At 44.6% G+C, this 57,671-nt stretch carries 50 protein-coding genes (2 of these 50 only partly in view); 28 read left to right on the top strand and 22 right to left on the bottom strand.

Features of this window, described 5'->3' with window-relative positions:
* Together mfd and ELS82_RS00980 are read right to left on the bottom strand one after the other, a co-directional pair.
* A protein-coding gene (gene mfd, locus ELS82_RS00985) for a transcription-repair coupling factor (protein ID WP_134833807.1) crosses the window boundary here: on the bottom strand, positions 1-928 show its 5' end (the start). The gene continues 2,534 nt to the left of window position 1, outside the view; 928 of the gene's 3,462 nt are visible here — the first part of the coding sequence; it begins with the start codon at positions 926-928; its stop codon lies beyond the left edge, outside the window.
* Positions 929-937: 9 nt separating this feature from the next.
* A complete protein-coding gene (locus ELS82_RS00980; protein ID WP_134833806.1) occupies positions 938-1,504 on the bottom strand; it encodes a PilZ domain-containing protein in 567 nt (188 codons plus the stop codon).
* 179 nt (positions 1,505-1,683) lie between these two features.
* Here ELS82_RS00980 and lolC point away from each other — a divergent pair, with 179 nt between their 5' ends.
* The 3 genes from lolC to lolE are packed head-to-tail and all read left to right on the top strand — an operon-like array spanning position 1,684 to position 4,816.
* Complete coding sequence (gene lolC, locus ELS82_RS00975; protein WP_167489174.1) at positions 1,684-2,892, top strand: lipoprotein-releasing ABC transporter permease subunit LolC; 1,209 nt, start codon at positions 1,684-1,686, stop codon at positions 2,890-2,892.
* Positions 2,885-3,571 carry a lipoprotein-releasing ABC transporter ATP-binding protein LolD gene (gene lolD / locus ELS82_RS00970; protein ID WP_134833804.1) on the top strand — a complete coding sequence of 229 codons (687 nt, stop codon included), beginning with the start codon at positions 2,885-2,887 and terminating at the stop codon, positions 3,569-3,571. The genes lolC and lolD overlap by 8 nt, the downstream gene beginning before the upstream one ends.
* Complete coding sequence (lolE, locus tag ELS82_RS00965; RefSeq protein ID WP_134833803.1) at positions 3,572-4,816, top strand: lipoprotein-releasing ABC transporter permease subunit LolE; 1,245 nt, start codon at positions 3,572-3,574, stop codon at positions 4,814-4,816.
* A 109-nt stretch (positions 4,817-4,925) separates the two neighbouring features.
* On the opposite strand, the gene ELS82_RS00960 is transcribed toward lolE, so the two are convergent.
* Complete coding sequence (locus ELS82_RS00960; protein WP_134833802.1) at positions 4,926-5,456, bottom strand: DUF2062 domain-containing protein; 531 nt, start codon at positions 5,454-5,456, stop codon at positions 4,926-4,928.
* Positions 5,457-5,464: 8 nt separating this feature from the next.
* Here ELS82_RS00960 and ELS82_RS00955 point away from each other — a divergent pair, with 8 nt between their 5' ends.
* Genes ELS82_RS00955 through kdsB form a run of 5 tightly spaced genes read left to right on the top strand, consistent with a single transcriptional unit; the run spans position 5,465 to position 11,412 of the window.
* The gene (locus tag ELS82_RS00955) at positions 5,465-7,705 is read left to right on the top strand and encodes a DNA internalization-related competence protein ComEC/Rec2 (RefSeq protein ID WP_134833801.1); all 2,241 of its coding nucleotides are present in this window, start codon (positions 5,465-5,467) and stop codon (positions 7,703-7,705) included.
* A gap of 33 nt (positions 7,706-7,738) precedes the next feature.
* Positions 7,739-9,487: a lipid A ABC transporter ATP-binding protein/permease MsbA gene (gene msbA / locus ELS82_RS00950; RefSeq protein ID WP_134833800.1), complete on the top strand. Its 1,749-nt coding sequence runs from the start codon at positions 7,739-7,741 to the stop codon at positions 9,485-9,487.
* Positions 9,488-9,489: 2 nt separating this feature from the next.
* Positions 9,490-10,500, top strand: a complete 1,011-nt coding sequence (lpxK, locus tag ELS82_RS00945; RefSeq protein WP_134833799.1) for a tetraacyldisaccharide 4'-kinase — start codon at positions 9,490-9,492, stop codon at positions 10,498-10,500.
* A complete protein-coding gene (locus tag ELS82_RS00940; RefSeq protein WP_053438189.1) occupies positions 10,481-10,660 on the top strand; it encodes a Trm112 family protein in 180 nt (59 codons plus the stop codon). Before lpxK ends, ELS82_RS00940 begins: the two co-directional genes overlap by 20 nt.
* On the top strand, positions 10,660-11,412 hold the full coding sequence (gene kdsB / locus ELS82_RS00935; protein ID WP_134833798.1) for a 3-deoxy-manno-octulosonate cytidylyltransferase: 753 nt from the start codon (positions 10,660-10,662) through the stop codon (positions 11,410-11,412). Before ELS82_RS00940 ends, kdsB begins: the two co-directional genes overlap by 1 nt.
* Positions 11,413-11,458: 46 nt before the next feature.
* On the opposite strand, the gene ELS82_RS00930 is transcribed toward kdsB, so the two are convergent.
* The 3 genes from ELS82_RS00930 to ELS82_RS00920 form a co-directional block, all read right to left on the bottom strand.
* A complete protein-coding gene (locus ELS82_RS00930) occupies positions 11,459-12,997 on the bottom strand; it encodes a SpoVR family protein (protein WP_134833797.1) in 1,539 nt (512 codons plus the stop codon).
* A gap of 9 nt (positions 12,998-13,006) precedes the next feature.
* Positions 13,007-14,275 (bottom strand): YeaH/YhbH family protein, encoded by a 1,269-nt coding sequence (locus ELS82_RS00925; RefSeq protein WP_134833796.1) that lies wholly within the window; start codon positions 14,273-14,275, stop codon positions 13,007-13,009.
* 114 nt (positions 14,276-14,389) lie between these two features.
* On the bottom strand, positions 14,390-16,324 hold the full coding sequence (locus ELS82_RS00920) for a PrkA family serine protein kinase (protein ID WP_053438185.1): 1,935 nt from the start codon (positions 16,322-16,324) through the stop codon (positions 14,390-14,392).
* Positions 16,325-16,739: 415 nt separating this feature from the next.
* Between ELS82_RS00920 and ELS82_RS00915 the strand changes: the two genes are divergently transcribed.
* On the top strand, positions 16,740-17,468 hold the full coding sequence (locus tag ELS82_RS00915) for a MipA/OmpV family protein (RefSeq protein WP_370447425.1): 729 nt from the start codon (positions 16,740-16,742) through the stop codon (positions 17,466-17,468).
* A 75-nt stretch (positions 17,469-17,543) separates the two neighbouring features.
* Here ELS82_RS00915 and ELS82_RS00910 read toward each other — a convergent pair whose 3' ends face one another.
* From ELS82_RS00910 to pflA, 3 genes are all read right to left on the bottom strand, one after another.
* Complete coding sequence (locus tag ELS82_RS00910; protein WP_053438184.1) at positions 17,544-18,044, bottom strand: YfbU family protein; 501 nt, start codon at positions 18,042-18,044, stop codon at positions 17,544-17,546.
* Positions 18,045-18,171: 127 nt separating this feature from the next.
* On the bottom strand, positions 18,172-18,834 hold the full coding sequence (locus ELS82_RS00905) for an energy-coupling factor ABC transporter permease (protein ID WP_134833794.1): 663 nt from the start codon (positions 18,832-18,834) through the stop codon (positions 18,172-18,174).
* A gap of 66 nt (positions 18,835-18,900) precedes the next feature.
* Positions 18,901-19,641 carry a pyruvate formate lyase 1-activating protein gene (gene pflA / locus ELS82_RS00900; RefSeq protein ID WP_134833793.1) on the bottom strand — a complete coding sequence of 247 codons (741 nt, stop codon included), beginning with the start codon at positions 19,639-19,641 and terminating at the stop codon, positions 18,901-18,903.
* A 224-nt stretch (positions 19,642-19,865) separates the two neighbouring features.
* On the opposite strand from pflA, the gene ELS82_RS00895 reads away from it, so the two are divergent.
* Positions 19,866-21,746, top strand: a complete 1,881-nt coding sequence (locus ELS82_RS00895; protein ID WP_134833792.1) for a methyl-accepting chemotaxis protein — start codon at positions 19,866-19,868, stop codon at positions 21,744-21,746.
* Here the strand turns inward: ELS82_RS00895 and ELS82_RS00890 are convergent.
* From ELS82_RS00890 to ELS82_RS00880, 3 genes are all read right to left on the bottom strand, one after another.
* Positions 21,743-22,750, bottom strand: coding sequence for a lipid A deacylase LpxR family protein (locus tag ELS82_RS00890; RefSeq protein WP_134833791.1), 1,008 nt, complete (start codon positions 22,748-22,750; stop codon positions 21,743-21,745). The two genes, ELS82_RS00895 and ELS82_RS00890, sit on opposite strands and share 4 nt — an antisense overlap.
* Positions 22,751-22,928: 178 nt before the next feature.
* Positions 22,929-25,205 (bottom strand): formate C-acetyltransferase, encoded by a 2,277-nt coding sequence (gene pflB, locus ELS82_RS00885; RefSeq protein WP_134833790.1) that lies wholly within the window; start codon positions 25,203-25,205, stop codon positions 22,929-22,931.
* A 325-nt stretch (positions 25,206-25,530) separates the two neighbouring features.
* Positions 25,531-27,078 (bottom strand): DUF3360 family protein, encoded by a 1,548-nt coding sequence (locus ELS82_RS00880; RefSeq protein ID WP_134833789.1) that lies wholly within the window; start codon positions 27,076-27,078, stop codon positions 25,531-25,533.
* Between the two features lie 678 nt (positions 27,079-27,756).
* Between ELS82_RS00880 and ELS82_RS00875 the strand changes: the two genes are divergently transcribed.
* From ELS82_RS00875 to ELS82_RS00855, 5 genes are all read left to right on the top strand, one after another.
* Positions 27,757-28,527, top strand: coding sequence for an ABC transporter ATP-binding protein (locus ELS82_RS00875; RefSeq protein WP_053438177.1), 771 nt, complete (start codon positions 27,757-27,759; stop codon positions 28,525-28,527).
* A gap of 66 nt (positions 28,528-28,593) precedes the next feature.
* Positions 28,594-29,364, top strand: coding sequence for an ABC transporter substrate-binding protein (locus ELS82_RS00870; protein ID WP_167489172.1), 771 nt, complete (start codon positions 28,594-28,596; stop codon positions 29,362-29,364).
* A gap of 85 nt (positions 29,365-29,449) precedes the next feature.
* A complete protein-coding gene (locus ELS82_RS00865) occupies positions 29,450-30,190 on the top strand; it encodes an ABC transporter permease (protein WP_004414430.1) in 741 nt (246 codons plus the stop codon).
* Positions 30,191-30,193: 3 nt separating this feature from the next.
* Positions 30,194-30,871, top strand: coding sequence for an ABC transporter permease (locus tag ELS82_RS00860; protein WP_134833787.1), 678 nt, complete (start codon positions 30,194-30,196; stop codon positions 30,869-30,871).
* A gap of 141 nt (positions 30,872-31,012) precedes the next feature.
* Positions 31,013-33,814: an ImpA family metalloprotease gene (locus tag ELS82_RS00855; protein WP_134833786.1), complete on the top strand. Its 2,802-nt coding sequence runs from the start codon at positions 31,013-31,015 to the stop codon at positions 33,812-33,814.
* 52 nt (positions 33,815-33,866) lie between these two features.
* On the opposite strand, the gene ELS82_RS00850 is transcribed toward ELS82_RS00855, so the two are convergent.
* Positions 33,867-35,549: an aspartate:alanine antiporter gene (locus ELS82_RS00850; RefSeq protein ID WP_053438175.1), complete on the bottom strand. Its 1,683-nt coding sequence runs from the start codon at positions 35,547-35,549 to the stop codon at positions 33,867-33,869.
* A gap of 193 nt (positions 35,550-35,742) precedes the next feature.
* The gene (locus ELS82_RS00845) at positions 35,743-36,009 is read right to left on the bottom strand and encodes a GrxA family glutaredoxin (protein ID WP_004414426.1); all 267 of its coding nucleotides are present in this window, start codon (positions 36,007-36,009) and stop codon (positions 35,743-35,745) included.
* 263 nt (positions 36,010-36,272) lie between these two features.
* On the opposite strand from ELS82_RS00845, the gene ELS82_RS00840 reads away from it, so the two are divergent.
* Positions 36,273-37,523 (top strand): iron-containing alcohol dehydrogenase, encoded by a 1,251-nt coding sequence (locus ELS82_RS00840; RefSeq protein WP_134833785.1) that lies wholly within the window; start codon positions 36,273-36,275, stop codon positions 37,521-37,523.
* 50 nt (positions 37,524-37,573) lie between these two features.
* Here the strand turns inward: ELS82_RS00840 and ELS82_RS00835 are convergent, their stop codons facing one another.
* The 5 genes from ELS82_RS00835 to ELS82_RS00815 all read right to left on the bottom strand — a co-directional run bounded on the left by ELS82_RS00835 (position 37,574) and on the right by ELS82_RS00815 (position 42,984).
* Positions 37,574-38,428, bottom strand: coding sequence for a MurR/RpiR family transcriptional regulator (locus ELS82_RS00835; protein WP_004414424.1), 855 nt, complete (start codon positions 38,426-38,428; stop codon positions 37,574-37,576).
* A 287-nt stretch (positions 38,429-38,715) separates the two neighbouring features.
* Positions 38,716-40,368 carry a pyridoxal-dependent aspartate 1-decarboxylase PanP gene (gene panP, locus ELS82_RS00830; protein ID WP_134833784.1) on the bottom strand — a complete coding sequence of 551 codons (1,653 nt, stop codon included), beginning with the start codon at positions 40,366-40,368 and terminating at the stop codon, positions 38,716-38,718.
* 144 nt (positions 40,369-40,512) lie between these two features.
* Entirely contained in the window at positions 40,513-41,025 is a 513-nt protein-coding gene (locus tag ELS82_RS00825) for a hypothetical protein (protein ID WP_134833783.1), read from the bottom strand.
* Between the two features lie 113 nt (positions 41,026-41,138).
* Positions 41,139-42,044, bottom strand: a complete 906-nt coding sequence (locus ELS82_RS00820; protein WP_134833782.1) for a LysO family transporter — start codon at positions 42,042-42,044, stop codon at positions 41,139-41,141.
* 19 nt (positions 42,045-42,063) lie between these two features.
* Complete coding sequence (locus tag ELS82_RS00815) at positions 42,064-42,984, bottom strand: HDOD domain-containing protein (protein WP_134833781.1); 921 nt, start codon at positions 42,982-42,984, stop codon at positions 42,064-42,066.
* A gap of 356 nt (positions 42,985-43,340) precedes the next feature.
* Here ELS82_RS00815 and ELS82_RS00810 point away from each other — a divergent pair, with 356 nt between their 5' ends.
* A complete protein-coding gene (locus tag ELS82_RS00810) occupies positions 43,341-43,928 on the top strand; it encodes a TfoX/Sxy family DNA transformation protein (protein ID WP_134833780.1) in 588 nt (195 codons plus the stop codon).
* 86 nt (positions 43,929-44,014) lie between these two features.
* Here ELS82_RS00810 and ELS82_RS00805 read toward each other — a convergent pair whose 3' ends face one another.
* From ELS82_RS00805 to ELS82_RS00795, 3 genes are all read right to left on the bottom strand, one after another.
* Positions 44,015-44,563, bottom strand: coding sequence for a hypothetical protein (locus tag ELS82_RS00805; RefSeq protein WP_134833779.1), 549 nt, complete (start codon positions 44,561-44,563; stop codon positions 44,015-44,017).
* Between the two features lie 165 nt (positions 44,564-44,728).
* Positions 44,729-45,226 (bottom strand): response regulator, encoded by a 498-nt coding sequence (locus ELS82_RS00800; RefSeq protein WP_134833778.1) that lies wholly within the window; start codon positions 45,224-45,226, stop codon positions 44,729-44,731.
* The gene (locus tag ELS82_RS00795) at positions 45,223-47,175 is read right to left on the bottom strand and encodes an ATP-binding protein (protein WP_134833777.1); all 1,953 of its coding nucleotides are present in this window, start codon (positions 47,173-47,175) and stop codon (positions 45,223-45,225) included. The genes ELS82_RS00800 and ELS82_RS00795 overlap by 4 nt, the downstream gene beginning before the upstream one ends.
* A 173-nt stretch (positions 47,176-47,348) precedes the next feature.
* Here ELS82_RS00795 and ELS82_RS00790 point away from each other — a divergent pair, with 173 nt between their 5' ends.
* The 11 genes from ELS82_RS00790 to ELS82_RS00740 form a co-directional block, all read left to right on the top strand.
* The gene (locus ELS82_RS00790; RefSeq protein ID WP_134833776.1) at positions 47,349-48,614 is read left to right on the top strand and encodes a DUF945 family protein; all 1,266 of its coding nucleotides are present in this window, start codon (positions 47,349-47,351) and stop codon (positions 48,612-48,614) included.
* A 123-nt stretch (positions 48,615-48,737) separates the two neighbouring features.
* A complete protein-coding gene (gene serC / locus ELS82_RS00785; RefSeq protein WP_134833775.1) occupies positions 48,738-49,820 on the top strand; it encodes a 3-phosphoserine/phosphohydroxythreonine transaminase in 1,083 nt (360 codons plus the stop codon).
* A gap of 192 nt (positions 49,821-50,012) precedes the next feature.
* A complete protein-coding gene (locus tag ELS82_RS00780; protein ID WP_134833774.1) occupies positions 50,013-50,537 on the top strand; it encodes a hypothetical protein in 525 nt (174 codons plus the stop codon).
* A 9-nt stretch (positions 50,538-50,546) separates the two neighbouring features.
* Positions 50,547-50,912, top strand: coding sequence for a response regulator (locus tag ELS82_RS00775; protein WP_134833918.1), 366 nt, complete (start codon positions 50,547-50,549; stop codon positions 50,910-50,912).
* Between the two features lie 10 nt (positions 50,913-50,922).
* Positions 50,923-51,192 (top strand): STAS domain-containing protein, encoded by a 270-nt coding sequence (locus ELS82_RS00770; RefSeq protein WP_134833773.1) that lies wholly within the window; start codon positions 50,923-50,925, stop codon positions 51,190-51,192.
* A gap of 8 nt (positions 51,193-51,200) precedes the next feature.
* Positions 51,201-53,306 (top strand): chemotaxis protein CheA, encoded by a 2,106-nt coding sequence (locus ELS82_RS00765; RefSeq protein ID WP_134833772.1) that lies wholly within the window; start codon positions 51,201-51,203, stop codon positions 53,304-53,306.
* 70 nt (positions 53,307-53,376) lie between these two features.
* Positions 53,377-55,362, top strand: a complete 1,986-nt coding sequence (locus ELS82_RS00760; protein WP_244230735.1) for a methyl-accepting chemotaxis protein — start codon at positions 53,377-53,379, stop codon at positions 55,360-55,362.
* A 13-nt stretch (positions 55,363-55,375) separates the two neighbouring features.
* Complete coding sequence (locus ELS82_RS00755) at positions 55,376-55,864, top strand: chemotaxis protein CheW (protein ID WP_244230734.1); 489 nt, start codon at positions 55,376-55,378, stop codon at positions 55,862-55,864.
* The gene (locus ELS82_RS00750; protein WP_134833771.1) at positions 55,857-56,387 is read left to right on the top strand and encodes a chemotaxis protein CheW; all 531 of its coding nucleotides are present in this window, start codon (positions 55,857-55,859) and stop codon (positions 56,385-56,387) included. Before ELS82_RS00755 ends, ELS82_RS00750 begins: the two co-directional genes overlap by 8 nt.
* Position 56,388: 1 nt before the next feature.
* Positions 56,389-57,192 carry a CheR family methyltransferase gene (locus ELS82_RS00745; protein ID WP_134833770.1) on the top strand — a complete coding sequence of 268 codons (804 nt, stop codon included), beginning with the start codon at positions 56,389-56,391 and terminating at the stop codon, positions 57,190-57,192.
* Positions 57,189-57,671: the 5' portion of a protein-glutamate methylesterase/protein-glutamine glutaminase gene (locus tag ELS82_RS00740; RefSeq protein ID WP_134833769.1), read on the top strand. 591 nt of this gene lie beyond the right edge of the window; 483 of the gene's 1,074 nt are visible here — the first part of the coding sequence; its start codon is at positions 57,189-57,191; its stop codon lies off the right edge, out of view. Before ELS82_RS00745 ends, ELS82_RS00740 begins: the two co-directional genes overlap by 4 nt.

Below are 57,671 nucleotides of genomic sequence, written 5' to 3'. Positions count from 1 at the left end.
CGACCTTACGTTGGTCGTAGCGGTAATCGACATCCGTTAAGAAGGTATCGGTCGACTCTTCGATATTGCCAACCGTCAGCAACTGGCTGTCTTCAGGAATGTAATCAAATAAGGTTTCTGTTTGTTCAAAAAACAGCGGCTGCCAGTATTCAATACCCGCTGGCCATGTGCCCTTTGAAACTTGCATGTAAACTGATTCTGGCTCTCTGCGAGCTTCAAAGCGTTGACGCCAGCGGATACGGAAGTCTTCAATTGCACTTTCGGAGGTAGGGAATTCGTGTGCAGGAAGCAGTCGTATTTCTTTCGTATCCTCGATTGAACGTTGGTTCTCAGGGTCAAACGTGCGGATGGTATCAATCTCGTCATCGAAGAAATCAATACGGAACGGGTCTTTCGAGCCCATTGGGAACAAATCAAGAATGGAGCCGCGACTTGCATACTCACCGGGGCCAAATACTTGGTCAACATGGCGATAGCCCGACTTTTCGAGTTGAATGCGCAGTTTCTCCAGCGAGAAAAGATCGCCGACTTTGACCATCAGCGTATGCTGCATTAAGTAGTCACGCGGGGATTGACGCTGAAGTAGCGTGCCCACTGGAACGATAGTAATGCCACTGGTTTGAGTCGGCAGTTGATACAGACGTGAAATACGGTCTGAGATAATCTCTTGGTGTGGAGAGAAACTGTCGTAAGGCAGCGTTTCCCAATCAGGAAACAGTGATACTTCTTGAGTGGTGAACTGTTCGATTTCCTGTAATAGCTTTAAGGCTGTTTGAGGGTCGGGAACTGCGAGTAGAGTGTGTGCACCATGGTTTGCAGCAAGCTCTGAAATAGCGATAGCTAAGCTTGACCCATGCAGGTTTCCGATCTGTTTCTTGTCTCCAGCACCTTGGGCACCGGCGAGATTAAATAAAGATGTGTTAGGCATAGTATTTGATTATTTCTCGCGGTTAAGCGAACGCTGACGTAATAACTTTTGTTGCTGGAAAAGAGCGGCTTTGATAAGTAGGTCTTGGTCGAGATCTCTGAGCAAATCGTATTTAACCGTAATTAGCTTTTTATCGCTTTGGTCTTCGATGTGGGCAATGTGTCCATAGCAATAAATGGCTGCCGCAGGGTGCTCTAAAAACAGTTTAACTCGAACTTTTGTCTCAATATCGATAGCGTGCTGGCTGTAGTAACTGAATTGGCTTGCACCAAACGAATGAGTTTGGTGGCGCAGTGATGGGTCATCTTGCTGCGAAAGCATAAATGTTAGCAGTAGGTTGAGCTTAGAGTTTTGCGTATCAAGCAGTTGGATTACGTGTTTGAAATCGTTGTTTTTCAGCTCGGCGCGCGCACTATCATTAAGCATGTCTAAGTGGCTAAATTCACTTGCGACGATGAACGGCGCAGGGATTTCACCTTCAAAATTGTCGTAGCTTGGAAAGTGTTCACCTTCCGCTAATGGCTCAACATTCACCGTCATCGTGTGGTTCACGGTGAAAAATTCTTGGTCTGACATGCTCGATTCCTTCTTTATATAGTTTTGATTATCGTTATACCTGACAAGGAATCAAGGTATCCCTTTGTTTATTACATAATTTAACGACTAATTGGCAATTAAACACTACACCCAAGGCAATTTAATCGGTAGAGTAACCTCATTAATTAGGTCTTAAGACTCTAACTTTGGTTTCTACTATGTTTCATCCAGTCTCTACCTTTATCGGGTTGCGCTACTTAAGAGGGCGATCCGGTGATAGGTTTAGTCGCTTTGTCTCTTATATGTCGACAGCGGGTATCACGATCGGTGTGATGTCTTTAGTTACGGTTTTGTCCGTCATGAATGGCTTTGAAGCTCAGCTTAAAGGCCGAATCTTAGGCGTTCTGCCACAGGCGATTGTGTCTCAAACCGATGGTAAGACGGAGCGCTTAGAACAAGCCCCTGAGTTTATTCGCCAACTGTCTGATGCCGCGCATCCTGAACCGATTGTTCAAAGCGAAGCGGTATTGCAAAGCGCAAGTCAATTAAGCGCAGGTCTACTGATTGGCATTAAGCCGTCTGAACATGACCCTATTGAACAGCATCTCATTGCGGGTAGGTTAGAGAATCTACAAGCGGGCAAATACCAGATTTTTATTGGTCACACCTTGGCGCGTTCTTTAGATGTCTCTATTGGTGATAAAGTCCGATTGATGGTGACCAGTGCGAGTCAGTTTACTCCTCTTGGCCGTATACCAAGTCAGCGATTATTTACTGTTGCGGGCATCTACAATACGGGCTCGGATGTTGATGGACAGTTAATGCTGACGCACATTCAAGACGCTGGAAAACTGATGCGATTGAAGCCGGATACCATGACAGGTTGGCGTCTGTTCTTTAATGATCCATTTGTAGTGGCTGATTTAAGTGAGCAACCTTTACCTCAGGGTTGGCAATGGCAAGATTGGCGTGACCAACGTGGTGAACTGTTTCAAGCGGTGCGAATGGAAAAGAACATGATGGGTCTTATGTTGGGTCTGATCATTGGCGTTGCAGCTTTCAATATTATCTCAGCCCTGATAATGGTGGTGATGGAAAAACAGTCGGAAGTCGCTATCTTGAAAACCCAAGGTATGAGTGACAGACAAGTGTTGGCTATTTTCATGGTGCAAGGTGCTAGCAGCGGGGTTATAGGCGCTGTTATTGGTGGAGCTCTTGGTGTAGCACTAGCAAGTAATCTAAATGCGATTTTAGAAGCAGCTGGTGTGGCGCTGTTTTCTGTTGGCGGAGAACTGCCCGTGTTGATTAACCCAATCCAAATTACGATTGTTGTGGTTATGGCGATTGCGCTGAGCCTGATTGCAACGCTATTCCCGTCTTACCGCGCATCTTCTGTAAAACCAGCCGAGGCTTTGAGATATGAGTAACCTTCTACAGTGTCATAACGTTTGTAAAACGTATCGAGAGGGTGCATTTGATACTCAAGTATTAAAGGGTGTGAGTTTTGGACTTCAGCGTGCTGAGCTGGCCTCAATTATTGGTAGCTCTGGCTCAGGTAAGAGTACGTTACTGCATATTTTGGGCGCACTTGATGAAGCAACAGAAGGGCATGTGACGTTTCTCGATCAAGACTTATCTAAATTGAGTTCAAACAAGCAGGCAAAATTACGCAATCAGCATTTAGGCTTCGTTTATCAGTTTCACCATTTGTTATCTGACTTTAGTGCAGTCGAAAACGTGGCGATGCCGCTTCTGATTGGTGGTACCAAAGTCGCGGCAGCGAAACAGGCTGCAAAGGCACTGCTTGATAAAGTAGGCCTGACTCATCGTTTGGACCATCGCCCATCTGAACTGTCTGGTGGTGAACGTCAGCGTGTCGCTATCGCGCGTGCGTTGGTGAATAACCCGGCACTGGTACTGGCCGATGAGCCGACAGGTAATTTAGACCATAAGACAGCACTGGCGATTTATGATCTGATGCGTGAACTAAACCAAGAATCGCAAACGGCTTTTCTTGTCGTTACGCACGATGGTGAGTTGGCGTCGAAAATGGACCGTCAACTGCACATGCAAGATGGTTTACTGCTGAATATTGAGGAGGCATAAGTGTTCTCTTCACTATCTCACTTTATTGCTCGCCGTTTTAGCCGCGGTAAGCAACGTAACAAGATGGTGTCGTTTATCTCGATGTCGTCAACGATTGGGATTGCCGTGGGTGTCGCGGTGATCATCATTGGTTTATCTGCGATGAATGGCTTTGAGCGCGAATTGAATAATCGAGTGCTGTCAGTCATATCACACGGCGAGTTCGAAGGCGTAAGAGGGCCGCTTGTTGAGTGGCAACAGGTTGTTACTCAAGCGGAAAAACACCCTAAAATCGAAGCGGCTGCCCCATACGTTAAGCTCACGGCATTGGCTGAAAAAGGCGCGCAACTTAAAGCGATTGAAGTTAGAGGCATAGACCCTGAGCAAGAAGGGCGCGTATCGAGTTTAAGTGACTTTATTGACCCAAGTGTATGGGCATCCTTTAAGCCAGGTGAGCAGCAAGCCATTTTAGGTAAGGGTGTTGCTGACTTGCTTGGCGTAAAAAAAGGTGATTACCTGACGCTGATGATTCCCACTGGTGGTGCGACAACAAAAGTTCAAGCGCCTAAGCGTGTACGAGTCAAAGTTGAGGGCCTATTAACATTGAATGGGCAGATTGATCATAACTTAGCCTTGATTCCTCTGGCTGATGCGCAGAGCTATGCCAAGTTAGGGCAAGGGGTAAGTGGTGTAGCAGTTAAAGTCACGGACGTATTAGAAGCAACACAGATTGTAAGGGAAGCAGGCAATACCCTAAGTGTGTATGTCTACTTGCGCAGTTGGCAGCAGAAGTATGGCTTCCTTTATCGTGATATTCAGCTAGTGCGAACCATTATGTATTTGGTGATGGTACTGGTGATTGGTGTTGCGAGCTTTAATATCGTTTCTACGCTGATGATGGCGGTAAAAGATCGCGCAGCTGAGATCGCCATTCTGCGTACGATGGGGGCAAGTGATGGTCTTGTTAAGCGTATCTTTGTTTGGCAAGGCGTTTTCTCTGGTGCTTTCGGTAGTATTGTCGGCAGTGTCATCGGCGTGCTTGTTGCGCTTAATTTGACCCCAATGATTTCTGCTCTAGAAAACCTGATAGGTCATAAGTTTTTATCCGGTGATATCTACTTTGTCGATTTTTTACCGTCGCAAATTGAGCCATTAGATGTCGCGGTGGTTTCAATCACAGCCATCGTGCTTAGCTTGTTGGCAACCTGGTATCCAGCTTCTCGCGCGAGTAAGCTCAACCCAGCAGCGGTGTTAAGTTCTAAATAACACTGGCTTATAAATACAAAAAAAGGACCGTCAGGTCCTTTTTTCATTTCTGTCTTACAGTGTTGTTTCATCAATGCGTTATTTTCGCTGTGACAACACCATCGCCATTTTACTTCTTCAGTAGGCCTCTTATTCTGATCTGACGTTTTTGCCAGCTACGCACAACGGAATAACGCCACAGAGCTTTTATTCCAAAGTAACCAAGCATTGCCGATACTACGCCGCAGATTAAGCATCCCAATAGGAATGGAGGCCCAATAGCACTCATCTGATGCAGGATAAATTCCCAAGATAGCTCAAAGTGGAAATGCTGCGGCGGGACATTCATTGCCCAAGCTCCCACTTTGTAGGCGAAATAGAACAGGACAGGCATGGTCACAGGGTTACTCACCCACACTAGGGCAACAGATAGCGGCAAGTTAACCCCACAGGCAATTGCAAGCCCTGCGGACATGATCATCTGGCTAGGCAGTGGAACAAAAGCCATGAATAGGCCTACGGCGAAAGCACCCGCTGCTGAGCGTCGGTTAAGGCACCACAAGTTTGGGTTATAAAGCACGTTGCCAAAAATCTTTAGTGCCTTTTGACGCTTAATCACTTCGTGGTCAGGCATAAAGCGTTGGATGAATTTTCTTGGCATAAGGAAATATGACTCTCTACTTAAATTATTGGTCGCTGATTTCGTTTTCGTTGTTGATCGTCACTAGCCCATATTGGCCAATCATGCCCGATTGGAAATATCTAATCATTCCTTGCATCTTGATAGCCGTATCCATCAAGTATAGGCAAGTGAGATATTGTGTTGGAGCAGCATTCGCGTGCATTGTCATATTTATGCATGGCAACTTGCTGCAACAGCAAACAGAAAAACTTTTTAAAGCAGGTCAGGATATTACCATAATCGCTGACGTTGACAGCCTTTTTAAACCAATAAACCGAGGCTTTCAAGGCAGAGTTATAGTTAGATCAATCAATGGCCAATCCTTGAGCACTTTTCTACAACCTAAGATCACGCTTAAAGCCCCGCTATTATTTCAACTAGGTGATACCGTAGCGGCTAAAGTATCACTCAAACCAATCACAGGTTTACTTAATGAAGTCGGTTTTGACGCTGAAACCTACGCTTTATCACGTTCTGTAGTAGGTCATGGCACCATCAAAAATCGTGAGAGTTTTTATCTAGTCAGTACAGGTTCGATAAGAGGATCGGCACTAGAAAAATTTAATCGCCATACGGAACAGTTAGAAAATCGGGACCTATTACTCGCTTTGATGTTCGGTGTACGAGATGAACTGAGTGTGGAGCGATGGAGAAAGTTACAACAGAGCGGATTAAGTCATCTGATTGCTATTTCTGGTTTGCATATTGGCATTGCGTTTGGAATTGGGTGGTTCTTGGGAAGAGGTTTTCTAAGAGCTCACTGGACGATGACTTACGCCCCGATGTTATGTGGGTTGGCATTTTCGATAGGTTACGCGTGGCTGGCAGGTTTTTCGATTCCTACGCAGCGCGCGATGTTAATGTGCATTGTCTTGTGCCTAGTACAACAGTTTTCCGGTCACCTTTCTTATCGTTATAAGTGGCTATTGGTTCTTTCCATACTGCTTGCCATTGAGCCTTTTTGGGTTGTCAGTAGCAGCTTATGGTTATCAATGTCCGCCGTTGGGTTTGTTTTCTTATTTCTCTCAGTCACTAAAAGGTTACAGTCGACATGGCTGAAGGCTATTAAGCTTCAGGCCTTGATTGTATTGCTTATGCTTCCAGTAACGGCGCTTCTTTTTCATGGCGTGAGTGTCAGTGCCTTTGTTTATAACCTGATATTTGTGCCTTGGTTTACCCTGATTGTAGTCCCGTTACTCTTTTGTGCTTTCAGTGTTAGCTATCTCAATATCAATACAGAGGCGCTATGGTCAATAGCGGACTTTAGTTTAACTCCCGTCACATGGGCAATAGATTATGCGCGGTGGGGCTGGCTCGACCTGTCATATTTTGAAGTTAAATGGTTAGGTGTATTGGTTGTCGTGCTGCTGGTTTACCAAGTTTTCAACCGTTATGGGAGCGCGGCGCTGTTAGTTGTATTTGTTGTTTGTGATACTCGATGGCAGAAGCTACCACTATGGGAGATGAGCGTATTTGATGTTGGCCATGGATTAGCCGTTGCGATAAGACAAAACAAGCGCGTTATGCTCTATGACACTGGGGCTGCGTGGGGAACGTCGAGTATTGCTGAGCAAATCATTTCTCCCTACCTAATTAAATCGGGAGCAAACAAAGTCGACTATTTGTTACTCAGTCATATGGACAACGATCATGCTGGTGGCTGGCAGTGGTTGGTCGATAGGTGGCAGCCTGAATCTATCATCACCAGCCAAGTCGATGTAGGCGGAGTAGGGTGTGTCAAAGGGCAACGCTTTACTTGGTATGATTTTACGCTAGAAGTGCTATGGCCGATGAAACAGGTAACTAGGGCTTATAACCCGCACTCTTGTGTCGTGAGCGTCACCCATCAGTTCGCCCCACATAAAGTGTTACTCACTGGAGATATAGAAAATATTGCTGAATGGATGTTAATTCGCGATGAAGACAAGCTTGATTCTGACGTTGTTATTGTTCCTCATCATGGTAGTAGAACCTCTTCTATCGCGAAGTTTGTTGAACAGGTGAGCCCGTCACTGGCGATCGCCTCTACAGCGAAAGGTGGTCGATGGGATTTACCTAATCCAGAGGTGGTCGAGCGATACCGAAATCAAGGTGCGGAGTGGGCCGACACGGGCAGCTCAGGGCAAATAACGGTGAAGTTTTATTCAGATAGTTTCAAAGTGGTGCGACTACGAGATATCAAAGGCGGGAGTTGGTATAGGCATATGCTGCGTAAGGGAGTAGAATAGCCGCAATATTGTAAAAGAAAAATAAGCACTTCTATGTCATTGAATCAAGACGAAACGACTTGGCAAACGTTCAAGCGCCTGTGGACTTATATCCGTTTATACAAAGCAGGTCTGGCGGTTGCAGTTGTTGCACTGATTGTTAACGCGATTGCTGACACTTACATGGTTTCACTACTAAAGCCGCTTTTAGATGAAGGTTTTGGTAATGCTGAATCCAACTTTCTTCGAGTTCTTCCTATCATCATTTTCGGTATGATGATTGTCCGCGGACTGAGCGGATTTGTCTCAACCTACTGCTTAAGCTGGGTATCTGGCAACGTTGTTATGCAGATGAGACGAGCTATCTTTAACCAGTTTATGCATATGCCGGTCTCTTATTTTGATAAAGAGTCTGCTGGTGGCCTTCTTTCTCGAATTACTTACGATTCTGAACAAGTGGCTGGCGCGACAAGTCGCGCGTTAGTGAGTATTGTACGTGAAGGTGCAAGTATTATCGGCCTGTTGGTGTTGATGTTCTGGAACAGCTGGCAGTTGTCTATTGTGCTATTCGTTATTGCACCGCTAGTAGCTTGGGGTATCAGTGTTGTTTCTAAGCGATTCCGTAAGATCTCTAAGAATATGCAAGAAGCGATGGGTCATGTGACGTCATCAGCGGAGCAAATGCTGAAAGGGCATAAAGTCGTCTTGAGCTACGGCGGTCAGAATGTGGAACGTGAACGTTTTGATAGCGTGAGCAATCAAATGCGTCAGCAATCAATGAAGTTAGTCGCGGCTCAAGCTATCGCTAACCCAGTGATTCAGGTGATTGCTTCGATTGCACTAGTGGCAGTGCTATTTTTAGCCAGCGTTGACTCTATCCGCGCTGAGCTAACTCCAGGTACTTTCACGGTTGTATTCTCAGCAATGTTTGGTTTGATGCGCCCGCTTAAAGCCCTAACCAATGTTACTTCTGACTTCCAACGTGGTATGGCGGCGAGCCAAACGCTGTTTGCACTGATGGATCTGGAAACAGAGCAAGACAACGGCAAGCTAGAATCTGACAAAGTTCGTGGTGAGATCGCGGTTAAGAACGTGACGTTCACTTACGAAGGCAAAGAAAAACCTGCATTAAGTGATATCAGCTTTAATATTCCGCAAGGTAAAACCGTCGCCCTTGTTGGCCGTTCAGGCTCAGGTAAGAGTACCATTGCAAACCTGTTTACCCGTTTCTACGATGTCGATTCCGGCTCAATTTGTTTAGATGATGCTGACGTAAGAGATTACACACTAGGTAACTTGCGTACGCATTTCGCACTTGTTTCGCAAAACGTCCACTTATTTAACGATACCATTGCCAACAACATCGCTTATGCTGCGACAGAGCAGTTTAGTCGTGAACAGATTGAACATGCAGCGCGCTTAGCTCATGCAATGGACTTTGTTGATAATATGGATGATGGGTTAGATACCGTGATTGGCGAAAACGGCGCCAGCCTATCTGGTGGTCAACGTCAACGTATCGCCATTGCGCGTGCACTATTGCGTGATGCGCCTGTGCTGATTCTAGATGAAGCGACGTCGGCTCTTGATACTGAATCAGAGAAAGCGATTCAAGCTGCATTGGATGAGTTGCAGAAAGACAAGACGGTACTGGTTATCGCACACCGATTATCGACGATTGAAAATGCCGATGAAATTTTGGTTGTGGATGACGGTGAAATCGTTGAGCGCGGCAATCATGCGGAGCTAATCAAGCAAGATGGCGCCTATGCTCAGCTGCATCGAATTCAATTTGGTGCTTAGTCTTGATTGAGAAAATTTGGTTTGAAAACCACCCAATCAAATATTTACTGTGGCCATTCTTATGGCCACTTAGTGTTTTGTTTGGATGGGTGAGCAGAAACCGTCGCCGCCAATATCAAACAGGCAAGAAAACGTCATATCGCCCGCCAGTACCAGTCATCGTAGTCGGTAATATTACCGCGGGTGGCAATGGTAAAACGCCTGTGGTGATTTGGTTGGTCGAGAAACTGCAACAGCTCGGCTATAAACCAGGTGTCGTATCACGTGGCTACGGTGCCAAAGCGCCTTGTTACCCATTAATAGTTGAAGCCGAGACTTCGCCAAAGCATTGCGGCGATGAGCCTAAACTGATTTATAAGCGCACTGGCGCTCCAGTATCAGTCTCACCTGTTCGCAGTGATGCCGTTAAGGCGCTGCTGAAGCAGGATGTGGATATTATTATCACCGATGACGGCCTTCAGCATTACGCGCTGGAGCGAGATATTGAGATTGTGGTGATTGATGGCAAACGTCGATTTGGTAATGAGTGCTTAATTCCGCTTGGGCCATTGAGAGAGCAGGTTGACCGCTTATCTGAAGTGGACTTGCTGATTACCAATGGCGGACAAGCGCTGGGTAATGAAGCCAGTATGTCATTAGTCCCGACACATGCAGTGAACTTATTGACTGGTGAACGACAAGCAGTGACAGAACTAAAAGAGGGATTGGTTGCGATGGCTGGTATTGGTCACCCACCTAGATTCTTCAATACTCTGACTCAGCTTGGTGCGACGCCCGTGGTTGCACAAGGTTTCGCTGACCATAAAGATTTTGAACCGTCACAGTTAGATGCGTTAGCCGCACAAGGTAAGCACCTAATTATGACTGAAAAAGACGCAGTAAAATGCGCACATTACGCCAAAGAGAATTGGTGGTATCTACCGGTGAATGCCGAGTTTAGTGCTACTGATGAAGTGCGTATTTTAGATAAGATTAAAGAGGTTAAGGAAAAGTATGGATCACCGTCTACTTGAGATTGTTGCCTGTCCGGTATGTAAAGGAAAGCTAACCTTTGATAAGGACAAGCAGGAGCTAGTTTGTAAGTTAGATCGTTTAGCTTATCCGATTAAAGAAGGTATCCCTGTATTGTTAGAGCCAGAAGCTCGCAAGATCAGCATGGACGAGGGTAGATAATGTCATTCACTGTTGTTATTCCTGCGCGTTACCAGTCGACTCGACTGCCGGGTAAACCTCTTGCGGATATTGGTGGTAAACCAATGATTCAATGGGTTTACGAGCAAGCCATTCAAGCAGGAGCTGACCAAGTAATCATCGCGACGGATGACAATCGTGTAGAACAAGCCGTTAAAGCGTTTGGCGGTCAAGTTTGTATGACTTCACCTGATCACGAATCAGGTACCGAGCGACTAGCTGAAGTTGTTGAGAAAATGGCCATTGCTGATGATCATATTATCGTTAATGTCCAAGGCGATGAGCCGTTAATTCCACCGTCAATCATTACTCAAGTCGCTGAAAACTTGGCAAATAGCCAAGCACCAATGGCTACATTGGCGGTAGAAATTAGTGATGAAGCGGAAGTGTTTAATCCAAATGCGGTTAAAGTACTTACCGATAAAGATGGCTATGCGATGTATTTCAGCCGTGCAACTATCCCTTGGGATCGAGACAACTTCGCCCAGCAAGATAAAAAGATTGCTCAGCCATTAATGCGTCATATTGGTATCTACGCTTATCGTGCAGGCTTTATTAACACTTATATTAACTGGGAGCCGACGGCGCTTGAGAAAATTGAGTGTTTAGAGCAGTTGCGTGTACTTTGGTATGGTGAAAAGATCCATGTTGAAGTTGCGAAACAGGCACCAGCCGCTGGTGTTGATACACCGGAAGACTTAGAGGTCGTTCGTAGTATCATCGCTAAGCGATAAATGAATAAAAAGGCCCTCTGAGGGCCTTTTTTGTTTAGCTATCGGGTTAAATCTTCGCGTCATAATCGCCGCGTTTGGGGCAAGTGGTTAAGATTTCCCGTCTTCCGGTCTCCTTGACCTCCTCTAGAATGACATCAAAACCCCATAAACGATATAGGTGCTTCAATACCTCATCGTAGCTATCATCGAGTGGAATACGATCATGAGGAACATATTGCAGGGTTAGCGAGCGGTCGCCGCGGACATCGACATTGAACACCTGAATGTTCGGTTCTAGATTACTTAAATTGTACTGCGCCGCTAACTTTTCTCTAATCGCTCGATAGCCACTCTCATCATGAATTGCACTGACTTCGATATAATTTTTTCGATCATCATCGACGATGGCAAACAGCTTAAAATCACGCATTAACTTCGGAGACAAGTATTGGCTGATGAAGCTCTCATCTTTGAAGTTTTTCATCGCAAAATGCACCGCTTCTAGCCAGTCAGTGCCTGCAAGGTCAGGGAACCATTCTCTGTCTTCATCGGTAGGCTCCTCGCAGATACGTCTGATATCGCGGAACATTGCAAAGCCCAAAGCATAAGGGTTAATACCGCTAAAATAAGGGCTGTTATAAGCAGGTTGTGCGACGACGCCTGTGTGGCTGTGTAGAAACTCAAGAATAAACCGGTCGGTGACTAGCCCTTCGTCATATAAGTGGTTAAGAATGGTGTAGTGCCAATAGGTCGCCCAACCTTCGTTCATTACCTGAGTCTGTTTTTGCGGATAAAAGTATTGGCTAATTTTACGTACGATACGCACGATTTCACGTTGCCATGACTCAAGTAATGGGGCATGTTTTTCGATGAAATAGAGAATGTTTTCTTGCGGCTCGGATGGAAAGCGCACCTTTTGATTTTCCGGTTCAACTTTAGATTTCGGAACGGTTCGCCATAGGTCATTTACCTGTGACTGTAAGTAAGCCTCACGCTCTTCTTGTCTCGATTTCTCTTCTGCAATTGAGATTTTCTCTGGTCGCTTGTAGCGGTCGACACCAAAATTCATTAAAGCGTGGCAAGAGTCGAGTAAGTTTTCGACTTCTTGGACGCCATATTTTTGTTCGCATTCAGCGATGTAGTTCTTGGCAAACAATAGATAGTCAATAATGGAACTAGCGTCTGTCCATGTTTGGAATAGGTAATTACCCTTAAAGAAGGAATTATGACCATAGCAAGCGTGTGCCATTACCAACGCTTGCATAGTGACGGTGTTCTCTTCCATTAAGTAAGCGATACATGGGTCAGAGTTGATCACAATCTCATACGCTAGGCCCATCTGACCGTGTTTGTAGCCCTGTTCAGTTTGAATAAATTTCTTACCAAATGACCAGTGGTTGTAGTTAATTGGCATACCAATACTTGAATAGGCGTCCATCATTTGTTCAGACGTGATGACTTCTATCTGGTTGGGGTAAGCGTCCAATTTATAATGTTCAGCGACTCGTTTGATTTCAACGTGGTAGCGCTCTAGCAGATCGAATGTCCAATCTGGTCCGTCAGGTAGTGCTTTGGATTTGGTTGGCTTTTTGGTTTTTGTTGTCATATCGGCCCCCTAAGCGGTTTCCTTTTTGAAAAGCTCTCTGAATACAGGGAAGATATCTTCAACACTGCGAATGTTTTTCATCGCGAAGTTGGGAAATCCACTCTCTAGCTTTTCATACTCATGCCATAAGGTTTGGTGAGAACGACGAGTGATCTCTATGTACGAATAGTACTGACAATTTGGCAGTAGATGCTTGGTTAATAGCTCTCGACAGCGAGGAGAGTCATCGGCCCAGTTATCGCCATCTGATGCTTGTGCCGCGTATATGTTCCATTCACCGACAGGGTAGCGATCAGCGACGATCTCATTCATTAGCTTAAGTGCACTTGAAACAATGGTTCCCCCGGTTTCTTGTGAATAGAAAAATTCGTGCTCGTCGACCTCTTTTGCTTGAGTGTGGTGGCGTATGAAAACCACTTCGACATTTTCATAGGTTCGCGTCAGGAATAGATAAAGTAAGACGTAGAAACGCTTGGCGATGTCTTTCGTTGCTTGGTCCATTGAGCCAGAGACATCCATTAAACAGAACATCACAGCCTGGCTGGATGGGATAGGGCGGCGTTCATAGTTTTTAAAGCGTAAATCGAAGGTATCGATGAACGGCACGCTATTTATTTTTCTGCGTAAACTTTTGATCTCGTCATGTAAGCGTTTCTCTTCTAACATTTGCGCAGGTTCGCTCATTTTTACTTGGTCGAGCTCCTCTTCGAGTTCACGAAGCATGCGCTTTTTGCCTGCTGTCATCGCTGTGCGGCGCGCTAAAGATTGCTGTAGTGATTTGACGATGGCGATATTGGCAGGCACACCAGCTGTTTGGTAACCGGCTCGGTGCGTTTTCCATTCAGTGATTTTGTTAATTTGATTCTTTTCTAAATTAGGCAGTTCTAGGTCTTCAAACAGAATATCTAGGTATTCATCTTTGGAGATCTGAAACACGAAATCATCTTGGCCTTCGCCATCGGCACTGGCATCACCTTCACCTGAACCACCTTGACCTCCCCCTTTAGGGCGTTCAATTTTGTCACCAGTGATAAATTGGTCGTTACCTGGGTGAACACGCTCTTTAAGCCCACCTTTACCTTGGTGAAACACGGGCTCTTTTATGTCTTTATGAGGAATAGAGACATCTTCGCCCGTCTCAGTATTGGTTATTGAACGGCGATTCACCGCGTCAGCAACAGATTCTTTGATCTGTTCTTTATGGCGGCGTAAAAAGCGCTGGCGGTTTACAGCACTCTTATTTTTGCCGTTAAGTCGTCGGTCAATAAATTGCGCCATGAGTCACCCCTTATCTCATACATGCCCCACACAAAGGGGCAGGCCATTCTTGCATCCTGTCTCCTACCAGAGCGATTAACTCTGGTAGGTTAGTCATGGGCTAAAACACTGCTATTACGAGGATTTACGTACGCGTAGATACCATTCCGAAAGTAGGCGAACTTGTTTCTCGGTGTAGCCTTTTTCCATCATGCGTGCGACAAAATCGTCGTGTTTCTTCTGATCTTCAGAAGAGGTTTTAGTGTTAAATGAGATAACAGGTAGCAACTCTTCAGTATTTGAGAACATTTTCTTCTCAATCACGGTGCGGAGTTTCTCGTAACTGGTCCAAACTGGGTTGGTGCCATTATTGTTAGCTCGTGCACGGAGTACGAAGTTAACGATCTCGTTACGGAAGTCTTTCGGGTTGCTAATTCCCGCCGTTTTTTCGATTTTTTCTAGTTCATTGTTGAGCGCTGAGCGATCAAACAGTTGGCCGGTTTCAGGGTCACGATATTCTTGATCCTGAATCCAGAAGTCAGCATAAGTGACGTAGCGGTCAAAGATGTTTTGCCCGTATTCAGAGTAAGACTCTAAGTAAGCGGTCTGAATTTCTTTACCAATAAATTCTACGTAGCGAGGTACTAGATAACCTTTAAGGAACTCTAGGTACTTCTCTGCGGTTTCTTGTGGGAACTGTTCGCGCTCGATTTGTTGCTCGATGACATAGAATAAATGCACTGGGTTCGCAGCGACTTCGGTTTGGTCAAAGTTAAATACCCGAGATAGGATCTTAAACGCAAAACGAGTAGACAGACCTGACATACCCTCATCAACACCAGCAAAGTCGCGGTACTCTTGATAGCTCTTCGCTTTCGGGTCGGTATCTTTTAATGTTTCGCCATCGTAGACGCGCATTTTAGAGAAAATCGATGAGTTTTCTGGCTCTTTCAGACGAGAAAGAATACTGAACTGAGAGAGCAACTCGAGCGTGCTTGGCGAGCAAGGTGCCTTTGATAGTTCAGAGTGATCAAGCAGCTTTTGGTAGATCTTCACTTCTTCCGCTACGCGGAGACAGTATGGCACTTTAACAATGTAGACACGGTCAAGGAACGCCTCATTGTTCTTATTGTTACGGAAGGTTTGCCATTCTGATTCGTTAGAGTGAGCAAGGATCATTCCGTCAAACGGTAGTGCGGATAGCCCTTCCGTACCGTTATAGTTACCTTCTTGGGTTGCAGTCAGTAGTGGGTGCAGCACTTTAATCGGTGCTTTAAACATCTCTACGAACTCCATCAAGCCTTGGTTAGCACGACACAATGCACCAGAGTAGCTGTAAGCATCAGGGTCATCTTGTGAGTAGTGCTCTAATTGACGAATGTCGACTTTACCGACCAATGATGAGATATCTTGGTTGTTTTCGTCACCTGGCTCTGTTTTAGCGATAGCCAATTGGTCAAGAATTGAAGGGCGCACCTTAACAACTTTGAACTTGGAAATATCACCGCCAAATTCGTGTAATCGTTTTGCAGCCCAAGGGGACATGATTGAACGTAAATAGCGTTTTTCAATACCATACTCTTGTTTCAACAAGTCACCGTCTTCGCTGACATCAAATAGACAGAAAGGATGATCGTTGACAGGGCTACGCTCACCGTTAGCAGATAGTACGTATATTGGTACTTGCTGCATGAGCGCTTTGAGTTTTTCAGCTAAAGAAGATTTACCACCACCCACGGGGCCTAAGAGGTAGAGGATTTGTTTACGTTCTTCTAAGCCTTGAGCGGCGTGTTTTAAGTATGAAACGATCTGCTCGATCGCATCTTCCATACCATAGAAGTCTTTGAATGTGTCGTAACGAGAAATCACGCGATTGGAGAAAATACGACTTAATTGTGGATCCTGTGCAGTATCAATGACCTCTGGCTCACCGATGGCCATCAATAATCGTTCTGCTGCATTGGCGTATGCACTTTTGTCATCTTTACATAAACCAAGGAAGTCCTGTAGGGATAGTTCCTCATCCTTTGAGGCTTCGTAGCGTGCTTGGAAATGGTCGAAAATACTCATAATGAATTCCCCTCTGAACCTGTCAAACTGACAATAAACCCGCATAGAAAAGCTAATCCTTTCTTATTTAAGCCTAGTTGGTTTTTAGAATTCTGCTTAAAAAATATGTGTTTAATTGCAATGTGTGACGAAACACTACATATCCGACCACTAATTGGTTAACCGCAGGGAATTTGGTATTTGCTTGCCAAATTAAACCTTAGGATTGAATTCGTTTTTTCATGACATTTGTTGCATTTGCGTTACTGCCTAATCCTAGTAAGTATCCATTGGGAAAGACTTAGATACGCGATAAGAACACAAATTGACCATTGAGTTTTGGAATGTCGTTCCATATAATTGCAGCCGTCTATTTGTAATACTAATAATGTCGATAGGAATTATGTTGAAATCTTTTGTTCTGAAAAGCGTACTGATGGCTTCTGTACTAACAGCACCACTAGTGAATGCGAAAATATCTCAGTGGTCACTAGGTGTCGCTGCGTCCTATTCTCCTGCGGTATATAAAGATACGCCTTCAAACAAGACCGTGATTCCAGTGATTGGCTATGAAGGTGAGCATCTTTTCCTCAGAGGCTTTAGCGCGGGCTATCGTTTATTCCCGGTTGGTTCGCCACAAAATATTGTTTTTCGTGCTGTTTACGATCCACGGACTTTAAAGCCTGAAGATTCGGATAACTTCGCGATTCAGCAGATGGATGAGCGTAAATCGACAATTCTGGGCGGTGTTAGTTATCAATTGATTACCTTAGTCGGGATGTTCGAAGCGACCGCTGGCAGTGACTTAGGGCGAACTCACAATGGTATATATGCAGAAGCTGCGTGGCGCTTGCCAATCAGAAGAAATGGTTGGGGAATCACACCTTCGATGGGTTACGCATACAATAGCGAAAGATTAAATAATCATTTGTACGGCATTACTGCAGAGGAAGCGGCTAGAGCAGGTGACCCTAGTTTGGAGTTCGACGCGGATTGGGATGGTCAGTTCTTCCTAGGTGCGTCAGCTTATATGCACTTAACGCCTAGTATTCGTCTTACTGGAGGTATCCGCTACACCAACCTTGAAGGGGATATTGAAGCAAGCCCACTGATCGAAAGTGGTGTTCATACTGCGGCTAATATTGGTGTTGCATACGTTTTCTAACGTATAGCTCTTTGAATGTATTGTATTAAAAAGGGGTAGCTAACGAAGCTACCCCTTTTTCGATCTTCGGGAATCTTAAGCGTTGAAAATTTGCTTTAATTCATTGGCACACAAATGGTACTGACGAGGACAGTTTTTCCATGTCGTCAGCATGCGACGGTACTTATCCAGCATTGGCATTTGTGCGTTAAAGTGGTGCTCACCTTTGTCGAATTGAGGGTACAGACCTTCAGAGCCTGTTAGGAAGCGAACATAGTTAACCAGTTGAGCTTCAGCTGCGATGTCAAACCCAAGGAAGATTAGGCGGCGTTGATCAACGTCTTTTTGCTCACCTTCACTAAGCATGTTATTTGATTCTTGCATCGCATGGTACATTTCCATGATATCAATCACTTCACGACATTCCGCTTCTACTAAGCAGCCAAAGTCTTTGTTTAACTCGCTCATTTGAAGTTCATAGCCACGCTCTACGATGGTTTGTAGACGTTGGTATTTTGCCGCATTTTCTGGGTTCATTTGCGACATTAGGTAATATTGATTTGATAGGATCAAACGTTGAGCGTTTGTCATTTCCATGGTGGCCTCACTAAATAATCTAATACATTTTTAATGTGCTTAGGTTATCTTTTCCTTGGGGGGTGAAACATGATCTCAACACATATTTAATATGAAAAGTACAAAGAATCAGTGAGAATTTTTTCCGCTATTTATGGTAGTGGTTGTAGATATAGTCTCGGTCGGAAAAGACTCTAAGCAACTCAGGTTTAAAAACGCACAGCATGGCGAGAGTCATGCCATTTAATAGACCTTCAGGAAAGGCGAGCAGTGGGGTAAATATGAGGTAGTTATCGAATATGGTTTGCCAGTCATAATCAGTGATAGCCAATAAATAGCCAGCATTAATAACCAAGTGCAAACTTCCGGTAAGACCACCATTTAAGAACCCCGCGACAAAGATAAAGACAAATATGTTACGCGGAAGATAATGATAACTCAGCAAGAAGACACAGTAGCTGATGGTAATAGGAATTAACGCTGAGAAGAGTATGTGCTCGGGTAGCTGGAAGAAGGTAATCTCACCAGAAAGTGCGATCAAAAAATAGATAACAATAGATAGAGTGAACGCGCTGCGCCACCCATACATCAGTGTTAAGGCAGTAATCGCTAAAAAGTGAATCGATAGCCCTTCTTTTACCCCAGCGTCCGCAGACCAAAGCACAAATAGAGCGAAGGCAACTCCGAAGGTAATATGCTGAAATGAACGCTCTTGTTTGAGCTTGGGCAGCAACACGTCACGCGCATCACGCCAAGCTAGGGGAATTACACATAATATAATCAGAAGAGCGCAGAGCTCATTTAGTGCCACGTAAACCTCAAAAAAATACCAACCTGAGTAGGCTGGTATTTTTTACGAATCTTGGCGAACTTGGTATCAGTATTTTACGTTAGAGTGATACTGCTCAAGAATTGATACGATTGAGTCCATGACTTCTTTTGAAGGAGGATTGGTACCCTCTAATGGATATTCAAGGCCTAATGCTTCCCATTTATGAGCACCTAGCTTGTGATATGGAAGCAATTCTACTTTCTCAATGTTGTCCATATCTTTAATGAACTCACCAAGCATATGCGCGGCTTCTGGATCGTCTGTGTAACCCGGAACCACAACGTAACGAATCCACGTTTTCTGGCCAATCTTTTGTAAGTAGCGGGCAAAGTCGAGCGTACGCTTGTTAGAAACACCAATAAAGTCATGATGGATCTCATCTTTCATATGCTTGAGGTCTAGCATCACTAGATCGGTCTCTTCGAGAACTTCGTCTACCACATCAGTGTGTTTACGAATGTAGCCGTTGGTGTCTAGACAAGTGTGAATACCTTCGTTGCGTGCAGCGCGGAAGAAGTCACGGACAAATTCAGGTTGAAGCATGGCTTCGCCACCAGAACATGTCACACCACCACCTGAGGCATTCATGAAATGGCGGTACGATTTCGCTTCATTGATGATCTCTTCAACGGTAACTTCTTTGCCATCGTGCGTGTCCCAAGTGTCACGGTTGTGGCAATACTTACAACGCATTAGGCAGCCTTGCAAAAAGACAATAAAACGGATACCAGGACCGTCTACGGTTCCACACGACTCAAAAGAATGAATACGACCAGTAGTTGACATGAGCTCATCTCGTATTAGTTATTTGTGCGTTATTTTATTACAAATTGTGGGGACAAAATAGGTTTTCTCAGTGTTCTCAACGAGAAAAGCCGAATTAAGAAAAAATGCGCATATTTGCTAAAATTTATGTTATAAAATTGTTTCATTGATATAAAAAACAATAACAATGATTCACAACAGTATGGCAAGGTTTTTTACATCTGATTGATGCAAAGGAACTTTTTATGGATATGCTTGCGCTCTCTCAAAAACAAAAGGTGACGCTGTTTTTGATTATTTTGACGATAGGATTTGTTTCCCTCGCCACATTCACTTCTAGTCGATTGTCACACATGAAAGATCAGTATCACAGTAGTGGTGATATTGCTAAAGGCTCCTTGTCTATTTATCAAACCCAAAGTGAGATTCTTACTTTAGGCGGAGAGCTCGATACAATGACGGGATCACGTGTCGCGGAAACGAAAAACGTTATCGAGGACGTAGTAAAAGCGATTGAACAAGACTCTCAGTTTCTCACTAAAGTTGGTTTAAACCAGCAAGCTCAGAGTCTCAATGAAAGTGTCATGAACTTTCGTAGTTCGGTTATGCCTTGGCTAACGTTAAAGCAAGAGATGGGCTTTAATATTGATGAAGGCAAACTTGGTCAGCTAAAACAGCTCGCGACAGTGATTGAACAAAAGATCATTGAAACCGGCATGGTTACGCTCAATTCGGACTTCCAAGCCATGGTCAAGTCGCAACAAAACTATTTGCTGCAACCGACCGAAGACAACTTAAAGCTATTTAATCGTGCGATGGGCAGTTTCGAGAGCATGTCTAATGTGTATGCCATGCTTGAGTTATATGAAAAGGAAATTGAGCAATATAAACAGACGTTCACTCGGGTTGCTGAGCTCTCGCAGCAGTTAGGTGTTGTAGAGCAGCAACTTGAAGTGTCTAAGAATCAAATGACCCAACTGATTGGTAATATCACCTCTGATTTAGGGGGGATTAGTGAAAACTATCAACAAGTTGCAGAAAAAGCCTCGACCCAGACTATGTGGTCGATCATGGTCGCCTGTGTGGTATTAGCCGTGTTTACCATTTCAATCTCTGGTATGCAGAGTGCATCGATGTCCCGTTCTTTAAATCGTACCAAGGAAGTTCTTCATAGCTTGTCGCTGGGGGATCTTTCTCAGCGTATGACAACGGCAAAAAATCCGAATGATGAATTCAATCAGCTCGCAACAAGCATTAACCAAAGTTGTGAAAATTTAGGTGAATTGGTATCGGGCGTACAGTCAAGCAGCCAAGAACTTTCGGGCAATGCAGCAGAGCTCAACCAAGGGTTAGATATGTTGGCTCATCACCAGTCTGAAGTCTTGGGTCAAACTCAACTGCTGGCTTCTGCAACCGAAGAGGTGAGCGTGACCACTCAAGAAGTCTCTAATTCGCTAGAGTTTGTGGCAGAAATAAGCCGCTCTTCAACTCACGCAGCGGAAGAGGGGGCAAAGGTGATTGGCTCCGCGATCGGCTCTTTAGAAGAGGTCGGCGCGATCATGACTTCCGCTGCAGGGCATATTAAACAGTTAGAAGAAGCGTCGTCAAAAGTTGACTCTGTGATGGAGATCATTAACGGAATTGCTGAACAAACTAACTTACTTGCTTTGAATGCGGCTATTGAAGCGGCGAGAGCAGGGGAGCAAGGGCGAGGTTTTGCCGTTGTTGCCGATGAAGTACGTAGTCTAGCAGTGCGAACGGTTGATGCCGTTACAGAGATTTCTGGAACGATCGATACCATGAAGAAAGAGAGTGCAGAGGTGACCCAATACATTGGTCAGTCTGAATCTTCAATGACCGCAGGACGAGAGAAAGGTCACGAAGCGATGGATGCACTTAAATTGATCACTGAAAAGGCAGGTGAAGCATCGCATCAAACAGAAGTTATTTTTACCTCAATTAAAGAGCTTGCGACCACTAGTCAGTCAATGGCAGATAACATGACACAGATATCCTCGGCGATGAAAGAGCTTGAAGAGAATAACGCGCAGTTGAAGAGTGTCAGTAGAGCGGTAGAGCAGAGAGCTGGCAGCCTCAATCAAGACTGCCAGAAATTTACGATTTAGAAGAAAGCGTAAAAAGTGATAGCGCCTGTGCCGTATACGGATTCAGGCGCGTCTTTGTAATCCGGCGTTTTCACGGTTGCCGTCAATGTCGCACCAAACATTTGGTTGTACCAAGCAAAGCCAGTTACGCCTGTCGCTTGGACATTTTCCAGTTCAACATCATAGATACTAGGATCTTCGCCATTGGCAATCGCATATTCATCAACACCAGGGCGGTCACCTTCGATAGTAATATCATTGAAGCGATAGCGTGCTTCTGCACCAGCGAAGAAGAACCAACCGCCTTGTGAAGCGCCTAGCATGCCCGCTCTAAACGGATTCTCGTTGTCGATGTTAGCAGCGCCCATACTACCGCCTAGATCGGCACCCCAACGGAACATCAAACCAGTGGATACATCGCTGCGGAAGTTTCCGACATTAATCTCAGATACGTTTGATACTTCCCAATCGGTATTGGCAACAGAACGCTGACGAATCAAGTTGAAGTGGCTTAAGTAGCCAATACTACCAACCACCTCATTATCAATCTGATAGCCCCAGCCATTTGGCTCATCTGACTTGGTGATTGAATGGACTAACTTTTGTGCCTCTTCTGAAAGAGAGTTCTCACCTGTTGTGCCTATCGTTAGATTGAATCGCTGCGCTTGCTGAGGGTGCAGACTGATGTAATTGAACTCGCCATGTAAGTAACCCGCATAAGGGCGATCATTGATCATTGGCTCGGTCGCTTCGATATCCGAAGGCGTATACATCTTGTGGCCTAAAGTGAACTCAAACTTATCTAATGACGCACCACCCCAATATGAAAGACTCAATGGACTAAAGAGTGAGTAAGGAGTGATTGCTCCACTGGTATAGGAGAGAAAAATACCATTGGTATAGTCTTGGTCAACGCCAAAAACGCCATCATTATCAAGCGAAAATTGGATGGTTGATTTTTCCGAGGCAAAAGATGCCGTAGAGGCCAATACAAGTGGCAACAGCAGTGCGTGGTTTAACTTCATTTGATTGTGCTTCACAAAATAACTGAGCTGATAGTACAGGATAAATTGATACAAATGGTAGCAATAAATGGGCCATCTGAAGGGAAGTGTGTGCGAAATCGCTGAAAGCGGAGAGTTTGATAAGTAGAAATAATAAAGCCCCGCGTTTGCGGGGCTTTAGTCAATCATTTAACTGAGATTATAGAGACTCAGTAAATGTACGTGCGATTACGTCTTTTTGCTGCTCAACAGTTAGAGAGTTGAAGCGAACAGCGTAACCAGATACACGGATTGTTAGCTGAGGGTAGTTCTCAGGGTGCTTAACTGCGTCTTCTAGAGTTTCACGGTTAAGAACGTTAACGTTCAGGTGTTGGCCGCCTTCGATGCCTTGCTCATGGTGGAAGTAACCATCCATAAGACCAGCAAGGTTAGCGCGCTGTGAACCTTCTTCTTTACCTAGCGCATTTGGCACGATAGAGAATGTGTAAGAGATACCATCTTTAGCGTCAGCAAACGGTAGTTTACCTACAGATGTTAGAGATGCTACAGCACCTTTCTCATCGCGACCGTGCATTGGGTTAGCACCTGGAGCGAATGGAGCACCTGCTTTACGACCGTCTGGCGTAGTACCAGTCTTCTTACCGTATACCACGTTTGAAGTGATAGTAAGGATAGACTGAGTAGGGATAGCGTCACGGTAAGTCTTAAGCTTACGGATTTTACCCATGAAGTTAGAAACAAGTTCACAAGCCATGTCATCAACACGTGCGTCGTTGTTACCAAATTTAGGGTAGTCGCCTTCGATTTCGAAGTCGATTGCGATGCCATCTTCGTCACGGATAGGCTTAACCTTACCGTATTTGATTGCAGATAGAGAGTCCGCTGCAACAGATAGACCAGCGATACCACAAGCCATAGTACGACGAACGTCACGGTCATGAAGAGCCATTAGAGCTGCTTCGTAGCTGTATTTGTCGTGTGAGTAGTGGATTGCGTTTAGCGCAGTCACGTATTGCTTAGCTAGCCAATCCATTAGGTTGTCTAGACCAGCCCAAACTTTGTCGAAGTCTAGAACTTCGTCAGTCATTGCTTCAGCCTTAGGACCTACTTGGATCTTAAGCTTCTCATCTACACCGCCGTTGATAACGTAAAGTAGAGTCTTAGCTAGGTTTGCACGAGCACCGAAGAACTGCATGTGCTTACCAATAACCATTGGAGATACACAACAAGCGATAGCGTAGTCATCGTTGTCGAAATCTGGACGCATTAGGTCATCGTTTTCGTACTGGATAGAAGAAGTATCGATAGATACTTTCGCACAGAACTTCTTGAAGCCGTCAGGTAGCTGCTCAGACCAAAGTACAGTGATGTTTGGCTCTGGAGAAGGACCCATAGTGTATAGCGTGTTTAGGAAACGGAAGTTAGTACGTGTAACTAGCGTACGACCGTCAACACCCATACCACCCATAGATTCTGTTGCCCAGATTGGGTCGCCAGAGAATAGCTCATCGTACTCAGGAGTACGTAGGAAACGAACCATACGTAGTTTCATTACGAAGTGGTCGATCATTTCCTGAGCTTGTTCTTCTGTGATGATGCCAGCTGCGATGTCACGCTCAACGTATACGTCAAGGAAAGTCGAAGTACGACCTAGAGACATTGCTGCGCCGTTTTGAGATTTAACCGCTGCTAGGTAACCAAAGTAAGTCCACTGGATAGCTTCTTGAGCTGTCGTCGCAGGACCAGAAATGTCGTAGCCGTAAGATGCTGCCATTTCTTTCATTTGACCTAGTGCACGGTGCTGCTCTTGAATCTCTTCACGAAGTTGCATCGTCATTTGTAGATCGTCACCAGACTCTAGCTTCTCTTGAGTAGAGTGGAATTGAGCTACTTTGTCTTTGATTAGGAAATCTACACCGTATAGTGCTACACGACGGTAGTCACCGATGATACGACCACGACCGTATGCATCTGGAAGACCAGTTAGAACACCAGACTTACGACATTTTAGGATGTCAGGAGAGTAAACATCGAAAACACCTTGGTTGTGTGTTTTGCGGTACTCAGAGTAGATTTTAGAAACTTGTGGATCAAGCGTACGGCCGTATGCTTTACAAGAACCTTCGATCATACGTACGCCGCCGTTAGGCATGATTGCACGCTTAAGCGGAGCTTCAGTTTGTAGACCTACGATAGTTTCTAGGTCTTTGCTAATGTAACCAGCATCATGTGAAGTGATGGTAGAGATAACAGAAGTATCGAAATCAACAGGTGCGTGAGTCGCGTTTTCCTGCTTGATACCTTCCATTACTTTAGCCCAAAGCGTGTTAGTTGCTTCAGTACCTTCAGAAACTAGGAAAGACTCGTCGCCTTCATATGGTGTGTAGTTCTTCTGAATGAAGTCGCGAACGTTTACTTCGTTTTGCCAATCACCGTTAGCAAAACCTTCCCAAGCTTTAGCAAATTGCTCTGCCATGACATACCTACCTTTTTAGTAGAAAAAACACGTACCTTGCTAACTGTTGAGCCAGCTAGTTTCCCATTGCTGGGGCGGTACACTCTTATGAATAACAATATGTATAGTCTTTAAAATCGAACAGTCAAATCCGTGTAAAACTATAGATATTGTCACTGCTATTTAAATGGTTACTGATTAACTTGCTTTCAAGAGTATGCTAAAAAAATTTTGCAAACCTTAAACTAAATCAATAAATGGTCCATTTATTAAATTATTTTTTAAAATAAATCTTGTTATTCAAAAAAAGTTGAGAGCCCAATGCAGGCTCTCAACACCTTTCTGCTTATAGGAACGCAGGGATTCCGTACTGACCTTCTAGCATACCAACTGCTAGCATAGCAACTAGACAGATAACAAGTACACCTACAGGGATAACAATTTTGTCGACGAATGATAGGCGTGCTGCACGCTCTTTATCACCGATTAGACCGTTGTTATCGAGTAGCATGGTTAATGCCCAAGCTAGAACAGGGTTCACGACTGCTGAGCCAAAGATACAGATACCTGCAGCTTGTGAATCTTTGCTGTCTTTAACCATCTGCATACCCGCTTCAAGTAGTGGCAAAGATACACCTACAAGAAGAGCAACACGCATTACTGGTGGCCATACCGCGATATCCATTGGGAAACCAAGAATAGCAACGATGATACATAGTGAACCAAGTAGAATCGCACCAGCTGGGATTGGACGTTTAGCAATCGCCGCTGGGATCATGTACGTACCCCAAGATGAAGTGATGTTACCACCGCCCACTGCTGTACCAACCATTTGGCGAACAGAACACATAGTCATAGTGTCATCAACGTCCATCAGTACTTTTTCAGACTTTTTAGGGTAGTTGAGCTCTTGGAAAATACGGTGACCAAGGAAGTCAGGTGACCACATCGCAACCGCTAGGATAGCGAATGGAAGAGATGCGATGAAGTGCTGAACATTTGGTAGACCAAGCATCCAACCTTCTTCAGTGCTACCCCACCAGTACACTGGGTTTAGGTTAGGAAGACCAGTTTCTGTTACGAACTTGATATCGAAACCTGCGCCTAGTACAAGAGCAATAGCAAGGCCTGTAAATGCACACACTGGGATTGCAAGCCAACGCTTATTCACTTTTGCTAGGAATGCGTAAAGCGCGATTGTTACGGCTAGAACGATTAGACCGACATAACCCATGCTACCTGCGGCTACTGTGTCTGATTGCAGACCAACAGCCCAAGTTTGGATTGAGTTGATTTGGCTCATTGTACCGGTCAAACCAAGGAAGATAAGCAAGCCACCCGCTGTACCTTGTGAGGTAAGGTTAACCAGCTTCGAACCACCTTTAAGCAGACTCAGGATTAAACCGAATACACCAATTAGGATTGCCAATGCAAGAGGGTGTGCACCCGCTAGAGCGATTGTGCCGATAAGAGGGATCATTGGCCCGTGGTTACCCGCTAGGTTAGCTTTAGGGTTAATAAAGCCAGAAGCAAGCACACAGAAAAGGAGTGCAGGGATAAGCATTTCTACACGTGCAACTTCAATCGCAAAATCTTTGCCTAAGTTAACGTGATCCCATGCAGCGGTAAGGCCTTCAGCCCAAGACATCATTACCGCAGAGTACATTGCGATAATACCGATAGTACCGGCAAGAGCAGGAACCAAATCTTCTAGTTCGAAACGGAAGTCACGACCTGGAAGGTTCAAACCGAAGCGGCGTGGCTTCATGATTTGTAGTTCGTGATCTAGGTAATCTGAACGGCTTTCAAATTCAGAAGCTGGACGGTGCAGCTCTTTATAGCTCTTGTTTTCGATATCCGAATCAGAGTGCGGCTTATTTACTGCGTCTGACATAGATTCCTCATATTCAAAAATGGTTAATAATTCTTCAATATACGACCCGATTATTATTCTATGACGGTCGTACTATATAAAACCTGGCTTAGCTTCCTGCAATTGAATCCTGGTCACCTTAGCTGTAGCACGATGTTAGTGAGCTTAGCGTAGAGGATTTAAAAGATAAAAAATATGCCTATTGAGGCTTTTATCTTTGAGGCGAGTGTAACGTGCTAACCCTTAAGAGTGATTGATTTAGATCACTTTATGAAAGGTTGTGAAAGAAAACTACACAACTGCGATTCTAATGCGCGCTCACTGCCAATTTCAATGAAATATAATTTCATAATTTGAGCAAAATTAGCGGCTTAAACAGCAGCATAATCGACACCATTATTAGATATGAGACGATTAAGTGAGTTGGATCTTGTTTTTATAAAATTGTTAATTGGTTATAAGTTGCTCTTAATGTGCGATTGAGTGGTTTTATGCGATAAATGGAGTTTATTTATCTATAATGAGCATTTTTACTCATATAAAGTGACTGTATATCTTGACTTTGTAGGTTAATAATTTGTTGCAACTTCCGCGGGGTAGTGCTAATTTGTATCGCAATGTGGGTGGAACCCAGCAGTCAACCAATCGTTTTCAGAACTGGAAGCGGTTGGTCATAATAAAGACAGGGAGTAATAGCGCATGAATGATGTACCAGCGCTGGACATAAAAGAACTGCACAAAACATTTGGACAAAATGAAGTATTAAAGGGCATCTCATTGGAAGCCCATAAAGGGGACGTAATCTCTATTATCGGTTCATCAGGCTCCGGTAAAAGTACCTTTCTCAGATGTATTAACCTTCTAGAAACGCCAACTGCGGGCGAGATTTGGGTAAACGGCGAGTTAATCCAAATGAAAAATAATCGTCAAGGTGAAGCAGTTCCGGCCAATGAAAAACAAGTTCAACGTATTCGATCTCGCTTAGCTATGGTTTTCCAAGGCTTTAACCTATGGTCGCATATGACGGTTCTTGAAAACGTCATTGAAGCGCCGATTCATGTGCTTGGCGTACCAAAAGCTCAAGCCATCGAAAACGCTGAAATGTTGTTGAAGAAAGTTGGCTTGTACGAGCGCAAAGACTACTACCCAGGTCACCTTTCTGGTGGTCAGCAGCAACGTGCCGCGATTGCGCGTGCCTTAGCGGTTGACCCTGAAGTAATGTTATTCGATGAACCTACCTCAGCGCTTGATCCTGAGTTAGTCGGAGAAGTGTTAGGGGTTATGAGAGATTTGGCAGAAGAGGGACGTACCATGTTAGTGGTTACCCACGAAATGGCTTTCGCCCGCGATGTGTCTAATCACGTTATGTTCTTACATCAAGGATTAGTTGAAGAACAAGGGAACCCATCTAAACTATTTACGAACCCGGACTCTGAGAGATTGCAGCAGTTCATCTCGTCAATTTACTAATCGCCGTACAACGGCAAACACAACAAGTACGTTTAAAATAAAAATCACAATATCAGGAGTATGGAAATGAAAAAGTGGTTATTAGCAGCAACATTAGCAGCTACCGCAGTTACAGGTGTGGCACAAGCAAAGGATTGGAAAACAGTTCGTTTCGGAATTGAAGGCGCATACCCTCCTTTTAGCTGGACAGAAGCCGATGGCTCACTGAAAGGCTTTGATGTCGATATGGCAAACGCACTTTGTGCAGAGATGCAGGTGAAATGTAAGATCGTACCTCAAGACTGGGATGGCATTATTCCTTCGCTGCTTGCGCGTAAGTACGACGCAATCATCGCGGCAATGTCTATTACTGAAGAGCGTAAAAAGAAGATCGATTTCACTGGTAAATACGCGCTTATCCCAAATAAATTTATCGCTAAGAAAGGCGCTGGTCTAGATTTCGATAACCTAGACGGTCAGAAAATCGCTGTACAGCGTGCAACAACGCACGATAAGTACCTAACTGATAACTACGGTGACAAAGTATCAATCGTTCGTTACGGTTCATTCGATGAAGCTTACCTAGATCTTGCTAACGGTCGTGTTGCAGCAGTACTTGGTGATGCATCTGCGCTTGAAGAAGGTGTACTGAACAAAGCGGGTGGTGAAGCGTATGAATTCGTTGGTCCATCACTAACTGACCCTAAATGGTTCGGTGAAGGCTTTGGTATCGCTGTTCGTAAGCAAGACAAAGACCTAACTAAGAAGCTAGACGCAGCTATCCTATCTCTACGTGACAAGGGTGTTTACCAAGAGATTGCAGCGAAATACTTCAACTACGACGTTTACGGTCAGTAATCGTCAAAGATGGCCGTTGGTTCTTGTTCCTAGGAGTATAACCAACGGCCTAGTTTTATAAAGTTTAGGGATCAGGAACATACCTATGCTGGATTTACAAGGATATGAAGCCTCTATTTTAAAAGGGGCCGTAGTGACCATAGAGGTGGCTTTGCTGTCACTGCTGGTGGCAATGATTTTGGGTATGCTTGGCGCGCTTGCAAAAATGGCACCTTATCGCTGGGCGAGAGCAATCGCAACTCTTTATACTACTGTTATACGCGGCATTCCGGACTTAGTTCTGATGATGCTTATCTTCTTTGGTGGACAGATACTTCTTAACAACAGCCTTTATTCCATCAATGAATGGCTCAATGAATGGTTTGCATCGGGCAACCCAGACCATGAGTGGACTTCTTACCTACCAGATTACATTGATGTCAGCCCGTTCATCGCTGGCGTATTAACCATCGGATTCATCTTCGGTGCCTACATGGCTGAAACCTTCCGTGGTGCTATTATGGCTGTCGACCGAGGTGAGCTTGAAGCTGCGAAAGCTTATGGCATGAGCTCGTTCTTAGCTTTTCGTCGAATTTTATTGCCGCAAATGATCCGTCACGCATTACCAGGCTTTGGTAACAACTGGTTAGTACTGCTTAAAACCACGGCACTTGTGTCCATTATCGGTTTAGAAGATATGGTCCGTATGAGTGCGTTAGCAGCGGGCACAACCAAAATGCCATTTACTTTCTACATGGCGGTCGCCTTAATTTTCTTATTCTTTACCAGTGTCTCGACAGGTTTCTTGAAGATGGTAGAGCGCAAATTTAGTATTCATGCGAGGTAAGAAATGGATTTCTCTTTGATTATCGATAGTCTACCGATTTATTTGGACGGTCTTTGGACAACGGCGTGGCTAGTTGGCGCTGCACTGATCATCGGTTTGATTGTAGCAATTCCATTAGGTGTTGCTCGTAATAGCCCGAACTATTTATTTAATGGACCAAGTTGGGCGTTTATCTACTTCTTCCGTGGAACGCCATTGCTGGTTCAACTTTACTTAATTTACTACGGTATGGACCAGTTCTTCCCAGTGAAAGATACCTTATGGGAAAATGCATGGTTCTGTGCGCTGGTGGCATTTGTACTTAACACCTCTGCTTACACTGCTGAAATCATTCGCGGTGCGATTAACGGCTTACCGAAAGGTGAAGTTGAAGCAGCGAAAGCGTACGGCATGAGTACCTTTAAAACCTATCGACGCATCATCTTACCAAGTGCACTGCGTCGCGCTTTACCTGCCTACAGTAATGAAGTGATCTTTATGCTGCATGGCAGTGCGGTTGCCGGTATCGTTACTATTGTCGACCTGACAGGTGCGGCTCGCTTAGTTAACTCTCGCTACTATGCACCATTTGAGTCATTCCTAACGGCTGGCCTATTCTATATGGCATTGACGTTCATCATTCTTGGTTGCTTCAAGTTTGCCGAGAAACGATTCTTAGCCTACCTAAGGCCATTAAGTTAACTTCAAAAACGGCACCTATAGGTGCCGTTTTCATTTCTATTTTGATAGCGCGCTTCAAAAAAATAAACGATCACAACATTCTCTGTAGGCTCTTGATTATATAGCGATTAAACTCCGCAAAATTTTTTTGAGCTACTTAATATGAGTCGTATTAGCTGGAAAATCGCGTTTGGTCTTTCTTTGGTTATATTGCTCTCTGCCTGTGGTGGTGGAGAAGGGGAAAATAGTACACAAGGTGAAGTTAACAACGGGAACGTAGGGTCTGAAGGGTCTGAAGGGTCTGCAGGTGGAAACGAAAGTGGTGGAGCTATTGTTAAGCCGCAAACCAATGTAGAACGTGCGCTCAAGTCTGGTGATGCATTGTTAGTCACCGATGCCCAAGAGTATGTACAACATAGCGAAAAGCTAATTCAAAGTTACCAGAGTCAATTTAATCGCATTAAACGTGCTATTAACGCAGATACAACATCACTGTCTTGGGACCCGACCCATGACGCTGCGATTATCTCTCCAATTTACGGTTTTAATGACTCGATCTTAAAAACCAATAAAGCGCTGCAAAGCGGCTATGAAGATCAACAGCTTACATTAGGTATTGCTGGGGAATATGGCGAGTCGGGGCGCTATGTCGTTCTTGGTAGCAATCCATTTAGAACCGCATCTCGCTCACCTGCTTCACTTAATAGTGACATGGAACAGTGGCTGGAGAACCTTATTGTTTGGCTAAATGGACGTGGAGTCAGCGATTCTACCAATATTGCAATGGCTCATTTAGACCAATCTCATTACTTTCCAGATGAGTCCGCGACCAGAGAGTGGTTCGATAAACGGTTTGATCAAGCGGTGACATATAACCAAGCTGGTAATTGCGATGGTGCGCAACTATTAAGTTGTATCGAGGCGAGGCCAAATGTTTTGGTGTTGTCTCAACATCTCACTGATGAACAAGACCTGCCTAAAATAGAAACGGCACTTCGCAGAGCGCTTGAGCTAGAGATTCCCATTTTCTATTTACACTTAGATGGCGGAATGACGTCGTTAGGCCGCTCGGTTTTTTCGTTATTGAATATCAACTATGTTGGCGATAACTATTGGCGCAAGCTAGCTATATCTGATTGGCAGCCGAACGAGTTGCTTGATTATATTCCCGACGAAGTAAGCCAGCAGCAGGCTCTGTTAGAAAAACTGGCTGATGATACATTCAGCATTGATCTCTCGTTGTGTGATGATAAGTCGTGCCCAAGTGAAGCAAACATGGATGAGTTTTATCAGCCTGCCAATAGCATCCGTCAGCAACTAAAGTCGCTAGATGAGCAGGGCAGAGATCTGTTTAACACTGAGCAGTATGAATATGAAAAGTTATTGGTTTTAACTGCCGACTACTACCGAAGCAAAGTCACTTTCCCTATGGATAAGCTCAACACAGAGAGAGTGGAGTTTCTACGATCATACTATGCAGATTATGCGCAATATAACAGTCGAGCACTTAACCATGCCCAGCCGGACATGGGCAACTTTAGCCGCAGTCGTTTCGATGAGCATGTCCAACGTATTTCGAAAACCGTAAGCTTAGAGTCTAAGCGTAACTTTCGTAGTGCCGGAGTTTACGCACTGCCCGGTGAAACCTTCTACGTGACGCGATTGGACAGTGAACCTGTAACAACTAAAATCGTGATTAATACCTTGCGGAGCGGTGCAACGCATGAGTTCTCTGATCACGCTTATAATCGACCTAAGTTAGTCACCTCTCACGCTTATGAAGTTAAGTCGGGGGAGACGATGCGTTTAACCTCTTCCTATGGCGGGCCGATTCAAGTTCATTTCAGTGCTAACAATTACGACGTTGCGCTTAAGTTTGAAGGCGTGGCTCAGCATCCGGTTTGGCGCAGCCGCGAAGATAATCTCACTTTTGTCGAACAGCTCAATGCGAATCTGTTTGACTGGGCTGAGCTGATTACTCCAGGGTTTGAAGTACACTCAAAATCAGAAAAAATGGTCGAGTCGATCTCTGCGCCAGAATGGAATCACCCAGAGGATATGGCGTTGGCAACGGAAAGGTATGTGCATAACCTTCCGCATGCTTTAGCTGGGTTGCAAGGGCCTGGAATCGACAGTATTGAAGATATTCACACCTACGCTATCAACAAAGGCTGGCAAGTAGAAACCATTGATGTGGTAAAGCATATGAATGCAGATCAAGCAAACTGCGGTTACGGGTGCTCTGGAAATCCTTATGACGCATACTGGGCATTCCATCCCCTCGGGCATGGTGATTTGCATGAGTTAGGCCATGGACTTGAAAAGGGCCGTTTTCGCTTTACTGATTGGGATGGGCACTCGACGACCAACTATTACTCTTATTACAGCAAGTCCCGATACTATGCGGAAACGGGCAAAGTATCGGCTTGCCAGAGTTTGGATTTTAAGAGCCAATATGAGTTGCTGCAAACCAGTCGTCAGCAAGCTGATCCTAACGCGTATATGGCAGCGCAAAATCAAACAAGTTGGAGCTGGGGAGCGCGGGTCTTTATTCAAATAATGATGCAAGCACAAAGCCAAGGTGTGATTAGTAATGGTTGGCACTTACTTGGACGCTTGCATATTGTGGAACGAGAATTTAACCGAATAAAAGCAGACGAAGCGCTTTGGTTGGCTAATCGAGACAAGATTGGTTTCTCAAGTTACAGCCGCGATGAAGCAAATGCTATCAGTAACAACGACTGGTTGTTGATTGCATTCAGTACTGTCGCTGAGCGTGATATGCGTGAATACCTTGATATGTGGGGCTTTAGCTTTTCAGATAAGGCTAAATCGGAGGTGAGTGCGAAAAGCCTCTCTGCGATGCCTCTCAGTTATTTTGCTTCAAGTGGCATAGGGTATTGTTTGGATGAGTTCGCTCAGAGGGAAATCCCGGTAGATGGTCTAACGGTTTGGCCTTTATAGCGGAAAACAAAAAGAGGAGGCATTGCCTCCTCTTAATTTATCTATGGTTTGATTAGCTCAAAATAATCAACACGGTACCCGCAAGCGTCATCAATATGTTGGCTATCGCGTAAGTACCCGCATAACCTAACGCTGGAATCGTCGATTTAGCGTAGTCGTTAACAATATCCATCGCTGGAGCACAGGTACGCGCGCCAATGATGGCACCGAACAGTAATGCTCGGTTCATCTTGAGTATGTAAGCGCCGACCAAGTACGCCAGCACGACAGGGACAACGCTGACCAAAAATGCCAGGCCAATAACTTGCGGGCCAACTTGTGACAGGTGCTCAAACATCTTACCGCCGGCACTCAAACCGATCCCGACCATAAAGAACATCAGACCAAGATCTTTGACCATGTTTAGTGCACCTTGAGGAACATAGCCAAAAGTAGGGTGGTTTGCTCTTAAGAAGCCAAGAGTGATGCCTGATAGCAGAAGACCTACCGCATTACCCAGTCCAAAAGAGACTTGGCCGAATGTCATGGTGATCAAACCAAACATAATACCTAAGATGAAGAAGCTACAAAAAGCGAGTAGATCCGCCATCTGACTATGAATCGAGATGAAACCGATTTTTTCAGCTAGACCGTGAACACGACTTTTCTCACCACTAACCTGTAGGACGTCACCTTTAGCTAAAACGATATCAAGGTCCATCGGCATTTCGATCTGTGCTCTGACAACTCGGTTTAGGAAACAGCCATACTCGGATAAGTTTAAATCTGATAGGCGTTTACCAGCGATAGAGTCACTTTTTACCACGATCTCTTCTTCAACAATGCGAAGGTCGAGTAGGTTGCGGTCGAATACTTCTTTACCGTTTCGGAAACTTGGATCCAAGCGAGCGTGGCTATCAGGGAAGCCTACTAGGGCAATCTCATCGCCTTGTTGTAGAATCGCGTCACCATCTGGGTGCGCGAGAATACCGTTACGACGAATACGCTCGATGTAACAGCCTGTCTGGCGATAGATACCTAACTCACGTAGGTTTTTGCCATCAATCCAGTCAATAAGCTCTTGGCCTACACGGTAAGCGCGAATAATCGGCAAATAGACCTTACGTTGACCTGAACTGCCTAAGCCGCGTTCTTGAGCGATTTGCTGGGCGGAATCAGATAGGTTTTGCTTTTGTAGCTTCGGCAGTAACTTAGCAAACATGATCATGCTAATCAGACCCACCAAGTAAGCCATCGCGTAACCTACAGATAAGTTTTCGATTACCTGGGCAAAATCCATGTTTCTTGGCGTAGTCGCTAAACCGGAATTTAGTGCATCTTGCGCACCTACCAGCACAGGCGTCGAGGTAAGAGCACCCGCCATCATACCGGCAGAAAGACCGAAATCGAGACCAAAGTGGTGGCTAGCAAAGTAAGTGATACATAGCGCAGTTGTAAGTACGACCATACTTAATATGAAGTAGTGCTTGCCGTCTCTGAAGAAGATACCAAAGAAGTTTGGACCTGCTTCGATACCAACGCAGTAAATAAACAGCATGAAGCCAATGGTTAAAGCATCAGCGTTGAAGGTGAAACCAAGGTGGCCCATAACTAGCGAGGTAATTAATACGCCAATTGAGTTACCGAGTTGTAAGTTGCCAAAGCGCACTTTTCCGATACCAAGGCCGATAGCCAAGACAACGAAGATCAATAGGATTGGGTTTTGTTCTAACAGGAGTACGACGTCTATGTTCACGGGCAATACTTGTTTGTGCCGAGGGGATTAATTAAGTGTGCGAATTGTATCTGATTATTGCAAAAAGATAAGTGAAATATTTTATAATTGACTATTAGTTTACTTAGTCAATTCAGTGCACACGAGTGAAGTGAATCAACTGAGCTGCGGGCATAAAAAAAGCCGCGTTAAGCGGCTTTTTTCGAAAAATCGATTACTCAGCGAATAGACCTAGGTGCTCTTTCGCGTATGCTTCGAAATCATCACAGCCACCGATGTGCTCTTGATCAACGAAGATTTGAGGAACAGTTTCAACAGGCTTACCTACAGTCTTTTCTAGGTCAGCTTTAGAGATACCTTCTGCGTGGATATCTACGTATCGGTAGTTGAAATCATCGCGTTGTGCTTTAAGTGTTTCAGCGTGCTCTTTTGCACGAACACAGAAAGGACAAGCTGGGCGACCAAAGATAACAACGAACATATTTCTTTCTCCTTTAATTTGATACCTGCAACTATGCACGAATCATTGTCGGAAATAAAGTGGCATTTGCCTGTTGTTTCGATAGGCGAAATCTATCGAACAAATTTTAAGCCTTATAATGCTTTTTCGCCGTATTTTGACGTGCGTTAGGTCGATAAAGCATACAAAAATAGAGGTTATTTCTAACAAGTTGCAGTGCATCAAGTTAATTTTGATTGCGAGAGTGCAAGCTTAATCTACGACTTAGAAAAGGGGTGAATAGCATGTTTCAATTTATGACCTCCACACGCATTATCTTCGGAGAGGGCGCTCTGAATTCTTCACTGTCAGTCATAAATCAGTACGGTTATAGCGTTCTTCTCGTGACAGGCAAAAGCTTAGAGCGCGCCACACCAATTATACGCTACTTGAAATCCCAAGGAATGCGCTACCAGCATGTTTCTATTCATGGGGAGCCCAATATCACCATGATTGAAGAGACGGCATTAGCGGGTCGAAAATTTAAGCCAGATATGGTGGTTGCGATTGGCGGTGGGAGTGTTCTGGATATGGGCAAAGCACTAGCAGCAGTGATCCCCAATCAAGGTGACGTGTATGACTATGTCGAGGTCGTTGGTCGCAATGTACCACTGAAATCAAAGCCGTTACCCTATATCGCTATCCCCACCACAGCCAGTACTGGCTCTGAAGTAACCAAAAACGCAGTGCTGCGCTCCGGGCAAGACCAAGTCAAAGTAAGTCTACGTAGCCCCGAAATGCTGGCCGACGTTGCCATTGTCGACCCAACGTTAACCTACGGCACCGATCGGTACTTGTCAGGGCGGGGCGCAATGGATGCATTCACCCACTTAATGGAAGCCTATGTATGTGGAGAGCCAAACCCGCTTACCGATATGATTTGCGAAGAGGGGCTACGCCGCTTGGCGCAATCGATGGTTGCCGGCTGCCTGCAAGATGACCACCGAGCTCGCTCAGATATCTCTTTCGCTGCCATGTTAGGCGGGATGGCCATTTCTAATGCCAAGTTGGGTGCGGCTCACGGTCTTGCGTCTGCTCTCGGAGGTAAGCTTGATGCTCCCCATAGCGTGATTACCGCTCGGTTAGCCCCTTACGTGATGTCGGAAAACATTAAGGCCGCTCTTATAGCAGGACGTAGCGATGTGCTTAGTCGCTATACCAAGCTCGCACAGATACTAACGGGGCGAGTCAATGCGCATCGAGATGACGCAATATTGTGGGTCAATATGATGTTAGAAAAACTCAGCATTCCCACCTTAGATACTTTCGGGGTCTGCACAACATCGTTTGAATTGGTAGCAGATGACGCGTTGAAGACGGTGGCAATCAAAGGTAACCCCCTTCCGCTCACTAAAGAACGCTTACGCTATATACTTGAACATGTTTGTCAGTGTGGAGGTGTATGCGAAGACGGGTCCGCAATCGCTTCATCTAAGGCCGCAAGGATATTGAAAATTAGTGTTGCTGAAGATGAAAGTCGTTATTCGAAAAGTTAGCAATGTTAGTCTATAGAAATAAAAAAGCGGAGCATGATGCTCCGCTTTTTTTAGAACTGTGACAGCTTGTCGTAACGCGAGTCTTTTAAGACATCTTTAACGCGCTTGAGGTTTTCTCTAAAACCAGAACCGCGACGCAGCGTAAAGCCTGTTGCAAGCACATCAATAACAGTCATCTGCACAACTCGACTCGCCATCGGCATGTAAACATCCGTATCTTCTGGCACATCAAGTGAAATAGACAGAGAGCTCGCTTTATCAAGCGGAGAGTCTTTTGCTGTGATTGCAATAACGGTAGCGCCATTCTCACGCGCAAGATTCGCAATCTCAACCTGACTCTTAGTACGGCCAGTATGTGAAATCAACACGATCACATCATTGTCAGTACAATTGATGCAGCTCATACGTTGCATCACAATGTCTTCGAAGCAAGTGATTGGAATGTTAAAGCGAATAAACTTGTTTTGCGCATCTTTTGCAACGGCAGATGATGCACCTAAACCAAAGAATGAAATGCGTTTCGCCTGAGTCAGTAGATCGACCGCTCGGTTAACTTGCATTGCATCTAAGCTATTCTTTGCCACATCCAGACAAGCCATCGTAGATTCGAAAATCTTATGCGTGTACGCATCTGGGCCATCATCTTCTTCGACATTACGGTTCACATAAGGTGTACCGTTAGCCAAGCTTTGAGCTAAATGAAGTTTAAAGTCTGGGAAACCTTTGGTATCCAAACGGCGGCAAAAACGGTTAACAGTTGGCTCACTCACATCAGCCATTTTAGCTAGTGTAGCAATACTAGAATGGATAGCAGTTTGAGGCGATGCCATAATAACTTCAGCAACTTTGCGCTCTGACTTACTAAAATTTTCTAGGTTCTTTTGAATTTTTTCTAATGTGTTCATAGTGTTCACGAGGGTATAGAGAACAACTCACTGGATATACCCGAAATTATTGATAGGAAACAAACTGTTCCCTAAAAGAGTAAATGCAATCCAGCGCCATGGAGCAAGTATAAACCTAAGCAAAAGGTTTGCGGCAACTTTTCTACTAGGGAATTGGCTAATATATGACAAGCCTCAAACTAAATTTTGGCTAAACTACAGAATTCGATAGTCTATCGCTAAAATTTTAAACGTTGAAGCCGTCATTGATAGAGAAATTACACTTTTCTAGAAAGAAAATTTCAGTTTTAGCTCTGTGAATGATTGATGGTATCAACCAATCGTTCAATTTTTGCCATAAGCTTGGGAGCTTGCTTTGCAATTTCTCGTTGCTCTTTGAGAACGGAACCCAATATGTCACAACCCGTTAGTGGGTTAGCAAGAACAACTCGGAATACGATGGTATTCAATCGTCCCCAACGTTCTGGGTTTAAGCGTGTGCGTGACACAAAGGATTTACCGGTTTCACGCTGACGTTTTTGAATAAACTTAGTCAACTCATTAAGCAGGTCATTGAGTTCTTGTCTCTGTTTATCCGAAGAGCGTTCAAGCGCTGTTTGAATATGACTTGGTACATAGCGATAGGTGAGCAAGCAAAGCTCAGGTTCAGAAACCAGTTCGAAATCATCTTGCTGTTCGATGTGGCCTGCGAAGAATTTCGCTTTTTCAATGCTTTGGTCGATAAGCAGTTCATAGCCTGGGCGGCTGATAATATGCATCGCTGCATAAACCAACATTGCCATTCCGGAGCGTGAGCCCTCAAGCGTATGACTGCCCAAATCTTTTGAACCTTTACGTAAAATATATTGAGCGTGGTGTTCAATAGATTTCATCGCATCGGGCTTTTTAAACAGTACCATTCCGGCACCCATAGGGATGTATAACTGCTTATGAGCATCGATGGTGACGGAATCAGCCAGTTCAACACCATCGAGAAGGTGACGGTAGTTGTTCGACATTAGTGTCGCACCACCCCATGCTGCGTCGACATGGAAATGGCAATCTTCTTGTTGGCAGATCTGTGCAATTGATTTAAGCGGGTCAATGCTACCGGTTTCTGTCGTGCCAGCAACGCCAATGACGGCGAACGGCTTAATGTTTTGTGCTTTTAGCTCGACAATTTTTGCGTGTAGAGCATCAGGGCAAATTCGATTGTTATTGTCTGTTTTGACCGCTACAAGGCCTTCTTGGCCAATACCTAAAACATCGGCAGCTTTTTTCAGCGAGTAGTGGCCGCGCTCGGAGACAAGTACCGCAAGACCTTCGTAGCCATAATGCTTCATGGCTTTAAACAGGCCTTCTTTTTCGACGCCTTTAAAGTTTCCTTGAGCACGTAAAGCATTGTTACGCGCTACCCAGAGCGCAGTAATGTTAGCTATGGTACCACCGGAGCAAAATGCTCCTAATGAATGGTTAGCACTGTGCATCCATTGGCTATAAAACTTATCGTCTTGACCGTAAATGAGTCGATGTAGCATGCCAAGAACTTGGCGCTCTAAAGGAGTGAATGCTTTGGAAGTCTCGATTTTAACCAAGTTTTGGTTAAGCGCGATCATAATCTTAGACAGTGGCATTAAGAAATAGGGTAGTGCCGACGTCATATGACCGATAAAGCTGGGTGCAGAGGTATGAACCGAATGCGAGACTAAAGAATCTAGCAAATGCTGAGTATGCTCTGAAACAAATTCGGGTTGCTCAGGAATTGATGCATTTGAAAAGTCTTTTTCGATCTCTCGCAGTGGTTTTTCTTCTGCGACGATGTGCTCGCGCAGAAACTTATTCAAGTTGCGCGATAACTTTTCTTCAATTCTTGTTAGCGTTGAGTCTGGCCCTTCAGGTACTGTGAAAATTCGGAGTAAACTCTCGAAGCTCACATCAGCCGTTTTATGTTCCGATACCATACAGCTTACATTGCTCTAATCTTTTTTATTGCAGCGCGACAATCTAAACGAAAACGGGAGCAAAGTCCCGTCTTAATTAACGAATCTTAGATTTTGTAATGCACCCGTCGCAGAACTCTGTTAAAGACCCTGCGATTAATGGGACTACTCACATTTGATCGATTCTAGCTGCTTAATTGAGGAATTGTAACGCTGAAGTGCGCTATCAATTTTGGTTGGATGGCTAAGTAAGTCAGCAAAAGCAGAGCGAAGCTCGTAGTTTTTCTCATGCGGTTTTGCTTGGCGATCACCAAAGGTCACTTTTGCTAGTTGACCCAGCTCATCGCTGCGAGAGGCAAGTACCTTAATGTCTTTCTGTTCCAGTTGCAGCCATGCTTCGACCGGTTGCTCAGTCGCAACTTTGGTTTGATCTTCTGTTAAGTAATAATGAACCGCAGCACGATTTAACTCGAAGTGATGTTTTCGGCCTTCTAGGAACCAATCGCTTACTTCTGTCAGCTCTGGGTATTGCTCAGAGGTCAAACTTGCTAAATCTTCATACCAGTGGAGTGAAGCGTCGATGTACGCGTCATATTTTTTTGCTAGACAAGCGTTATCTGCCGCAGCAGCGAATGTAGAGGTAGTGCCTAGCAGCAATGCAACGAGCATGCGTTTCATAATGATTCCTTTTGAAGTTTTATCTTATTATTTTTCCGTTTAGATCACTCTAAACAACTTAGGCTAATAAATAAGGGCCAATAATAGAAAAATTACTGATTGATTCCTGCGATCTAGCCTGCAAGTGAGACAAAGAACAGCATCATTACTGGTACAAGTAGGCTGAGTATGAATCCACTAACAATTGCAATCGGTACACATCTCACCCCTCCGGTTGTTTGAATCACTGGGAGCGTGAAGTCCATTGCGGTTGCACCAGCATAACCAATAGAAGTACATGGCTTAGTGCGGATGAATAACGGAATCAGAATTAGAGCGACTAATTCGCGTAGCAGCTCAATCATAAATGACGCACCGCCGTAGACTGGGCCAAATGCATCGCCCATCAAAATGCCTGCTAATGAGTACCAACCGAAACCCGAAGCCATGGCTAAACCACGGTAGATATCGATATCAAGGATCAGAGCCGAGACGAGGCCGCCTACCATTGAGCTAACAATAATGACCAGCGCAATGACCATGCCGTGCTTATTGAGTAGGATTTGTCGCAGGGTAAGCCCGCTGTTGCGAAGCTGAATACCGATAAAGAATAGCAACAGGAAGAGGATCCATTCACTCGCCGTATCCACCCAACTGAGATCGAAAGGCAGTGCTAATCCGACAACCAAACCGCTACCAACGACTAAAATGAGTTTGGCGGATTCCATCGCCATCGAAGAGAGGGGTAACTTCTTGTTGCTTGCATCGGTTTTAATCGGCATCAACTTATCGATAAATGGCAGTACTGCCAAGTTTGCCAGGCTCAAGCAAATGAAGAAAACTGCAGTGGTTTTTAGAATCAGCTGCAAGTTTTGGCCAAGGTTATCCAACCCTGCCAAACTGAGGCCCATTAACGACAAAATAACGTAGATAAGGTTAGAAGTCGTGACGTTTATTGTGTCGAGAGTTGATTTTTTGGATATAGAAATTAGATACCCCACCACCAATGGGGCAAAGATAAATATCATCCCTGAAAACATGGTACATCCTGTCTAGTGGTTATAAGCCACTTGCACTAATAAGTTCATCAATCTGTGTGTTGAACTCACTATCACTTAAATTACTGAGTTTGTACAGTATATCCGCGCCGGTGACATCGATTTCGACAGTATGTTCGTCTATTGCGTCATCTTTACGACGATACATCAATATATGATTAGCAATACGTGCGATATCTAAATAAGTGATCAGATGTTCTGTTGGTTGGAGGGTTTGGTTAGAGGCTATTTCTAAGAAGTCGTTGTCAAACCCCCAACTATCGAGGACAAGTTTACTCGCTTTCGAGCATTGTCTATCAAAGATTTGGAATGCGATATCTTCATCAAGGTAATTACCTTGCTCAAGATAGTTGTGGTATTCGTTAACGATACAAAACAGACCAATATCGGCGAGAAGACCACACAAGAGTGCTTTATCGGTTTCAATATGGCGATATTGTGATTGCTGGCTCTCTTTGAAGCCACGCGCGACCAATACCATGGTTGCGGCAAGCTCACGAGAGGTGGCCGCGCTCTCAATGAGAATGTTATTACACGACTGACTGAGATTAATGGAATGCTTGAGCTGCTCGATTGCTTGGGCTGTCACGATGTCGCGAACGCGCAAAATACCTAATCTAGAAACCGCGGTAACGAGATCGGTACAAGTAATATTGCGGCGATTAAAAATCACAGAGTTTGCAACGCGGATAACAATTGCAGCAAGGCCGGGATCTTCAAGTAATAAGTCAGCGACGTCAGAAATAGTCGTTGATTCTTGAGTACATTGTTGCTGAATCTTAAGAACGACATCAGGAATAGGAGGAAGGGATATTTTCCTTGAACTGATTGAGTGTTCAATCAGGCTAAAAAACTCAGATTCGATGCCTTTAAGCAACAGATCGCCGTTTTCTGGCAACCAGTAAAAAGATAGGTGATTCATATAAACTTAAGGATTATGCCACTTTTTACAGTGTAACGTTTCTATGTGCATATTAGCAAATGATTGATCACTATTATTGATATTTTTCGTAGCATTTTATTGATGAATTACTGACGGCTTTTATAAATGCCAAAAGTATTAAGGTGTGATTTACTTCCCAATAAACCGCTAATTATCTCTGTTTGATGTGATTCATGCACAGACTTATTTCGTTTCGTTAACTATCATTTACCTTACTTGTTATCACTTAAGTTAAACAATAAAAAACAACGTAACTTAAGTGAGTTTTAAATTTTTCGCTTATTAATGCTGCTATCTGGTGATCATAACTAATCGGGGTTTTAGATTAAGGATCAATGGATATGACAGAGCAACAATTTATTCAGTACGTGACAAAATTCGGTGACTTCCAAAAACGTTCGATGTTTGGCGGTACTGGTTTGTTTAGAGAAGAAGCAATGTTCGCGCTTTTAAGTGCTGACAAAATATTTATTCGTGGTGGTGAAAAACTCGATCAGCAGTTAAATCAGCTTGGTTGTGAGAAATATCGCCACGTTAAGAAACAGACGACAGCGACGGTAAACTACTACGATATCACCGAGCTGTTCACCTCAAAGCATGATGACCTAGCTGAGTTGGTTGAACAGTCTATCGCTTTTTCAGTCTCTCAACGTGAGTTCAAGCGCTCTTCAGCGAACCGACGCTTACGTGATTTGCCAAACATGCAATTAACTCTTGAACGTATGGTCAAGAAAGCGGGTGTAGAAGACGTCGAGATGTTCCTTGAACTAGGTGCGCCAGCGGTATTTTCGCGAGTGAAGCAAGCGTACGGTAGTGATGTCGACGTGAAGTTATTATGGAAGTTTGCTGGTGCGATCGAAGGTATTCACTGGAAACTGATTCAAGAACCGCGTAAGCGTCAACTATTGGCGAATTGTCACTAATTTAGCCGACAAAAATGCTCAGATGCAAAAGGATTTGCATTAAAAAAGCCGAGGTATCAACCTCGGCTTTTTAGTATCGGTAACGCTTAGAACTTAAAGCGTGTAGTGAACATGAACTGATCACCGTAGTAGTCGTTGATGCGCAGTTCACCACCTAGAGAGAATAGCTCTGTAGAGTGGAATCGTACGTATGCTGAACCAATCCAATCATCATTGTCATCGATTGATACGTAACCACCTTTACCACCCACTTCAAGTTGTGGACCTAACCACTGACGAACACCTAGGTTCAGTTCCATACCAGTGTCAGTACCTTTTGCTGCGCCGTCATCGACTAGGCGGAAAAGCATTTCACCAGTAAGGTCTGCCCAGTTGTTGATTGGGGCGTGGAAACCGAACCCCGCTGCTGCATCGTAATCGCCTTCGAACTCAGAGTCGATACGGCCGATTAGGTGTGCATTTGGGTGTACGGATTTGCTCATTGCGGCACCAAAAGTAACCGGGCTTGCGCCGATACGAGCTTCTAGGTAGTCATAACTAAAGTTGCTCATTACCGCCGGGCTGTTTGGGTCGGTTTGAGCAAAAGATTGACCAGATGCTAGCACGAGTGCTGCAGCTAAGATTGTTTTACGCATATTGACGATAAACCTATATCTTGTGAATTTCCTTGGTCTTTAGCGACGGGCGCCATGACGTTTAATACGACATGATAATGCATCATAGCGACTGCCACTATAGAAATGTCATTGTTTTGTCGTTATTTATATAAGAAAGCAATACACGTGCCAAGCTTTGTTCGATTATTCACCATAGTTGATTCGATTTTGTGCGACGGCCTCGAATATTTTCTCAGTGTCTAGCGCTGCGGCCCAAGGAATTAGGTCTTGTTCGTTATCGATGATGTAAGTCGTTAACTGCTGTTTCACCGCTTGACGTAGTTCATCGCCTCGCCACGGTTTCGCTATGTAAAAGTCTAGGCTGGAATGATTGACCGCCTCGACTGTATCTTCTAAGCCTGCTTGTCCGGTGAGTAATAGCTTTCGAGTAGCGGCAGTATCTGGTTGCTCATTTAATTCAATTAAGAATTGGATCCCAGTTTGGTCAGGCATGATGTGATCACAAACAATAAGCGCCAATTTTATGTCTTGCTGGTTACATTCATCAATCAATTGTTTGGCTTCTTGAACGGATTCTGCCGCTTCTAATAAAAAGTATTCTTCAAAACAATCTAAGTCTTGAATGACGCTGTCTAATACTTCACGTTCGTCATCAACACATAAAATGAGGTATTTGTTCATTCATGGCTCCTTGCTGTTAACTGAGGTTGGCTAACCGGTAGCCAAACTGACATTTGGGTAAACTGGTCCCGACATGACTCGACTAATATTTTTCCGCCATGTTGATGGATGATTTGTTGGCAGACAGACAGGCCGATGCCTAGGCCAAAATTACCTTCTTTTTTGGTGGTAAAGTTTAAAGAGAAAACCTTGTCGATGATTTCTTCTGGAATACCGCAGCCATTATCGGTAAATGAAATAACCGCCCATTGTTGATCGTCTTGTTCGGCAAGCTCGGTACGTATGGTAAGAATGCCTTTATCTGGAAAAGCATCAATCGCGTTGGAAATTAGGTTGGTCCACACTTGTTGCAATGCGATAGGTAAACAAGGCAGTTGAGGGAGCTCGTGATAGTCTCGTTCAACGGTATGGAATTTGAGTTTGTTTTCAAAGATCACCAAGGTGTCTTCGATACCCTCATGAATATCGGTGACATGAAAACGCTCATCATTCGGTCGCGCATAGCCTTTTAAACTTTTGACCATATCGGCGATTCGCCCTGCGCACACGCCAATCGACCTAAGCGTACTGCCAGCGAGGTAATATTCCTCTAGCCGTTCTAAGCGCTCTAAAGTGGCTTCTGGAGATTGCTTGGATTGGTCGAACCAACGACTTTGTTGTTCAAGCCCTAGTTTGACGAGCTTTTTAGCAATACGTCTATTATCGACATGTTGATTGACTTGATTGGCCAAATCGCGTTCGGCGGCGGTTGATTTTGGCCTTTGAGTTAAACCAAGTTGAAGGACAGCAATGCCATCATCCCCAACTTGATCAATAGCTCGGGCGTCAATTAGGGTTTGAATTTTATTGGTTAGCGTTTCAGTGCCCCTTAAGATCGCCGCAATCGGGTTATTCAGTTCGTGTGCTACACCTGAGACTAGCTGACCGAGCATTGCCATTTTCTCACGCTCAATCAGTTGCTGATGAGCATCTTCCAATGACTCAAGGGTCTTTTGCAGTTCTAACTTGGTATTAATACTGCGTTGTAAGCGGCGGTTAAAATGACGTAAAAGTAGGTTAGTGAAAAGAGGCAGCAGCGAGGTGTCCGAATGCATCACCTTGGCAAATACTTTACGGTCGAGCTTAATGACCTCGGTTTCGCTGAGCGTAACCGCGGTAGAAAAGGAGGGCTCACCGGTGACAAACGACATTCCACCAACAATGTTACCTTGCGAGTGGCGCACGACTTCTCGTTGGACACCTATGTCATCTTTTTTATATAGCGCGACCGTTCCCTGGGTGATGAACCACAGAAACTGGTTTTCTTCGCCTTCTGTGGTTAGGAGGTGGTCTGAAGAATAGGTCCGTTTCGCGCGGGTTTCGTCTTCTTTAGCAAAGAACTCTAATAGTGCAGTGGTGACTTGTTCCACTAACTGCTGATCGGAAAGGCTGTGATGGTCAGTGATAAATCCTTCACGATAGTGACGCATTTTTTGGTCAATATGAGTGCGAAGTAATCGGTGTTGGTCGAGGATTTGGCTGTAGGAAAGTAGATTCTCTTTGTCATTTTCAATGATAAAAGTGGTCAGTTCTTTCTGCGCGGTTTTGTGAACCAAGTTATCTTGCAAAGGTTTGGTCAAACAATGATCGAGTCTGCCGTCGTTGACCGCTGACAAAATTGCTTGGATGTCTTGGCCGCAACTGATCAGAATCTTTCGCGCCGTCTTAGTGTGTTGGTTTTTATCGAGTTGAATTAGGAAGTCGGCGCCGTTGAATGACTCATGGTGACTGGCAATGACCAAAGCGACAGTCTGTTTTCGTTCGGTGCAAAAGGCCAGAGCGGCGTTTGCTTCCTCGATATTTTCGGCACTATGCAAGTCGAACTTAGCGGCGAAAGGGCTAAGTTCGCGACGTAGTTGTTCAATACTGATCGGGTTACTGTCTAAACAGAGTACGGAAAATTGATTCACAAGTAGGCTACACTTTAAACACAGACACTAGTTACAGTAACAAGTATTCAAGGTGGGGACTGGGAGCTAGATATGAGATTTTTGATTGTTTTTGCTTGAAAGCCAATACACTGATTTATCTCAATGTTTTTTCGTGTAGACTGAAACAAATCTTAATATAAGAAATGAATACCATGGAACTAAAAAAACTCGGTGCCATCGGCGGTGCCATTGCGCTTGCGTTGTGTTGGCCTCTCGCGGTTGGCCAAATTGGTCAGTCTGTGATTCAAGACGGTATTACGAACCTTTCTTCGGACTCAGTTAAAGCTGAAATTGTCGACTATGATCGCGGCTATCTCTCTTCGACAGTCACCACGCGTTATACCGTGCTCGACCCAGTGTTAGCAGAACAACTGGCGATTGACGGCATACCTTCTGAGATTGTAGTAAACAGTGATATCAGCCATGGCCTATTTAGCTTAAGCGCTGAGTCGGTTTTACAAGACATGCCCGAGTTTCCTTTGACGCTGAATACCACTACTCAGCTCAACGGTAACACAGACTTCGACCTACAGCTGAGTGCTTGGAATCAAGTCAGCGAAGGTGTGGATGGTGCAATTGTGTCAGTGACGCCATCAACACTAAAAGGCCACGTGAGTGTGTTAGGTGATATTACGTATGACTTAGACGTCCCATCGGTTGAGATTGATTTTAACTCAGGTGAAAAAGTCTTGATGTCTGGTCTGAGCGGTCAAGGTACCGGCAAAAAAATGAATAGCTTCTGGCTTGGCGAACAGACTCTTAAAGTTGCTGAAGCTTCTGTAGTTAATGTCGATCAAACGCCGCTATTTAGCATGCACGACAGCCAGTACACATTCCGTAGCTCATTTGATGAAATGGCTAAGACGGTCAGCAGTCAGCATAAAGTTGATCTTAATGATCTCTTAACGGCTGATGGAACGGTTGACAGTGTTTCTATTGACCTTGCATTTGGTGACTTAGATAGCGAGTCATTCGAGAAGCTGGTTAATCTGTATCAAAACAACCCAATGCTCACCAGTGCTGATATTGAAACGGCCATTCCATATGTAGAAAACTTATTCTCGAAAGGTTTCTACCTAGCGATGAATAAAATGGCGGTGAAGCTAAGTGAAGATAGCGAGTTTGAGTCTAAGTGGAAAATTACGGTTCCTGAAGGCACAAGCAATGTTACTCAAAATCCAGCAATGATATTGCCTGCGCTAACGGGTGACTTAAATACCTTTTTCTCTAGTGGGTTGGTAACAGAATACCCATTTATCAAGCAAGGTATTGACGAAGCGATGGTGATGGAGCTGATTCAAGAGACAGAGCAGGGCTATCAAATCCAAGCTGAACTGAAAGAAGGTAACTTGGTGTTTGAAAATGGTCAGCAAATTCCATTGATGGCATTACTTCTACCAGCATTAATGCAACCATAATTGCCACATTTGGCGGCTTAAAGTGAAAAGAGGTCTTAAGACCTCTTTTCTTGCTTTTTATAAGCAGTAAAACATGGTATTAATCGAGTAATTAGTTATTGAATCATCTGCAAGGAAAGACAAATGGGCAATGTGTTTAACTTTAGTGCGGGTCCGGCGGCCCTACCTAAAGCTGTGATGGCAAAAGCGCAAAAGGAATTGGTTGATTGGAACAACCTAGGCACTTCTGTCATGGAGATCAGCCACCGTAGCAAAGAGTTTATTCAGGTGGCAGAAGAAGCAGAGCAAGATCTGCGTGATTTACTCAATATTCCTGACAACTACAAAGTTCTGTTTTGCCAAGGTGGTGCGCGCGCTCAGTTTGCTGCGGTTCCACTAAACCTATTGGGCGGTGCTAAAAAAGCAACGTATGTTGACGCGGGTTACTGGGCAGAAAGTGCAATTGATGAAGCAAGTAAATATTGTCAGGTTGACACCTTTGTAGCCAAAACTGAGATTGATGGCAAAGCTGCAGTCATCAATGCGTCAGATTGGAAAATTGACCCAGAAGCGGCATACGTTCATTTCTGTCCAAATGAAACCATTGATGGTATCGAAATTTCAGAACTGCCACAGACTGATAAACCAATCGTAGCGGACATGTCATCAAACATTCTGTCTCGTGAGATTGATGTCGCTAAATACGGCGTTATCTATGCAGGCGCGCAAAAGAACATCGGCCCTGCGGGCATTTGTATCGCCATCGTTCGTGATGACCTGCTTGAACTGGCTAACGACTTGCTTCCTAGCTTTATGAGCTACAAAGTTCTAGCTGAGAAAGATTCGATGTTCAACACTCCACCAACGTTTGCTTGGTACCTTTCTGGCCTAGTGTTTAAGTGGCTAAAAGAGCAAGGTGGCGTGGCAGCGATGGAAAGCATCAATAAGCAGAAAGCAGAGCTGCTTTATCAACAGATTGATAACTCAGACTTCTATATTAACAACGTTCACGCGCAAAACCGTTCGCGTATGAATGTACCATTCCAATTGGCTAAGCCTGAGCTAGACGCTGCGTTCCTTGAGCAAGCAGCGGAGCGAGGATTGGTTTCGCTAAAAGGCCACCGCGCAGTCGGAGGCATGCGAGCATCAATCTACAACGCGATACCGCTTGAAGGCGTACAGGCTCTTGTTGAGTTTATGAAAGAGTTTGAAGCAGCAAACGCTTAATTTTCTCTCTTCATATCAATGTAAAGGTCTAGCTCTCTCGGGCTAGACCTTTTTTATTACTAAATCGCGCTCACTATTTATTTATGAACTAGGCTTATTTACTAGGTTATTGATAAAAGGGTCGTTAAGCTGGGGCGCTTTCCACTTTTTATTGGCCTTGGGGCCGCTATTTTTCTTATCCAAGTTGTGCTGGTGGGGTTTACTATACCGGCGATGTTCTCTGCTGGCTTCATTACCGCTCTGTTCTATTTTCTGCTGGTTGGGTTCAATTTCACTACGATCAGCGCTTATCAAAAATCGACTCAATCTCTTGCCAGTGTGCTACTGCCCAAAGTTCGCCAGCAGGCTGAAACCTCATGTGATTTTTCCCATCAAGCGATCAATGAATTGAGTACCAAAGTTCAATCAATGAGAACGCTTTCGAGCCGCATAAAACAAATTGATGACGCTCCAAGTGATGAGGTCAAGCAATACAGAGAGCAAATGGAGCAGGTTTATAAAGAAGTATTGGTGTTACTGCAATTTGGCGACCGTCTTCATCAACAACAAAGCGGAATCGTTGAAGGAGTACAGATCATTGAAGCTGCGATCGAACGGCTAGATAGCTGTGGCTGGGATGAAGATGAAATTCGTGAGGCGCTTGATGTCATCGAGCAAAAAACGCGAGTCGAGAGTAATAAGTCGCCTCATGATGAGGGTAGCGTAACGTTTTTTTAGGGATGGATGATGCAGAAAACAATCATGGTAGTCGATGACTCTGAATCGTTAAGACAGGTGGTCAGCATTGCTTTAGAAGGGGCAGGCTACCGAGTTATTGAAGCAAAGGATGGTCTTGACGGTTTAGCGCAGTTAACCGGCGATAAGGTGCATCTGATTATTAGTGACGTCAATATGCCCAACATGAATGGTATCGACTTCGTCAAACAACTAAAAACCTTACCTAAATACAAGTTTACCCCTGTCATTATGCTTACAACGGAGAGTCAGCAGTACTTAATGGAAGAAGGACGAAAAGCGGGCGCTAAGGCATGGATGGTCAAACCGTTTCGCCCTGAGCAGATGTTAGAAGCTGTCAGTAAGCTATTGAGTTAGTGAGGGGTTAATGTCAATGCACGTCTACGTATTGCCAGCAGAGCTAACCATTTATGAGGTGGAACAGACTCATAGTGAAATGGTCGCGGCCTTACATGAACACGAGGATGTCTCACTAGATGCGCAATACGTGACGGAAATGGATTCTGCAGGCTTTCAATTGGTTATTTGGTTTATCTGTCACAAAAGTTGGGTTGAGCATCAAACCAAGCTCCTTAATCCTGCCCCCGCAGTGTGTGTTTATCTCGAGTTGTTTGGCATCACGGATCTCATTGAGTAGGTAGCAAGATGGCAGAGTTTGACCGAGCAATTCAAATCTTTATCAACGAGTCCTTAGAGCTAACGGATGACGTTGAGCAATCCTTGCTCAATCACCAACTCCTTACGCACCACTTTTCCGATTGGATCGACGAGTTATTTCGCGCCATACATACCATCAAAGGCAATGCGGGGCTGTTCGGCTTCGATGAAATCACCACATTAGCTCACGCGATGGAATCGGTATTGGATCAAGTCCGCCAACGTACCACATCAGTTGATGAGCCATTGCTGGAAGTCTTAATGGAAGGCAATGATGTTATTCGTCAGCAGGTCATTGCAGTGAGTTCCAGTAGCCCAATGCCAGATGCTGAAGACGTGCTCGCAAAAGTTCTGCCGTACTTAGTTCAAATCGCCACTGACCGAGCCACTATTGAAAGTAATAAGCCGTCTGATAGCAATTCTGATAGGCATGAGGGTATTTGGCACATATCGCTCCGCCCTAATATGACGGTATTTCAAGAAGGGTTAGATCCTATCGGTTTCATTCAATACTTAGGCACCAAAGGTGAGCTAGCCCAAGTAGCCCTTGTGACTGATGCATTGGAAAAGAGTATTAATGCGGAGGAAATGAACGACAGTTTCAAGTCGGAAAACAGTTATTTGGGATACGAAATTCGCTTTAAAGGAGAAAGCTCTGAGGAGCAAATTTTAGATGCGTTTGAGTTTATTGTTAATGACGCCACAATCGAGATTCTACCTCCGAATAGTTCAGCGGAACGTTACTATGAACTGGCGCAGCGCCTACCAGAATCAACAGAGAGCTTGGTTGAAAAGTTTGCTCAGTTAGGTGCAATCGACGCCGAGCAATCTAAGCAGTGGCTCGAAGCCCATCAAATTCCTTCCGGTATTGAAGCTACGTCCTCTTCAATCCCGTCGCCAATTAAGAGTTCAAAAACGTTAAGGGTAGAAGCGGAAAAGCTCGACCAATTGATCGACCTAGTTGGAGAGATGGTAATCATGGGCGCAAGAACCAATTTACTCGCTCATCAAACGGGTAACGAGCCTTTGATTGAGTCGATGGCCTTACTTGAGAGGTTAGTTGAGAACATTCGCGATAGTTCGCTACAGCTTCGGATGGTGCAAATTGGAGATACCTTCAATAAGTTCAAACGCATTGTTCGCGATACTTCGCTTGAATTGGGCAAACAGGTCGAGTTAGTGGTGAGTGGTGCAGATACCGAGCTGGATAAGACCTTTGTTGAGAAACTGAGTGATCCACTTACTCATCTGGTGCGCAATGCGATTGACCACGGAATCGAGTCTACCAGCGAACGGGAAAAAGTCGGCAAACCAAGCTGCGGCACGATACGCCTTAATGCTTACCATGACTCTGGTTCGATTGTAATTGAGGTGGTCGATGACGGTAAAGGTATCGATGAACAAAGAGTGATAGAGCATGCGCGAAAATTGGGGTTAGTCGGGGCAGAAGAGAGCTTAACAAAGCGCGAAATATGGAAATTGGTGTTTGAGCTGGGCTTTTCGACCAGTGATCAAGTGACGGATCTTTCTGGCCGTGGCGTAGGTATGGATGTGGTGAAGCGCAATATTGAACTGCTGAGAGGCAGCATTGAGATTGAGAGTGAAGCGGGGCAAGGTAGCCGCTTTATCATCCGTTTACCGCTGACGCTATCCATTGTTGATGGCTTCATGTTTAAGGTTGGTGGCGGAGACTATGTTATCCCTCTTGATAGTGTTGTCGAGTGTTTGGAGCTCAACGAAGTGATTGAGGCAAACAGCAGTCGAGACAAAAAGTACGTCAATTTACGTGATGAAGTGCTGCCGTTCCTACGCCTCTCAGAATGGTTTGGTCTTGAGTCATCAACACCAATCGAGCAAGAAGCGCTGATTGTTATTCAGTTGGGCTCGTTAAGAGCAGGGTTGGTAGTAGATAGTTTAAGCGGAGAGTTTCAAACCGTGGTTAAACCGTTAGGTCCTTTATTTGAAGGACTAAAAGGGGTCAGTGGGGCAACAATACTCGGTAGTGGTGAAGTGGCCATAATCCTAGATATTTTTGCCTTGATTCAAACCGCATTGAGCCCAACGGAACGAATAAATGCAGAGCGCTTTAACTGATGAGCTGAGCGCAATTTTAAATGTCGCAACAGGCTACGAATAAGTGGTTTTTGTTGCTAGGGAGAGCAGCATGATTGGTAAATTATCGATCAAGAACAAGATAATTGTTGCTATGTGCACAATGGGAATTCTGCTACTTGTAATTGCAATTTCGGTGCAGTTAAAAAATCGAACCATTGAAACTTATGCGATTAGTGTTGGCCAAGAAGAGATTCCTAAAGTTATCTTGTCCTTGAGCATGCTTGATGAGTTAGGGGACATGAACTCGAATGTGCTGGAGTTCATTACCGGCGAAGCAGAAGAGAAAGTCGACTTTTTGGAAAACTACACCGAATTCGTCACCTTCTTTGAAAGCTTAAAACAGCTAGAGTCCATCGATCCCGTTGTGATTCGTCAGATTGACGATCTTTCTCAGCGTTACTATGAAGACATGCTTAACCTAGTGTTCAATAAGTTTGATCCCGGCCTAGAAAGTCGTGCGGTGGATAAATACAACTACCTCATCAATGAGTTCGCTGACCCCTTAGAAGCCAAGCTCGATACGTTAAAAGAAGAAGAGGTGGCAGACGCAGGCCGAACCGGTGATTTTCAAGAAATCCTCAACGACGATTTACCCGGTGTTCGACTTTACCTAGAGCTAATCGATGAAGAAGGCGACATGATGTCTGCACTAAATGCGTATATGCGTGGTGAAGTTGGTGCAGTAAACGCGTTTGAGAAAGAAGCACGAAATTTTGCTCAGTACTTAAGTGAAATCAAGCCATTAGAACGCAAGCCTGAAGAGATAAAAAGCCTAGCCTTTGTCGAACAAATGTACCTTGAGCTCTATAACGGAGGTAAAGATATTTTCGCTACATATAGCCCGAGAGACAAGCTGGTGGCAGCAGAACAAATCGATAAGTTAGAGCATGAAGTGTTCAGCAAACTGGAGAAGATCCTCGATGAGATCAGTATCAGTGCCAACAACCAAAGTACCGAGTCGTTAGAGCAACTTGTCGACCAAGCACGCGAAAGTATCTCGTTAGTGTGGGGTCTATTGGGTGTGGCTGTTTTGCTAGCATTTGTCACCGCAATGTTCTTGATTAAAGGTATTGTATTACCGATTAAAGCGTTGTCAGAAGCCGCTGAAGATCTTCGCTCTGGGGAAGGGGATTTGACGCGACGGATCCCAGACTTTGGCCGCGATGAGATTGGTGAAACGGCGAAAAGCTTTAATGGCTTCCTCGATAAACTGCAAAACATCATGTTAGATATTCAACGTTCAGTTGAAGCCATCGCGCACAGTACCAATGAAGTCTCAACGACATCGCAGATGTTAAGCACGACCTCAAGCCAGCTTGCTTCCAGTGTCGAAGAGACCAGTGCCTCTTTAGATCAAATGAGCTCGTCCATTTCCATGAATACAGAAAACTCAAAGGTAACCAATGGGATTGCAACACAATCCAGCTCGGAAGCGAATGAAGGGGGCAAAGCGGTAAATGATACGGTGAACGCCATGACTGCGATTGCAGAGAAAATTGGCATCATCGAAGACATTGCATACAAGACCAACTTACTGGCATTGAACGCAGCAATTGAGGCCGCAAGGGCAGGTGAGCACGGCAAAGGCTTTGCGGTGGTTGCCGATGAGGTACGTAAGTTAGCAGAGCGAAGTCAGATTGCAGCGCAAGAGATCAGTACATTGGCAGACAGTAGCGTGAAAGTGGCTCAACACGCCGGTGACATGCTTAACCGCATGGTGCCAAATATTCAACAAACCGCCGACCTAGTCCAAGAGATCACCGCAGCGTCTACAGAGCAAAGTACCAGTGTCGCTGAAATCAATCGCACTGTATCTCAGCTTGATGAAATCGCCCAACAAAATGCTTCCGCATCGGAAGAGCTTGCGTCGGCGGCGGTTATGGTCCAAGAGCAAACCAATGAAATTCGCAGTACGGTGAGTTTTTTCAAGTTAGTCAAAGTTGAAGAAGAACGTTTGAGCGTTAGGAGGAAAAAAGCGCGGACACAAGTAGCGCCGACTCAGCAAGAAAGTGGCTATGTTCCTTTTGATGACTAACAAGTGATGCCGAATGATGAAAGAAAAATATCTTGAATTCAAAGTGGCAGGAAAGTACTTCGCTTATCCAATCGAAAAGATACGCGAGATCATGGAGTACCCGCAAATCGAAGCTATTTCCGGCGCACCGTCCCAGTTACTGGGCGTGATGAACCTGCGCGGAAGATTGGTTGTCGTGTTCGATATTGCTGCTTGTTTAGGTGAAGAAGTACGCCCGGTTTCAAGCAAGACTTGCGTGATTGTGACCGAAGTGGTGAGAGATGGCCAAACGTATGTGATTGCAAATAAAGTCGATCTCGTTAGACAGGTGATTGATGTCTCGAAAGCGGATCTAGAGCCTATCCCTGAGCTTGGAGGATACATAGAGTCGCCAATGGTTGGTGGCGTAGCCAAGCTCGAACAGCGTCTGCTTACTATACTTAATGTTGATGAGCTGCTTTCTAACAAGCAATGGTTTTGGGTTTTGGATCAGAATAATCGCTCAGAGGTAAAGCATGAATGAAGCTTTAGATATTGAAGGCTCTCCGGCTTTAGAGGTGCTATTGGTTGAGGTAGCAAGTGAGGTGGTTGCTATCCCCATTGATATGGTTAACGAAGTCATTGAGTACGCGAAGATCACCCAAGTTCCCATGTGTGACAAGGAAGTGTGCGGTGTAATTAATGTGCGAGGCAGTGTTGTTCCTGTCGTTGATGCGGGGATTCGCCTCGGTATCGGTTCACAGCAAAAATACGACAAGTACAGTTGCATCATCTTGTATGAGTCAATCAGCGATAAGCTACAAGAAAGCGTCATGATTGGCTTAGTTGTCTCTCGGGTGCGCTCGATTAAGTCGATTTCTCTAGATCGCGTATTTGAAAAACCCGCATTCGGGGTTCACATCCCTAGCCAATACGTCGCCGATATGGTGGAAGTCGATCAAGATACCATTCCTCTACTGGTTATGTCCGAATTGCTCAACGGCAAGCAAATCAACCAACGCATGCTTAAAAATCAACAAGTGATGTTGTCGCATTGGGAGTCATGAGATGAACTGCGCCCTTAATCGCGAACAATTTCGCTCAATCCAAACTTTAATGGAGCGAAATACCGGTATTCGGTTAGGGGAACATAAACGAATAATGGTTGAGAATCGTTTAGCTTCTAGGCTCAAAGAGACTTGCTGTAATACCTATGATGATTACTTGGCAGTGCTAACGTCGAGTAAGGACGGTATTGAATTACAGCGCTTTATAGATAGGTTGACCACTCATGAAACGCGCTTTTTCCGCGAATCATTCCAGTTTGAACAATTAGCAATGTTACTCGAACAATGGCAGGAAACCTTACCCATAAAAGTGTGGAGTGCTGCATGTTCGACCGGAGAAGAAGTCTACAGTCTCGCCATGGTACTGGAGAAAGTCTTGGGCAATGCGAAATGGTCGGTGTATGGCACTGATATTTCTGAGGCTTCGATACAGCAAGCGATTCTCTGTCAATACGATATCTTGCTTGCAGAGCAAATTCCAACTGACTTGAGGCGAGCCTATTGCTTAAAAGGCGTTGGCGATTATTCAGGTCACTTTACCATTAGCCAATCTCTGCGGCGCTTTTGTCATTTTTCTAAACAAAACGTGCTCAATCCTGATTATGACTTACGTTTTGATATTATATTATTGCGTAACGTACTGATTTATTTCGATGTCTCAAAGCAAAGAAGCATTATTGAAAATGTCATTGCTCGTTTGAATACTGGCGGCTATCTGTTTCTTGGTCACAGCGAAAACATTCTTAAAGGCCACCCTAAGATGATGTTTGTCGAAAACTGTATCTATCGCAAGGTGGCAGAATGAAACCAATTAATGTGTTTATAGTGGATGACTCAGCGGTTATGCGGCAAGTGCTTGGTGAAGTGATTGAACAAGACCCTCAACTTACCGTGTGTGGCGCTGCGCCGGATCCACTGATTGCCCAGCGGAAAATGAATAAGCAGTGGCCAGATGTCATTGTCCTCGACATCGCAATGCCAAAGATGGATGGCATTGCATTTCTACGTCAAATCATGTCGACTCAGCCAACCCCAACCATCATATGTTCCGCTAAGACAGAAGAAAATCCTCAACTCAGTTTAGAGGCTCTCTCATCAGGGGCGATCGAAGTGATCAATAAGCCTCAGCATCAATTAAATGATTATCTTCATTCTCAGCAAGTGCAGTCTATTCTCAATGCGATTAAGCATGCTGCTAAGGTCAAAGTGAAGCAGTTAAAGTATCTTGGCAGCGAAAGCTATCGAACAAAACAGAATGCCGATGCAATACTAGATTACGAACTC

The sequence above is a fragment of the Vibrio ouci genome (genome assembly GCF_004551525.1).
In the GTDB taxonomy this organism is placed as follows: Bacteria; Pseudomonadota; Gammaproteobacteria; order Enterobacterales; family Vibrionaceae; genus Vibrio; species Vibrio ouci.
This window is presented reverse-complemented; position numbering and strand designations above follow the sequence as displayed.

Bases quoted from the DNA above. Each gene is read 5' to 3' on its own strand.
- ELS82_RS00980 (WP_134833806.1), bottom strand. From the start codon at position 1,504: ATGTCAGACCAAGAATTTTTCACCGTGAACCACACGATGACGGTGAAT.
- lolC (WP_167489174.1), top strand. From the start codon at position 1,684: ATGTTTCATCCAGTCTCTACCTTTATCGGGTTGCGCTACTTAAGAGGG.
- lolD (WP_134833804.1), top strand. From the start codon at position 2,885: ATGAGTAACCTTCTACAGTGTCATAACGTTTGTAAAACGTATCGAGAG.
- ELS82_RS00960 (WP_134833802.1), bottom strand. From the start codon at position 5,456: ATGCCAAGAAAATTCATCCAACGCTTTATGCCTGACCACGAAGTGATT.
- ELS82_RS00955 (WP_134833801.1), top strand. From the start codon at position 5,465: ATGACTCTCTACTTAAATTATTGGTCGCTGATTTCGTTTTCGTTGTTG.
- msbA (WP_134833800.1), top strand. From the start codon at position 7,739: ATGTCATTGAATCAAGACGAAACGACTTGGCAAACGTTCAAGCGCCTG.
- ELS82_RS00940 (WP_053438189.1), top strand. From the start codon at position 10,481: ATGGATCACCGTCTACTTGAGATTGTTGCCTGTCCGGTATGTAAAGGA.
- kdsB (WP_134833798.1), top strand. From the start codon at position 10,660: ATGTCATTCACTGTTGTTATTCCTGCGCGTTACCAGTCGACTCGACTG.
- ELS82_RS00930 (WP_134833797.1), bottom strand. From the start codon at position 12,997: ATGACAACAAAAACCAAAAAGCCAACCAAATCCAAAGCACTACCTGAC.
- ELS82_RS00925 (WP_134833796.1), bottom strand. From the start codon at position 14,275: ATGGCGCAATTTATTGACCGACGACTTAACGGCAAAAATAAGAGTGCT.
- ELS82_RS00920 (WP_053438185.1), bottom strand. From the start codon at position 16,324: ATGAGTATTTTCGACCATTTCCAAGCACGCTACGAAGCCTCAAAGGAT.
- ELS82_RS00915 (WP_370447425.1), top strand. From the start codon at position 16,740: ATGGCTTCTGTACTAACAGCACCACTAGTGAATGCGAAAATATCTCAG.
- ELS82_RS00910 (WP_053438184.1), bottom strand. From the start codon at position 18,044: ATGGAAATGACAAACGCTCAACGTTTGATCCTATCAAATCAATATTAC.
- pflA (WP_134833793.1), bottom strand. From the start codon at position 19,641: ATGTCAACTACTGGTCGTATTCATTCTTTTGAGTCGTGTGGAACCGTA.
- ELS82_RS00895 (WP_134833792.1), top strand. From the start codon at position 19,866: ATGGATATGCTTGCGCTCTCTCAAAAACAAAAGGTGACGCTGTTTTTG.
- ELS82_RS00890 (WP_134833791.1), bottom strand. From the start codon at position 22,750: ATGAAGTTAAACCACGCACTGCTGTTGCCACTTGTATTGGCCTCTACG.
- pflB (WP_134833790.1), bottom strand. From the start codon at position 25,205: ATGGCAGAGCAATTTGCTAAAGCTTGGGAAGGTTTTGCTAACGGTGAT.
- ELS82_RS00880 (WP_134833789.1), bottom strand. From the start codon at position 27,078: ATGTCAGACGCAGTAAATAAGCCGCACTCTGATTCGGATATCGAAAAC.
- ELS82_RS00875 (WP_053438177.1), top strand. From the start codon at position 27,757: ATGAATGATGTACCAGCGCTGGACATAAAAGAACTGCACAAAACATTT.
- ELS82_RS00870 (WP_167489172.1), top strand. From the start codon at position 28,594: ATGAAAAAGTGGTTATTAGCAGCAACATTAGCAGCTACCGCAGTTACA.
- ELS82_RS00865 (WP_004414430.1), top strand. From the start codon at position 29,450: ATGCTGGATTTACAAGGATATGAAGCCTCTATTTTAAAAGGGGCCGTA.
- ELS82_RS00860 (WP_134833787.1), top strand. From the start codon at position 30,194: ATGGATTTCTCTTTGATTATCGATAGTCTACCGATTTATTTGGACGGT.
- ELS82_RS00855 (WP_134833786.1), top strand. From the start codon at position 31,013: ATGAGTCGTATTAGCTGGAAAATCGCGTTTGGTCTTTCTTTGGTTATA.
- ELS82_RS00845 (WP_004414426.1), bottom strand. From the start codon at position 36,009: ATGTTCGTTGTTATCTTTGGTCGCCCAGCTTGTCCTTTCTGTGTTCGT.
- ELS82_RS00840 (WP_134833785.1), top strand. From the start codon at position 36,273: ATGTTTCAATTTATGACCTCCACACGCATTATCTTCGGAGAGGGCGCT.
- ELS82_RS00835 (WP_004414424.1), bottom strand. From the start codon at position 38,428: ATGAACACATTAGAAAAAATTCAAAAGAACCTAGAAAATTTTAGTAAG.
- panP (WP_134833784.1), bottom strand. From the start codon at position 40,368: ATGGTATCGGAACATAAAACGGCTGATGTGAGCTTCGAGAGTTTACTC.
- ELS82_RS00825 (WP_134833783.1), bottom strand. From the start codon at position 41,025: ATGAAACGCATGCTCGTTGCATTGCTGCTAGGCACTACCTCTACATTC.
- ELS82_RS00820 (WP_134833782.1), bottom strand. From the start codon at position 42,044: ATGTTTTCAGGGATGATATTTATCTTTGCCCCATTGGTGGTGGGGTAT.
- ELS82_RS00815 (WP_134833781.1), bottom strand. From the start codon at position 42,984: ATGAATCACCTATCTTTTTACTGGTTGCCAGAAAACGGCGATCTGTTG.
- ELS82_RS00810 (WP_134833780.1), top strand. From the start codon at position 43,341: ATGGATATGACAGAGCAACAATTTATTCAGTACGTGACAAAATTCGGT.
- ELS82_RS00805 (WP_134833779.1), bottom strand. From the start codon at position 44,563: ATGCGTAAAACAATCTTAGCTGCAGCACTCGTGCTAGCATCTGGTCAA.
- ELS82_RS00800 (WP_134833778.1), bottom strand. From the start codon at position 45,226: ATGAACAAATACCTCATTTTATGTGTTGATGACGAACGTGAAGTATTA.
- ELS82_RS00790 (WP_134833776.1), top strand. From the start codon at position 47,349: ATGGAACTAAAAAAACTCGGTGCCATCGGCGGTGCCATTGCGCTTGCG.
- serC (WP_134833775.1), top strand. From the start codon at position 48,738: ATGGGCAATGTGTTTAACTTTAGTGCGGGTCCGGCGGCCCTACCTAAA.
- ELS82_RS00775 (WP_134833918.1), top strand. From the start codon at position 50,547: ATGCAGAAAACAATCATGGTAGTCGATGACTCTGAATCGTTAAGACAG.
- ELS82_RS00770 (WP_134833773.1), top strand. From the start codon at position 50,923: ATGTCAATGCACGTCTACGTATTGCCAGCAGAGCTAACCATTTATGAG.
- ELS82_RS00765 (WP_134833772.1), top strand. From the start codon at position 51,201: ATGGCAGAGTTTGACCGAGCAATTCAAATCTTTATCAACGAGTCCTTA.
- ELS82_RS00760 (WP_244230735.1), top strand. From the start codon at position 53,377: ATGATTGGTAAATTATCGATCAAGAACAAGATAATTGTTGCTATGTGC.
- ELS82_RS00755 (WP_244230734.1), top strand. From the start codon at position 55,376: ATGATGAAAGAAAAATATCTTGAATTCAAAGTGGCAGGAAAGTACTTC.
- ELS82_RS00750 (WP_134833771.1), top strand. From the start codon at position 55,857: ATGAATGAAGCTTTAGATATTGAAGGCTCTCCGGCTTTAGAGGTGCTA.
- ELS82_RS00745 (WP_134833770.1), top strand. From the start codon at position 56,389: ATGAACTGCGCCCTTAATCGCGAACAATTTCGCTCAATCCAAACTTTA.